The following is a 56,017-nucleotide window of genomic DNA, read 5'->3' as shown; positions in this document are numbered from 1 at the left end:
ATTCCTGCAATGACTTTAAATCAGGGCTTTATAATGGACCTGTTCCAAGCGATGTCGGTGTACGTGAAGGTAGTCGAGACCGGCAGCATGACGGCGGCGGCCCACGCCTGCGGGATGTCGACCACCATGGTCGGCAATCACCTGCGCGCGCTGGAACAACGCCTGGGCGTCAGCCTGCTCAAGCGCACCACGCGCAAACAGAGCCTCACGGAATTCGGTGGGCAGTATTACCAGCGCTGCCTGGAAGTATTGGGGCTGGTGGCCGACTCCGAGCAACTGGCCGAACAAGCCCATAGTGATATCCCCAAGGGCACCCTGCGCATCACCGCGCCGCCCGTATTCGGCACCGAACGCCTTACACCGGCCTTGAGCGAGTTTTCCCGGCGCTACCCGCTGATCAACCTGTACGTGGTGCTGAGCAACGAGCGGATGGACTTGGTCGACAGCGGCTTCGACGTGGCGATACGTCTGGGCGAACTGGAAACATCGAGCCTGATCGCCCGGCCAATGCAGGACTACACCCTCACCCTCTGCGCGTCACCTGCGTACCTGGCGCGACGCGGCACGCCTTCGAAACCCGAGGACCTCAGGCAGCATGACTGCCTGGCGTTCGCCTACCCGGCCAATGACAATTGGCGCGACACCGAAAAACTCTGGCGCATGACCGACGATAGCGGCGAGGTGGAAGTGCCGGTGTCCGGCTCATTGACCATCAACAGCTCGCAAGGCTTGCGCCAGGCGGCCGTCAACGGCATGGGCATCATCATGCTGGCCGATGCCCTGGTACAACCGGACCTGGAGAGCGGCAAACTGGTAGCCTTGTTGACCACCTATCGACTGCCCAGCCGCCCCATGCATCTGCTCTACGGCCAGGACCGGTATCGCCTGCCCAAGCTGCGCGCCTTCGTGGATTTCGCCATGGAAAAGTGGGCGCGCTAGAAGCCCACGCCCAACTCACGCAACTGCGCGGCCGTGCGCTCGGCAGACACATGGTGAATCCCCTGCCAGCCCAGTGCGATGGCCGCTTCGATATTGCCGGCAACGTCATCGATAAACACCACTTCAGCCGGCTGGATATCCGGCAACTGGGCCCGTGCCTGGCTGAGGCTGGCGTGGTAGATCGCCGCGTCAGGCTTGATCAGCTTCAACTCGCCGGATACCACGATGTCGCGAAAACACTGCAGGAACGGGTAATTGGCCCGCGCATAGGGGAACGTCTCGGCGGACCAGTTGGTAAGCCCGAACAACGGCATATCGGCTCGGTGCAATGCTTCGAGGATCGCCACGCCCTCCGGCAACGGCCCTCGCAGCATCTCGTGCCAACGGTCGTAATAGGCTTGAATCAAGCGCTCATGATGCGGGTATTGTTCGATCAGGCTGCGGGTGCCATCGGCCAGGGAGCGACCGGCGTCCTGCTCGGTGTTCCAGGCCTGCGTGCAGATGTTATCGAGGAACCATTGCCGCTCATGCTCGTCGGCAATCAGCTTGCGGTACAGGTGCTGCGGGCTCCAGTCGAACAGGACACCGCCGAAATCAAAAACCACTGCACGAATCGTCATCAGATCCTCCGTTAGCCTGAATGTGATAGCGGCTGGAGTCTGGCATATCGGAGCGATCGGACGCTGCTCAAAAATGTGTAAGAGGGTTCTGAAGGCAGCCTTTTTCAGCGGCCATAAAAAACGGCCCCGAAGGGCCGCCTTTTTGAACCGGATCACTTACGCCTGAATCAGGCCGTTGATCTTCACGGTCGGATTCACGTCAGCCTCGTAATCCACGCCGTCGATTTCAAAGCCGAACAAACGCAGGAACTCCGCCTTGTAGCCGGCAAAATCGCTGATTTCGTTGACGTTGTCGTCGGTGACCTGGTTCCACAGGGCCGCCACGGCGTCCTGGACTTTCGGTTCCAGCTCGGCCAGGTCGGCACGCAGGCGGCCGTCGGCGTCGAGTTTAGGCTGGCTGCCATACAGGCTGTCCTTGAACAGGCCGTAGACCTGCTCGATGCAACCTTCGTGGGTGCCTTGCTCTTTCATCACTTTGAACAGCAGCGACAGGTACAGCGGCATGATCGGGATAGCGGAGCTGGCCTGGGTGACCACGGCCTTGAGCACCGACACGCGGGCGTCGCCCTTGAGCGCGGCGAGGTTGTCGCGCAGGGTCAGGACTTTCTTGTCGAGGTCTTTCTTGGCTTCGCCGATGGAGCCGTTCCAGTAGATGTCCTGGGTCAGCTTTTCACCCAGGTAGGTGAACGCGGTGGTCTTGGCGCCTTCGGCCAGGACGTCGGCGTCACGCAGGGCGTCGATCCACAGCTGCCAGTCTTCGCCGCCCATGACTTTCACGGTGCCGTCGATTTCTTCCTGGGTCGCGGGTTCCAGGGTGGTGTCGACCACAACGCCTTTGTCGGTGTTGATGCCGCGCAGGGTCACGGCCTTGCCGATCGGCTTGAGGGTGGAGTTGTGCACCACGCCTTGCGGGTCGGTACGGCGTGGCGCAGCCAGGCTGTAAACAACCAGGTCGATCTTGCCCAAGTCTTTCTTGATGGTTTCGATGGTCAGGCGCTTGATCTCGTCGGAGAACGCGTCGCCGTTGATGCTCTTGGCGTACAGGCCTTTTTCGACGGCAAACTTTTCGAACGCGGCGCTGTTGTACCAGCCGGCGGAGCTCAGCTTGCCCTCTTCGCCTTCTTTCTCAAAAAACACGCCCAGGGTGTCGGCGCCGCAGCCAAACGCGGCACTGATGCGCGCGGCCAGGCCGTAGCCGGTGGACGCGCCGAGGACCAGCACCTTTTTCGGGCCGCCTTCGATGGCGCCGTGCTTGGTTACGTAGTCGATCTGTTCCTTGACGTTCGCTTCACAGCCAACAGGGTGAGCGGTCACACAGATGAAGCCACGAACCCGCGGTTTGATGATCATAAAATTTCTGCCTCTTCCAAGGTGCCGAAGGCCAGTGGTGGCCATTCAACTTCAATCGTACCGGTCTATGACGTCCAAAAAACCGAAGCGTCACGATAGTCGCAAATCTTCTGTTTACAAAATCCAATCCACCCAGCGCAGCCAGGGTTAAAAATTGTGTAAAGCCTTCACAATTTCGCAATATTTAAAACGCCCGACTGAGGGAGAAAGCCCTATCATAAGGAGATTGTTTCATTATGTTTCATGTCTTCGCATCTCTGGGTGCCCGGAGGACTGGAACTCGTGCACCTTCCCCCGCTGGAGTTGAGCTTCATGAGTGCGAGTGTCATCCGCAAGAAAATAGTCTCGGCCGCCTGGGTCATCGGTGTGCTGCTGGTTATTTATTGCTTCCCGGTCTCCACCCTGGTGTTCCTGGGCCTGGTGCTGGTGTGTGGTGTCTATGACTTTTTGCGCAATGGGCTGTACGACCGCAAGACGATCAAGAAATATTTTATCGGCAGTGGCCGCAACACCTGGCTGCTGGCACCGTTCAACACCCTGTTCGACCTGTTGAGCTCGCCTAACCGCCACGTCTACACCATGGCCGACCTGCCACCCGCCTGGCGTGAAGACCTGCAACAGGTGATCAACGATGCCATGGCCCACAAGGACGAAATCATCGGCTACCTGGATGAGCGCATGGCCGAGAAGAAACGCGGCATGTTGTTCTTCCAGTGGTACGGCCAGCCCATCGAGACCACCCTGGACATTCCGAAACTGCGCGAGAAACTGCCGTTCGTGAAAACCATTGGTGTATCGGTGTTCAACGAAAACCGCTCGACCTCCTTTCACTTCGGCCCGCTGCGCATGATGTTCCGCGTGCTCTACAACATGGCCCCGGCACCGCATCACGAGGGCGTCTACATCCAGGTGGGCCAGCACAAACACTACTGGCACGACGACCCGCTGTTTATCTTCGATGACACCTTGATGCATGCCTCTTTCAACAAAAACGATGCCAAGCGTTACTGCCTGTTTATCGATATCGTGCGGCCGACGCCGATCCCCCGGGTGCTCAATGCCGTGATCGCTGGGTTTGCCGGGATGGCCTTTACCCTGCGTCGGGTTTTCTACAAAAACTGGAAGCTGATTCAGTGAGTTCTGCGGCATGATGGTGCTGGACGGTATTTGCACCCGGCCTTGCGCCTGAGGTAAATAACCGTCTCGTGCGACCGAATTCGGCGCCCATCATTCTCAAGCCATCGCGGCCCCTTGCAGGTGCGGTGGCTGCGCTTTCAAGGAATCAGAATGCCCCAACGTCAAGTCATCAATGCCTCCGTCAGCCCCAAGGGCAGCCTCGAAACCCTGTCCCAACGTGAAGTCCAGCAACTGAGCGAAGCCGGCACCGGCAGCATCTACACCCTGTTCCGCCAATGCGCCCTGGCGATCCTCAACACCGGCGCGCACATCGACAACGCCAAGACCATCCTCGACGCCTACAAAGATTTTGAAGTGCGCATCCACCAGCAGGATCGCGGCGTGCGCCTTGAACTGCTGAACGCGCCGGCCGATGCCTTCGTCGATGGCGAAATGATCGCCAGCACCCGCGAGATGCTGTTCAGCGCCCTGCGCGACATCGTCTACACCGAGAACGAGCTGGACAGCCAGCGCATCGACCTGAGCAACTCCCAGGGCATTACCGACTACGTGTTCCACCTGCTGCGCAACGCCCGTACGCTGCGCCCGGGTGTAGAACCGAAGATCGTAGTGTGCTGGGGCGGGCACTCGATCAATACCGAAGAATACAAATACACCAAGAAGGTCGGCCACGAACTGGGCCTGCGCAGCCTGGACGTGTGCACCGGTTGCGGCCCTGGCGTGATGAAAGGCCCGATGAAAGGCGCGACCATTTCCCACGCCAAGCAGAGGATTACCGGCGGGCGCTACCTGGGTCTCACCGAGCCGGGCATCATCGCGGCCGAGGCACCGAACCCCATCGTCAACGAGCTGGTGATTTTGCCGGACATCGAGAAACGCCTGGAAGCCTTCGTGCGCGTCGGCCACGGCATCATCATCTTCCCGGGCGGTGCCGGTACAGCAGAGGAGTTCCTGTACCTGCTGGGTATCCTGATGCACCCAGACAACCGTGACCTGCCGTTCCCGGTCATCCTCACCGGGCCGAAACACGCCGCGCCGTACCTGCAACAATTGCATGCCTTCGTCGGCGCCACCCTGGGCGAAGCGGCCCAGGCGCACTACCAGATCATCATTGATGACCCGGCCGAAGTCGCACGCCAGATGACTGCCGGCCTCAAGGCAGTGAAGCAGTTCCGCCGCGAGCGTAACGACGCGTTCCATTTCAACTGGCTGTTGAAGATCGACGAAGGCTTCCAGCGCCCGTTCGACCCCACCCACGAGAACATGGCCAGCCTGCAACTGAGCCACGCCCTGCCGCCCCATGAACTCGCCGCCAACCTGCGCCGTGCGTTCTCGGGGATCGTGGCGGGTAACGTGAAGGACAAGGGCATCCGCCTGATCGAGCAGAACGGCCCGTATGAGATCCACGGCGACCCGGCCATCATGAAACCGCTGGACGAGTTGCTACAGGCCTTCGTCGCCCAGCACCGCATGAAGTTGCCGGGCGGCGCGGCGTACGTGCCGTGCTACCGCGTGGTGCAATAAGCTAGCGCTGTACCGCCACACATTTGATTTCCACCAGCAGGCCGGGGTGCGCCAGTTCGGACACCCCGATTGTGGTCCAGGCGCAATGCCCACGTGGAAACAGGCGGTTTTTCACTTCACGGAAAACCGCCATGTGCTGGCGCATATCGACGTGATAAGTGGTCATGTCCACCACATCGTCGAACGTGCAGCCGCCCTCTTCCAGCACCTGCCGCAGATTGTCCCAGGCCGCGACGAATTGCGCTTCCGGGTCCTCGATCACCGCCAATCCAACTGTACGCCCGACCTGCCCGGCGCAGTACAACGTCTTGCCGACCTTGACCGCAGGCACGTAGCCGGCGCGCTCGACGATGGGCTGCATGGAGGGAGGGACAATGAGGTGGCGGTCGGTCATGGTTTGTATCTCTTTAAGCCCTGCGGGCGTGGACAGTTCGGACTAGTGTTTTACCTGTTCCGACCAACCCACACCAGATGAGTACCCTATGGACCAACGGATATTGTCCTCTGTCATTCCTTACCCTAAGGTAAGGAATATCACGATGGAGATCTTCAACATGGCTATCGCTACGCTGACTTCAAAAGGCCAAATCACCATTCCTGTCCAGGTCAGGACTGCCCTCGGCCTGGAAACAGGTGATCGGGTTGAATTCGTAGAAATGGAAGATGGGCAGTTTTCCATCATTGCCGCGAGCAAAACGGTGCATGACCTCAAAGGGTTGATCCGCACGCCCGCCAGGACCGTCTCTATCGAAGAGATGAATCAAGCCATCGCAGCGCAGGGGGCAAAAGCCGGATGATCGGGCTGGATACCAATGTGCTGGTGCGCTACGTCACCCAGGATGATCCCGTTCAATCCGCCAAGGCATCCGAGCTGATCGAATCACTGACCACCGCCTCGCCGGGCTTTATCAGCCTGGTCTCCATTGTGGAGTTGGTGTGGGTACTGCAAAGCTGCTACCAGTCGGCCAAAAGTGATGTGGTGATGGTGCTTGAGACCCTGCTGCGTACTCGTGAACTGACCGTAGAGCATGGGGAGATCATCTGGCAGGCGTTGCGCAAGTTTGTGGCGAACAAGGCTGACTTTGCAGACTGCCTGATCGAGCGCTGCGCCCACGCCGCCGGTTGCGAATACACGGCAACCTTCGACCTCAACGCGATCAAGACCACGGGCATGAAGCGGCTGGCCTGAACCCTGGCGTTGCGGCCGCGGGCGGGCTTTGGTACAAACCGTTTTCACCTTGATCGAGAGAAAGACCGACGTGCGCACGCTTCTACTCGCCGCCCTGGCCATGGCCCCCACTCTCGCCCTGGCCGACACCATCACCTGGCCCGATCTACCAGAGACCTGCTTTGTCAGCGGCCGCTCCGCCACCAGCGCGGATGTCGACAGCGGTTGCGCAGCCTTCCTGATCAAGGTGAAGGGCAAGGCGGCGGGGACGCCGATCAAGCTGGATATTCCCCAATACGCGATGCATGTCGACGAAACCACCGGCAAGGAAACCCCAGTGATCCTCATCCAGGCGGAGGAGAACGGCGAGGTCAAGGCCGTGGGCTACCGGGAACTGGGCACCGATCAACTCGGTGCTGCCTTGCTGCGAGAGGTTCGGCTCCTGGGCACCCAGAAGCCTATTTAACGCCAGTTGCCGATGAAATCTGGGCTCAGCGAACCCAGCCACCGCCCTGCCAGTGATACCCATCATTGCGCTGCACCCAATGTGGATGCACGTAGCGATAGCCTTCGCGTACCGGCTCCCAGTGGCCGTGTACAGCCACATAACGCCCACCGTCCCAGCGCCAGTAACCACGCGACCAGACGTAGCCGTAACGCACGGGCGGCTCGACTTCAATCACCTGCACCGGCGGCGGTTGTGGCGCGATGACTTCCACATACTCACGTTGCACCGGCCTGCGCTCGTGCACGACGCGCTCTTGAACACATCCGGATGCCGCGACGACCATGGCCGCCAATGCTGCATAACGTAGCCACATACAGAAACCCTCGGGCGCGAACGCCCAACACTGACACTGGTAAAAAATGCCCCCTTGTTGCAGCCTCGCTCCTGCTTGGCCCTGGAGTATTTTTAACAGGTGGCGTCTGTCAGATTGCTGAACTGCACTCACGGCCATGAAAAAGCCCGCTGACCGTTTCCGGTTCAGCGGGCTTTTTGCATCAGCCTGGCTTACAGCGCCAGGTCAGACGCCGGCTTGCTCGGCTCAGCCGCAGGCTTGGCAGCCTCGGTAGCCTTGGGTGCAGCCATTTGCGGAATCACAGGCGGCGTAGGCAGTTGCAGGACTTCGGCGGTGTAGGCCCATTCCTTGGCAACGGCTTCCGGGCTGTCGTTCAGCTTGGTGCCGTAGCTCGGTACGATCTGGTGCAGTTTGGCCTGCCACTCAGGGGTCGCGACCTTGTCCTTGAACACTTTCTGCAGCACGGTCAGCATGATCGGAGCCGCGGTGGACGCGCCTGGCGATGCACCCAACAGGCCCGCGATGGTGTTGTCGGCGGAGCTGACCACTTCGGTGCCGAGTTTCAGGACGCCGCCCTGCTCTTCGTCACGCTTGATGATCTGCACGCGCTGGCCGGCTTGCCACAGGCGCCAGTCGGATTGCTTGGCGTTCGGGAAGTACTCTTGCAGCGCCTTGAAGCGGTCGTCATCGGACAGCATCAGTTGGCCGGCGAGGTATTCGACCAGTGGGTATTCACGAATACCGACTTTGGTCATTGGCCAGATGTTGTGGGTGGTGGTGCTGGTCAGCAGGTCCAGGTACGAGCCTTCTTTCAGGAACTTGGTCGAGAAGGTCGCGAATGGGCCAAACAGAATCACGCGCTTGCCATCCAGCACGCGGGTGTCCAGGTGCGGAACCGACATCGGTGGCGCACCAACCGAAGCCTTGCCGTAGGCCTTGGCCAGGTGTTGCTCGGCAACAGTTGGGTTATCGGTCACCAGGAACGAACCGCCCACTGGGAAGCCAGCGTATTCCTTGGCTTCAGGAATGCCCGACTTCTGCAGCAGGTGCAGTGCACCGCCGCCGGCGCCGATGAACACGAACTTGGCGTCGGTTTCGGTCTTGGTGCCGTCTTTCAGGTTTTTGTAGCTCACACGCCACGAACCGTCGGCGTTCTTGGTGATGTCCTGCACTTCACTCGACAGTTTCAGGTCGAACTTAGGCGTGGTTTGCAGGTGAGCGACGAACTGGCGGGTGATCTCGCCGAAGTTCATGTCGGTACCCAGTGGGCTCCAGGTGGCCGCGATTTTCTGGTTCGGGTCACGCCCTTCCATCATCAGCGGAACCCACTTGGCGATCTGCGCCGGGTCTTCGGAGTACTGCATGCCAGCGAACAGCGGGCTGGCCTTCAGGGCTTCGTAGCGCTTTTTCAGGAACTTGATGTTGTCATCGCCCCACACAAAGCTCATGTGCGGTGTGGTGTTGATGAACGAACGTGGGTCCTTCAGCACGCCCTGGCGGACCTGCCAGGACCAGAACTGACGGGAAATCTGGAACGCTTCGTTGATCTCGACCGCTTTCGGGATCTCAACGTTGCCGTTCTTGTCTTCCGGGGTGTAGTTCAGCTCAGCCAGGGCCGAGTGACCGGTACCAGCGTTGTTCCAGCCGTTGGAGCTTTCTTCGGCCACGCCATCCAGGCGCTCGACCATCTCCATCGACCAACCCGGCTCCAGCTCATTGAGCCAGACACCCAGGGTTGCACTCATGATGCCGCCGCCAATCAGCAGCACATCGACTTTCTTTGCCTCTTCCGCCTGAGCGGAGCTGATCCCCAGCGACAAAGCCAGCCCCAGCAGGGCAGTGTTTACTTTTTTAAACATCAGTAGCACCTATGATAAAACGCCATCCGCCCTACCGCCCCGGATCATGGGCAACCCTCCATCACAGCTGCGCAAGGCAGCACCGCGGGGTTTGCACATTCACGAGAGGGCCGCAGGGTGGGCACACAAGGCCGACGTATCGACCTCACTGTTTATGTCCCTTCTGCGCTGACTTCTTATCATTATTGGCTTCAGCTACCTGGGCGACAGCCAACCGCCGGGACGTATACGGATGTACGTACCCAGGAGAGACTAGACCAGGACGGCGCGCAGAATATCACGGCAAACGGCGTTTATGCGCCGTTTGGCCAATTGACAGCTCTAAATCGCGGCTTTTAACCCGTCGATGTCAAGCGTGGCAGGCGCGACCAGGGGTCACAGGCCTGGAACTCTGACGCAAACGGCTGTTCTAGACACCTTTGCCGCCGCTTGCGTAGCATCAGCGGCTCTCCTTCGTGCGCTCCATCCAACCAGAGTTACCCATGACTATCCAGCAAACACCCGGGCATGTGCTGCCCGCGCGCAGCGCCGCCAAAATGGAAGCGGCCATGGCCGTGGGCGCCTTCGCGATCGGCACCGGCGAATTCGCCATCATGGGCTTGATGCCCGACATCGCCCACAATCTGAATTTGAGTGAACCGCAAGTCGGCCACGCCATCAGCGCCTACGCCCTGGGCGTAATGGTCGGCGCCCCACTGCTGGCCATCCTCGGCGCCAAGCTACTACGCAAACACATGCTGTTGCTGCTGATGGGCCTTTACGCCTTGGGCAACCTGGCCACCGCGTTCACCCCGACCTTCGGCTCGCTGGTGGCCTTCCGCTTTATCAGCGGCCTGCCCCACGGCGCCTACTTCGGTATCGCCGCCGTGGTCGCCTCGAGCATGGTCCCCAACGACAAACGCGCCGGCGCCGTGGCCCGCGTGATGATGGGCCTGACCCTGGCCATGCTGCTCGGCAACCCCATCGCCACCTTCCTCGGCCAACACCTGGGCTGGCGCTCGGCGTTTGCGCTGGTCAGCGTGATTGCCCTGTGCACCATCGCCTTGGTCTGGCAATTCGTGCCCCACCGCCATGACGAACAACGCAGCGACCCGCGCAAGGAACTGCGCGCCTTCACCAAGCCGCAGGTGTGGATGGCGTTGTCGATTGGCGCGATCGGGTTTGCCGGGATGTTCTGCGTGTTCAGCTATTTGGCGCCGACCATGCTGGAAGTGACCAAAGTGTCGCCGCAGTGGATTCCCTTTGGCCTCGCCGCGTTTGGGGCAGGCGGCATCATCGGCAACATCGCCGGCGGCAAGTTGTTCGACCGCCTGCAATTTCGCGCCGTGGGTTGGATCATGGTGTGGTCGATGGCCGTGCTGATCTTCTTCACCTTCGCCGCGAGTTCGCTATGGAGCGTACTGCTGGGTATTGGCCTGGTCGGCACCATGATCGCCATGGCGGCCCCCCTGCAAATCCGCTTGATGGACATCGCCCACGAAGCCCCGAGCCTGGCGGCGGCATCGAACCACGCGGCGTTCAACCTGGCGAATGCGCTGGGACCGTGGCTGGGCGGAATGGCGATTACAGCCGGGTATGGCTGGACCAGCACCGGCTATATCGGCGCGGCTACAGCGCTGATCGGCCTGGGCATCTACCTCATCGCCCGCCGCATGAAGGGCGGCCACTGACGCTCCCGGTTTTGCGCCGATCACAGCTCCAATGTGGGAGGGGGCTTGCCCCCGATGGCAATGGGTCAGTCACCCCCCCAATGACTGCCCCACCACCCCATCAATCATCATGCAACAACCCTGCCCCATACTCCCCATAACTACTCCCCAGCCCACTGCCGCCAAAATTCAACTTGGCGGCTTTGCTGGGGCTATGGTCCCCAAACGCCTGGCATCCGCCTGAAAAACACGGGTCACTGCTCACGCCGGCCGCCCCTGTCGAACACGCGCCCAACAGCAACGTGCCAGCAACCATCACGACTTTAACGAGGTTCGAGATCATGGTTTCAGTTCCCTGTGGAATGGAGGCGCGGAGGTCCTCTCTTGAAGAGGATCGTAGACCGCAAAAGCGCCGGGAATGATGAAACTTTGCTGGGTGACAGGATGGGTTCAGGTTGCCGCCTTGGGGTAAGGCGGCGGGGTTGGGTGTCAGGCGGCAGGTACGACCTGTTCCTGGACTCGGTTGACGAGTAAAGCGCTTAGGTCGATGAGTTGTTGGATGCCAAGGACGATGGCACGGTGCGGGTCCTCGAGATCGAAGGCCAGGGTGGCGGCCATTTGGTTGGCGGACGCGAGGTTTTCGGCGGCGTTGGCCAGGAGGGTTTCGGTGTCGATGTTGGGGCTGACGAGGAACAAGTTGCCGGCTGGGTTTTCGGCGGGAGCACTGTCTTGACCGACATAAGGACTGCGTGATTTGTTAGGCATGGGCGAAGCTCCAAATATTTCCGGGAGTTAAAACGCCTTAGCAATACGGACTTCCACCTCCGGTCGCTGGGTTTGCAGCGACTTGCGGAGGTTAGCGATGGGTGGTCTGAGGGGCAAGCCGAAAGAAGAGTAGGAAGTTTTTCCCGAATGCCCTCAGACCAAATCGATAAAACCACGATGCCCTGAATTGAGGTTAATCGCTTCTGGATACACCTCGCGACGACCTGCTGATTCAAGCCAACGATCCACAGTGTAAGATGCCCACAACCATCCACCATCGAGGTCGCCATGACTGGAATCTCCCTAAACCTGCCGGAAGACCTGTCCAACTCTCTTGCCGACTTGGCCAAAAGCAACGGCCAGACTGCGACCTACCTGGCGATGAACGTTCTTCGCGACTACATCGAGCATGAAAAAACCCTGACCGCCCAGATCGATTTGGCAGTCAAAGAAGCCGACCAAGGCAAATTCGCCACCGACGATCAAGTGGCGGCCATGCGCGCTAGGCGCTGGAGTCGGAATGCGGGTTGAGTGGCTTGAAAAAGCGCTCAAAAATCTGGAAGACGAAGCGAACTATATCGCTCTCGAAAATCCAACGGCTGCTGACGACTTCTCCGATGCCATTTTCGCCAGCATCGACAAACTGGCTCAATTTCCCTCTATGGGTCGTGAAGGCCGGGTCAAAAACACCCGTGAATGGGTAGTACCCAATTGGTCATATCTGATTCCGTATCGGATACGCGGTGATCGCCTGCAAATCCTCGGAGTATTCCATACACGGCAGCGTCCCCGTTCGAAATGGTAGCGCACGCAAATCTCGGCTCCCCGACACCCATCCCTGATAAACTGCCCCCCATTCACCCCGCTGACTCAGACCCCTCAATGCCCCTACAAACCGCCCCCTTCTCCCGCCGTTTTTCCGTCGCCCCGATGATGGACTGGACCGACCGCCACTGCCGCTTCTTCCTGCGCCTGCTCTCCAAGCACGCCCTGCTCTACACCGAGATGGTCACCACCGGCGCGATCCTCCACGGCGACCAGGACCGTTTCCTGCGCCACAATGAAGCCGAGCACCCGCTGGCCCTTCAGTTGGGCGGTAGTGTTCCGGCTGATTTGGCCGCTTGTGCGCGTATGGCCGAAGCCGCCGGCTACGACGAGGTGAACCTGAACGTCGGCTGCCCCAGCGACCGGGTGCAGAATAATATGATCGGCGCGATCCTCATGGCGCACCCTGCCCTGGTGGCGGATTGTGTGAAGGCCATGCGCGATGCAGTGTCGATCCCGGTGACGGTGAAGCATCGCATCGGGATCAATGGGCGGGACAGTTATGCCCAGTTGTGTGATTTCGTCGGGACGGTGAAGGACGCGGGCTGCACCAGTTTTACCGTGCATGCGCGGATTGCGATTCTGGAGGGGCTGTCGCCGAAGGAGAACCGTGACATTCCGCCGTTGCGTTATGACGTGGCGGCGCAGTTGAAGCAGGACTTTCCGGAGCTGGAGATTGTGCTCAACGGCGGAATCAAGACGCTGGAGCAGTGCCATGAGCATTTGCAGGTGTTTGATGGGGTGATGCTTGGTCGGGAGGCTTATCACAATCCGTATCTGCTGGCGGAGGTGGATCAGCAGTTGTTTGGCAGTGAGGCGCCGGTGATCAGTCGGGCTGAGGCGCTGGTGCAGTTGCGGCCGTATATTGCGGAGCATTTGGCCAGTGGTGGTGCGATGCATCACATTACTCGGCATGTGTTGGGGTTGGGGACCGGGTTTCCGGGGGCGCGTAGGTTCAGGCAGTTGTTGTCGGTGGATATTCATAAGGCTGCGGATCCGTTGGCTTTGTTGGATCAGGCTGGAGAGTTGTTGGAGGGGCGGTGAGGGGTTGGGTGTCAATTGGTTAATTTGGAGGCTGACAGGCCGCTTTCGCGAGCAAGCCCGCTCCCACAGTTTTGAGTGCAGGGTGTCAGGGAGTTACTCGGTGACCGGGCTGTTGTGGCGAGCAGGCTTGCCCTGCGTTGGGGCGCGCAGCGCCCCTGATAACTACGACAGCGCTCTCACTGAAAACCTCATCGCCTTACCGGGGCCGCTTCGCAGCCCAACGCAGGGCAAGCCTGCTCACTACAAGAAGCCAGCGCCTACAGGGGGCCGCGTTGGTTGGGGGAACTTGGGTTGAACCTGCCGGCGGTTTTGCCCTCCTATTTAGCACCAAGACAAGGCATTCAAACGATCGTTTTCAGGTAATTGCCCTCGCAAACGATCGAACGCATTTGCGCCCTTGAGCGCCTGCCGGTGCTCGGGTAATGTCATCAGACCCACAGGACAGAGCACGCCCATGACTTCCAAGCTGGAACAACTCAAGCAATTCACCACTGTTGTAGCCGATACCGGCGATTTTTCCACCCTCGCCAAGCTCAAGCCGCAGGATGCCACCACCAACCCTTCCCTGCTGCTCAAGGCGGCATCGATCCCGGCTTATGCCAAGCTGCTGGATGAAGCCGTACAGGACTGCAATGGCGATGTGGGCCTGGCCAGCGACCGTTTTGCGGTGGCGGTGGGTCAAGAGATTCTCAAAGTGGTGCCGGGGCGTATTTCCACTGAGGTGGACGCCCGCCTGTCGTTCGACGAAGCTGCCATCCTCAAGCGCGCGCACCGTCTGATCGACCTGTATGACAAAGCCGGCGTTGGCCGTGACCGTGTGCTGATCAAGATCGCCTCCACCTGGGAAGGCATCCGCGCGGCGGAGAAGCTGGAAAAAGAAGGCATCCAGACCAACCTGACGCTGCTGTTCTCCTTCGCTCAGGCTGTGGCGTGCGCAGAGGCTGGCGTGTTCCTGATCTCGCCTTTCGTGGGCCGTATCTACGATTGGTACAAGAAGGCCAACGGCAACGACTACACCGGTGCTGAAGATCCGGGCGTGCAGTCGGTGACCCGCATCTACAACTACTACAAGGCCAATGGCTACAAGACCGTGGTGATGGGCGCGAGCTTCCGTAACCTGAGCCAGATCGAAGAGCTGGCCGGCTGTGATCGTCTGACCATCAGCCCAGACCTGCTGGAGAAGCTGGCGGCGGATGAAGGCAAGCTGGAGCGCAAGCTGTCGCCGGGGCATGCCGGTGAAGCGCGCGTGCATCTGACTGAAGCGCAGTTCCGTTGGGAGTCCAACGAGGATGCGATGGCGACTGAGAAGCTGGCAGAGGGGATTCGTCAGTTTGCTCGGGACCAGGAGAAGCTGGAGGCGTTGCTGACTGCCAAGCTGTAAGGCAGGCAGTGACAAAAAGGGCGGTTCCCTCGCGGGTACCGCCCTTTTTTATGCTCAACAGATCTGCAGCCTATCTCGATTCAATGTGGGAGGGGGCTTGCTCCCGATAGCAGTGTGTCAGGCACAGATGTTGTGATTGACCCTCAGCAATCGGGGGCAAGCCCCCTCCCACAGTTGGAATGCGGTCAGTGGCGCTCGAGGGCGTTGACGAGGTCGTGGAAGGCTTCGCGGTTGGAATCGTTCAAGCCCATCAGGATCTTGTGCGCTTCCAGCACCTTGACCCGCACGACTTCCTCGGACTGGTCCTGGGACGGCAGGTCGGTCAGGCATTCCGGGCAAGGGATCGGGCGGTCAACGATGTTGAACACCTGGTCGAAGCCCATGGACTGCAACAGACGGGTAATGTCTTCGTGGGTAGTGACGACGGTCGGCAACAGGCCGACCTTCTGCCGAGACAGAATGGACAGCTTGGCCAACAGGCCCAAGGTGGTGCTATCGATGCTGCGGGTTTCGGTCAGATCGATCACGATCGCCGAGAAGTTCAGCGCTGTGAAGATCCGCTCAATCGTCGCATCCAGCGCCGAACACAAGGTCAGGCGCACTTCACCGACAAACTTCAGGACGAAGGTCCCGTCTTGCTCGGCGAATTGGATTCTTCCGGTACTCATCAAAGATTCCTGCTCAACACCAATAGGGCGATATCATCCGGCATCTCCCCTAGCGTGGCCAATCCAAAAACCTGCCGCAGGCCATCCAGGCTGCCGCCCGCCGACTTGACCTTTTGGGGCAAGGCGGCTTCTTTCTCTTTGAGTGTAGGCTCTGGAAGCAGGTCCAGGATGCCGTCGGACATCAGCGTCAGGCTGAAGGTCGGCGGCAGTTCCAGGATATGGTCTTCGTAGGTGGCTTCATTGAACAAGCCTACGGGCAGACCACGCCCTTCCAGGTAACGCACACTGTCAGGAGTGTATAAAACAGGCATCGGCAGGTGACCGCCAATACTGTAGGTCAAAAGACCGGTTTCTTCATCGATCACGCCGCCGACCATCGTCACATGCTTGCCCAGCTTGCAGCTGATCAGGCCCCGGTTGATGTGGCCCAGCACCTCGGAGGGGGTGAACTCCGGCAAGGTGCCATTGCGCTTGGATTCAAACAGTAACCGTGTGGTCATGAACTTCAACAACACGGTGACAAAAGCCGAGGAAGCACCGTGGCCGGACACATCGGCCAGGTAGAACGCCACGCGCCGCTCGTCGACGCGGAAATAGTCGACGAAATCACCCGACAGGTACAGCGATGGGATGATCTGGTGGGCGAACTGGAATTCGTCGATGGTCCACGGGCTGACCGGCAGCATGTTCATCTGTACCTGGCGACCGGCATTCTGGTCTTCCTGGAGCAGGTTGAGGCTGGCTTCAAGTTCGCGGTTGGCGGTTTCGAGCTTTTCGCGGTAGCGCTGGTTTTCCAGCAGCAGGCGAGCCCGGTCCAGCGCACGGCGCACCGAGTGCTCCAGCACGGCCAGGTCTTCCAGGGGCTTGATCAGGTAATCGGCAGCGCCCAGGCGCAACGCCTCGACGGCATCGTTCATCACGCCGGCGCCGGATACGACAATCACGGGCGTCTGCGGGGCGAGCTCGGTCACCTGGCGAATCAACTCCAGGCCGCCCATCTGGGGCATGCGCAGGTCGCAGATCACGAGGTCGGGCTGGTCGCGCTCGAACACCTGGAGACCCTGCTGGCCATTGCTGGCCTGCAGGACGCTGAAGCCACTGTCTTCCAAATAGGCCGCGAGGCTCGCGCGCACTACTTCGTCGTCATCGATTATCAGCAGCGTGGCACTGGTTTTTTGCATGTGGGCAAACGGCGCCAGAATTAGGTTGGCGTAGGTGGCGCGACAATGGCCGGGCTCACGTACTGGATTCGCTTTCTAGCCTCTCTGTCCTACAAAGCATTGGGATTTTTCCCGTGCACAAAGGTAAAGCAGAGGTGCCCTTCTAAGGCGCAGACGGTACTCCCATCCGTCAGGGGTTTCAAGCTCATGCCGATGGTCGCTGGACGTCTTTACACCGCAAATCACCGGGAGTTATAAGAACAGGCACGACCACAACACAAAGTAAGGATGGAACCCATGAGCGAACACGAGCGCGACTACGCCGAAAAACGCGATTTCATCCGCATGCGTGTGGATGCGGATGTATCCCTGATCCATGCAGGGCAGGAAATTGCCGGGGTTTGTGTAGACCTTTCCAGCTCCGGCATGCAAGTGCAGGCACCGCGCCAGTTCAACGTAGGAGACCGGTTGACGGTCCGCATCGATTCGGAGCACGCAGCGCTCAAGGGCCTGGAAGCGGACACCGAGGTGGTGTGGACCAAAACCAGCGGTGACGACCAGCACCTGGGCCTCAAGATCCTGAAAATGCGCTGAAAACCGCGCACAAAAAAGGCGACCACACGGGTCGCCTTTTTTCATTTCAAAACATCACGGCTTAAAAGTCGTCGACGACCTTGCCGTCCTTGACCTTGAACTCGCGGTTCTGCAGGTAAGCGTTGCGGATGAAGGTGTACTTGTCGCCGGTGATCAGCTTCTCGCTGTCGAGCAGGCTGGCACGGGTATCAACGATATTCAGGCCGAAGGTGCTGTTGCGCCAGCCGATATCGTTCATGTAGCGGTACGGCAGGGTGTAGCTGTCCACGTACTTGGAAGGCGCGTCACGCAAGGTGCTTGGACCCAGCAGCGGCAGCATCACGTAAGGACCGCTGCCGACACCCCAGTAGCCGAGGGTCTGGCCGAAGTCTTCGTCGCTGCGTTGCAGCCCCATTTTGGTGCCTACATCGATGAAGCCCAACACGCCGAAGGTGGTGTTCATCAACAGGCGAGCCGTGTCTACGCCGGCCTTTTGGGGCTTGAGCTGCAGCACGTTGTTGGCCAGGTTGCCGACATCGCCGATGTTGCGGAAGAAGTTGTGAACGCCATCCTGGACAAATTGCGGGGTCACGAACTGGTAACCCTGGGCCAATGGCTTGAGCGCGTAGGTGTCAACGGTGTCGTTGAAGGTGAAGATCGGGCGGTTGACGCTTTCCCATGGATCATCTTCCGATGCTGCCTGTGCGGCGAACGGCGCCAGCAGGACAGTGGCACACACTGACAGCTGAGCGAAATAGTGGCTCCAGCGCATAGCTTTTGCTCCTTGAATGGTCTGTCATGGGCGCTATGCCCTGAATGAGGAGGTGAGTATATGACGGAAGTGCCCATTTAGGCAGCTGTAAGGAAACGACACACACAAAATGGACAAAATTCCTACAATTACGCGCCCGTGTCATCCGATTGTCATCCCGCCTCGATAGCGTCACTGCTATTTCAGGGAAGTCGACATGCCGCACGCCGAGATCGCCATCGCCACTGCCCCCGCCTTGACCGCCGTGTTGTTTGGCCTGAGTGGCTGCCTGGTGGACTTTGGTTCCCGGGCGCGCACCGACTTGACCGCCCTGGAGTCGCAGACTACGCCCGGCGCGCTGAAAATCCTGCGCAGCCTCAAGGAACAAGGCGTGCCCTGCGCCTGGCTGGATGAACTCCCCCCCGCTGTCACCACACCGCTGGCCGCCACGCTACCTAACTGGGTCAAGGCGACATCGCCCTCCTCCATTCGCTGGCCCGCCCCGCACGCGTGCTGGCAGGCCCTGATGGAATTGAACATCGACCGTCTGGAAGGCTGTGTATTGGTCAGCGGCGAGCCGCGTCTGTTGCAATCGGGCCTGAATGCCGGCTTGTGGACCATCGGCCTGGCCTCTTGCGGCTCGCTGTGCGGGCTGGCTCCCGAGCAGTGGCAAGCACTGACCGAGCAGCAACGCGAGCACAAACGTGGCAAGGCCACCGTGGCGTTGTATGGGTTGGGCGTGCACTCGGTGATCGATCACCTCGGTGAACTGGGCACCTGCCTGGCAGATATCAGCTTACGGCGCCTCAAAGGCGAGAAGCCCTGATAGAGATCATGCACTGAGGGCGCCGGTGGATTAATCTACAGGTCAGCCCGTAGACCTTTCTCGGCGTGCCGTGGTCTATGCCAGTGCCTATCGATAAAAGGAAACACGTCATGCCTGATCGCAAAAAACTGGAAGAACAGGTCGAGATCCTGCGCGGGCAGTTGGAACAGGAACCGCCGCTGTCGGAAGAAAAGCGTACAGCGCTGGAAGCCTTGATTGCCAAGTTTGAATTGCAACTTGAGCTTGAGCCGGCCACTCAAACACCGAGTATTTCCGACGATGTGAATCAAGCGGCCATCGAGTTCGACGCCGAGCACCCGGTGATTTCCGGGACCTTGCGCAATATCATGAATACGCTGGGCAGCATGGGAATCTAATCTACCCGACATGTGGGAGGGGGCTTGCCCCCGATAGCAGAGGTTCAGACACAGACTCTGTGACTGACACTGCGCCATCGGGGGCAAGCCCCCTCCCACATTTATCTTGCATTAAGCCTATTGGCGGGCCAGGCGTACGTTCTGGAACGCCACATCCTCAGTACTGCGATACGGGTTGATATCCAACCCACCCCGTCGCACATAGCGCGCATACACCGTCAATTTTTCCGGCTTCAGCAGGCGCTGCAAGTCCAGGAAGATGCGCTCCACGCACTGCTCATGGAAGTCCGAGTGCTGGCGAAAGCTCACGATATATTCCAGCAGGCTGGCGTGTTCCAACGCGTGACCACGGTATTCCACCACCACGCTGCCCCAGTCAGGTTGACTGGTGACCGGGCAGTTGGATTTGAGCAGGTGGCTGTGCACGCTTTCTTCGACGATGCGCGAATCATCGCAACGCAGCAGTTCCGGGCGCGGGTGTTCGTAGTTGCTGACGCGGATATCCAGGTCATCGATGCACACACCGGGCAAGGCCATCACGCCTTCAGCCTCGATCTCGGCCAGGCTGCGGATGCGTACGCTCACCGGTTTACCGGCAGCGGCGCTGAGGTCAGTACGCAGGGTGGCTTCCAGGCTGGCCGTATCGGCAAACGCGGTCTGGTTCAGCGAGTTGAGGTACAGCTTGAACGACTTGGACTCGATGATGTTCGGCGATTCTGCCGGGATGCTGAATTCGCCGATGGCCACCACCGGCTTGCCCGACGGCAGCAGCCAGGACAGTTCGAAGCAGTTCCAGAAATCCACGCCCTTGTACGGCAGGGTCTCGGCGCTCAGGCCCAGCTCGGCCCACTTGGCGGCACGCGGGATCGGGAACAGCAACGACGGGGTGTAGGTGGAGATGTATTCACTGGACTTGCCCAGCGGCGAATGTTCGGCTGCGGGATGCATGGCGGAAACCTGGCTAAATAAACCGCGCCAGTCTACCAGCCTTTGCCCCCGCGCCTAAGCGCCAGCGGATCAATCGACGTTGAGCTTGCCGACCATGCCCGCCTGGTAATGCCCCGGCAGGTTGCAGGCAAACTCCAGGCCCGTGGCCTTGGTGAACGTCCAGGTCAGCTCCGCAGTTTTACCCGGCTCGACCAATACGCTATTGGGATCGTCGTGCTTCATCGCGCCATGGCCCATGGCGCTGTGGTCCATATTGCCCATACCAGTGGAGGTGAGCATGCCGCTGGCCTGCATCTGTAGCATTTCCTTCTGGTGCTCGGCATGCATCGCCGCGTCGCCCAGGTTGAATTCGTGGAGCAACTGCCCTTTGTTGACCAGTACAAAGCGCACCGTCTCACCGGCTTTTACATCCAGGGACTTGGGCGAAAAGGAAATATCCTGCAAGGTCACCTCCACGGTACGCGTGGCTTTGCTCGCCGGTGCAGCCTCGCCGAACGCGTAGGTATGAGCGCCCTCAGCCATCGCCTCAGCACTCAACGCCAACAGGCAACCCGCCAACAACAGGGGTGTACGCAACGCCATCTTTTCTCTCCAAAAATGTGTGACCGTCTGGGAAGCACTCTAAGAATGCGCCGCTGCCAGCCAGCTGACTGCTAGATTACAACTTTGTCAGGTTGCCCTCCTGCCCTGGCACCCAAGGTATAAAGCCGTCGTCCACCGTTGCCAAGAGCCGCCCATGAAACTGCTGATCGTCGAAGACCAACCCAAAACCGGCCACTACCTGCGCCAGGGCCTGGCCGAGGCGGGGTTTACCACCGAACTGGTGGCCGACGGCACCAGCGGCCAGCACCTGGCATTGACCGGTGACTACGACCTGTTGATCCTCGATGTGATGCTGCCGGGCCGGGATGGCTGGCAGATCCTTCAAGCCGTGCGCAGCGCCGGCCTGGACATTCCCGTACTGTTCCTCACCGCCCGCGATGCCGTGGAAGACCGTGTGCAAGGCCTGGAACTGGGCGCCGACGACTACCTGGTCAAGCCTTTTGCCTTTTCCGAACTGCTGGCACGCGTGCGCAGCCTGTTGCGCCGGGGCGGCAGCACACCGCAGGAAACCGCGCTGCAACTGGCCGACCTGCGCCTGGACCTGATCCGCCGCCGCGTCGAGCGGGACGGCCAGCGCATCGACCTGACCGCCAAGGAGTTCTCCCTGCTGGAGCTGTTGCTGCGCCGCCAGGGCGAAGTGCTGCCCAAATCGCTGATCGCCTCCCAGGTATGGGACATGAACTTCGACAGCGACACCAACATCATCGAAGTCGCCATCCGCCGCCTGCGCCTGAAAGTCGACGATAACTTCCCCAACAAACTGATCCACACCGTGCGCGGCATGGGCTACGTGCTGGAGGAGCGGGTCAATTGATCAAGCGCCTGTCCCTGGCCAGCCGCCTGGCGTTGCTGTTTGCCGCCTGCACCGCGGTGGTGTCGCTGATCGCCGGTGTGCTGTTCAACCGCGCCAGCGAAGCGCACTTCATCGAGCTGGACCAGCAACAGCTCGACAGCCAGCTGGTGGCGCTGCGCAGTACCTTGCAGGGGGTCGACTCACGGGAAGCCCTAGCCCAGCGTAAGGCGCAACTACGCGCCGAGCTCAGTCGCCAGCCCGACCTGACCCTGCGTATCACCGCCGCCGGCCAACGCTGGCTGGACGATGCCCCCAGCGTCGACTTGCCTGAAGCGCCCGGCCTGCACAGCCTGCAAAATGCCGACACCGACTACCGGGTCTACAACGCACCGCTGCAGACCGGCCAACCCGGCTCGCCGCAACTGACGCTGATGCTCGATATCACCCACCACCAGCATTTCCTGCAGCGCATGCAGCATCTGATCTGGCTCACCGTCGGCCTGTCCGCCCTGGCCACCGCCCTGCTCGGCGCCTGGGCCGCCCGCAGCGGGTTGCGACCACTGCGGCGCATGGGCGAAGTGGCCGCCAGCGTGTCGGCCCACTCCCTGACCCAGCGCCTGCCCCAGCAAAATATGCCGACGGAGCTGGCCGAGCTGGCCCAGGCCTTCAACGCCATGCTCGGCCGACTGGACGACGCATTTCAGCGCCTCTCGGCGTTCTCCGCCGACATCGCCCACGAACTGCGCACGCCGCTATCGAACCTGCTGACCCAGACCCAGGTCATCCTCACCCAGCCACGCCCGCTGGAAGATTACCGCGAGGCGCTGCACAGCAACCTGGAAGAGCTGCAATGGATGGCGCAACTGGTCAATGACATGTTGTACCTGGCCAAGGCCGATCATGGCTTGCTGATGCCCAAGCGCGAGCCTTTGGCGCTGGCCGATGAAGTGGATGCGTTGCTGGAGTTTTTCACGCTGCTGGCGGAGGACAGGCAAATCAGCCTGGTTCGCGAGGGCACGGCCCGTACGACGGGCGACCGAGGGATGTTACGGCGGGCGCTGTCGAATCTGCTGGATAACGCGCTGCGGTTCACCCCGCAAGGTGGCCAGGTGCGTGTGCGTATGGAAGATGGGGTGAGGCTTTCAGTCGAAAACACCGGGGACGGTATTCCAACCGAGTTGCTGCCAAGATTGTTTGACCGATTCTACCGGGCCGATCCGGCACGGCATGAAGGCAGCAGCGAGCATGCGGGGCTGGGGTTGGCGATTACCCAGTCGATTGTGCGGGCGCATGGGGGGAGGATTTATTGTGAATCCGGGGCGGGGTGGACGCGGTTTGCGATCGAGTTGCCTGCTGGAGATTGATGCAAGCTGTACCGGCCCTATCGGGGGCAAGCCCCCTCCCACATTTGAATGTATTCACAGATCAAAGTGTGGGAGGGGGCTTGCCCCCGATGGCGGTCCTGAATATTACGAATATCTCAGCGCATGCGCCGGCTCAATCTTCGCCGCCCGATACGCCGGGTACAGCGTGGCCAAAAAGCTCAACACAAACCCCGCCGTGCAAATCAGCACCACATCCCCACCCTGCAGTTGCGAAGGCAGATTGCTGACGAAATACACGTCCGAACTGAAGATATGCTGGCCGGTGACCCGCTCCATCCAGCCCACCAATTCACTCACATTCAACGCCGCAATCACGCCCAACACGCCGCCGATCAAGGTGCCGACGATGCCGATCACCGTGCCCTGCACCATAAAGATCGCCATGATCTGCCGTGGCGTGGCGCCAATGGTGCGCAAAATCGCAATGTCCGCACCCTTGTCGTTCACCACCATGATCAAGGTGGCGATGATATTGAACGCCGCCACGGCGACGATCATCAGCAACAGCAGACCGATCATGGTCTTTTCCATCTTCATCGCGCTGAACAGGCTGCCCTGGGTGTGGGTCCAGTCATCGGGTTTGTAGCCTTTGCCCAGGCTGGCGGCGATATCCGCCGAAACCTTGGGCGCCGCGTACAGGTCTTTCACCGCCAGGCGCACGCTTTGCACCTGGTTCGGCTGCCAATGCTGGATCTCTGCGGCGTCGGCCATGTGGATCATGGCCATGGAGCCGTCCAGTTCGGCGCCGACCTTGAAGATCCCCACCACGTTCAAGCGCTGCATGCGTGGGGTGATGCCACCCGGTGCAGTGCTGATTTCCGGCACGATCAGGGTCAGCTTGTCGCCCACATTCAGGCGAAAACGCCGGGCGGTGATTTCGCCGACCACTACACCGAATTCGCCGGGTTTGAGGTCATCCAGTTTGCCCTGCACGATATGCTGGGCCACGATCGACACCTTGCCTTCCTGCGCCGGGTCGATGCCGCTGATCTCGATCGGCTGCATCGCGCCTTTGTAGGAGAACATGCCGTCCATCTGTGTGAACGGTACCGCTGCGGTGACTTCCGGATTCTTCATCGCAGCGGCAGCCACGGGCTGCCAATTATCGATCGGGTTCACGCCCACGATAGTCGCATGGGGCACCATGCCGAGGATGCGCGAGCTCATTTCGCGCTGGAAGCCGTTCATCACCGACAACACCACGATCATCGCCAGCACACCCAGGGCAAGGCCGATCATCGAGGTCATCGAGATAAACGAAACAAAACGGTTGCGGCGCTTGGCGCGGGTATAGCGCGTGCCGATGAAAATCGATAACGGTCTGAACATTCGCTTGCACCGCCTGAAAAAATGAAAAAGCCCGGCGCATGAAGCACCGGGCTTGAAACGGGTCAGATGGCGACCAGATGACCTTCCTGCAGGTGCAGCACGCGGTCCATCTGGCGGGCCATGCTCATGTCATGGGTCACCACCAGGAACGCGGTGCGCATCTGGGTGCTCAGTTCCAGCATCAAGTCCTTGATGCCCTGGGCGGTGTGGGAGTCGAGGTTGCCGGTCGGCTCATCGAGCATCACCAGGCCCGGGTTGTTCACCAGGGCACGGGCAATCGCCACACGCTGGCGCTCGCCGCCGGACAGTTCGGCCGGTTTGTGCTCCAGGCGATGGCCGAGGCCGACGCGCTCCAGCAGGGCCTTGGCACGCTGGCGAGCTTCCGGGATCGCGGTCTTGCCGATCAGCAGCGGCATGCACACGTTTTCCAGGGCGGTGAACTCCGGCAACAGGTGATGGAACTGGTACACAAAACCGAGCGAACGGTTGCGCAACTGACCACGGGCCTTCTCACCGAGGGCCGACAGTTCTTCACCGGCCAGCCACACGCTGCCCTGGGACGGCGTATCCAGGCCGCCCAGCAGGTTCAGCAAGGTACTTTTACCGGAACCGGAACTGCCGACGATCGCCACGCGCTCGCCCGGGTGCAGCTCAAGTTGCAGGTTGGACAGCACCACCACCGACTCCGGACCTTCCTCATAGGATTTGCCCAGGTTGCGGCAGCTCAGGATTGCTTTTTCACTCATGCCCGATTCACTCATAACGTAAGGCCTGTGCTGGCTGGGTACGTGCCGCGCGCCAGGCTGGATACAGGGTGGCAAGAAAACTCAGGACCAACGCAGCACCGCCCACCATCAACACGTCCTGGGCCTGCACCTGGGACGGCAAGTAGTCGATGAAGTAGACGTCGGCGTTGAGAAACTTGTGGCCGATCAGGGTTTCGAGGCCGGCGATGGCGTTACTCACGTTCAGCGCCGCCAGGATGCCGACCGCCGTGCCGATCAAGGTGCCAACCACGCCGATCACGGTGCCCTGCACCATGAAGATCGCCATGATCTGCCCCGGCGTGGCGCCGAGGGTGCGCAGGATGGCGATATCGCCCTTCTTGTCGTTCACCACCATCACCAGCGTGGAGATGATGTTGAAGGCGGCCACGGCGACGATCAGCAGCAACAGCAGGCCGATCATGGCTTTTTCCATGCGGATGGCCTGGTACAGGTTGCCGTGGGTACGGGTCCAGTCGCGGGCGTAGTACTGGCTGTCGCCCAAATGCTGGGCGATTTCCCACGAGGTGCGCGGTGCGTCGAACAGGTCGTTGAACTTCAGGCGCAAGCCCTGCACCTGGTCCGGCTGCCAGCGGTGCAGGCGGGCCAGGTCGGTGAGGTTGGTCAGGCCGAGGTAGCCGTCGATCTCGCCAGCGCCGACGTGGAAGGTGCCGACTACGGTAAAGCGCTTCATGCGCGGGAACATGCCGGCCGGGGTCACGGTGACTTCCGGCGCGACGAAGGTCAGCTTGTCGCCCAGGCCCACGCCGAGCTTGGCCGCCGCCTTGTCGCCGATCACGATGCCGAACTCGCCGGGCGCCAGGTCATCGAGTTTGCCCGACAACATGAACTTGTCGATGATCGATACGTTGCGTTCCTGGGCCGGGTCGATGGCATTGAGCAGGATCTTCTGCACCTTGCCGTCATTGGTCAGCAACCCCTGCATCTGGGTAAACGGCGCGACGGCCAGCACCTTGGGGTTCTGCTTGACCTTGGCCGCCAGGCTTTGCCAGTCGCTGATGGGCGCATCGCCCTCGATGGTCGCGTGGGGCACCATGCCCAGCACGCGGGTGCGCATCTCATGATCGAAGCCATTCATCACCGACAGCACCACGATCATCACGACCACGCCCAAGGCGAGCCCGATCATCGAAGTCAGGGAAATGAACGACACAAAATGATTGCGGCGCTTTGCACGGGTATAACGCGTGCCGATAAATACGAAGAGAGGTCTGAACATGTCGGGGCTTGTTCGGAGGAAAAGAAGACGTCCCGGTGGCGGGGTCTGGTAAGCAGCTTTACACTCAGACCATTAACGCTACTTGGGGTTCGCCATGTCGACATTAGATGAAGAAGAACGCCGCGAATACTACCGTATCGACGACATGATCGCACTCCAAATCAAAAGCCTGTCTGCCCCCGAGGCGGCGAGCAAGGAAGTGTTGCTGGATGATTCGCCGCTGTTCAATCTGCTCAGCGAACTGCACCTCAGCGAATTCGAGGCCCAGCACCTGTTGCGCCAGATAAATGAGAAAGATCGTAGCCTGGCCGCCTTCCTCAAAGTACAGAACAAACGCCTGGACCTGCTCAGCCAGATCATGGCGCGCGGCCTGCTGGATGAAGTCGGCGCACCGCAGCCGGTGATCCTTTCCGAGGGCGGTATCGACTTCCAGCATCCCACGCCCCTGTCGCCCGGTGCGCACCTGGCGGTCAAGCTGGTGCTGATGCCACAGGCGCTTGGCCTGCTGCTGCGCGCCCGCGTCACCCATTGCGATCCCAAGGGCACAGGTTTTGACGTCGGCACGGAATTCGAAGCCATGACCGACGCCCAACGCCAACTGCTGGCACGCTATATCCTGCAGAAACAGGCCCAGGAACGACGCCTGGCGCGGGAACAGAGCGACGCCCAAGACACCTGAATTCGTATCACCCCGCCAGCAGACCTGGCGCATAGGAGCAACTGTGACCCTGATTTACGGCCACCGCGGTGCCAAAGGCGAAGCACCGGAAAACACCCTGACCAGCTTCCAGGAATGCCTCAAGCACGGCGTACGTCGTTGCGAACTGGACTTGCACCTGTCCATGGACGGCGAGCTGATGGTCATCCACGACCCGACCCTCAAGCGCACCGCCGACCGGCGCGGCAAGGTCGTCGAGTATTCGGCAGCCGACCTGGTGAAGATGGACGCGCGCAAAGGCGGCCCGGGCTGGGTCAAGCCGTGCCCGATTCCGCGCCTGGAAGAACTGTTCGAGAAGTGCGACTTCGATCACTGGCAACTGGAAGTCAAAAGCGCCTCGCGCACCCGCGCTGCCACTACCGTGCTGGCGATTCGCGAAATGGCCGTGCGCTTTGGCCTGATGGACAAAGTCACCGTCACCTCAAGTTCGCGGGAAGTGCTGAAAGCAGCGGTTGAACTCACCCCGGACCTGTCACGCGGCCTGGTCGCCGAATATGCCTGGCTCGACCCGTTGAAGGTCGCGCAGAACTATGGCTGTGAGATCCTGGCGTTGAACTGGACGCTGTGCACCCCTGAGCGACTGGAAAAAGCCCAGCGCCAGGGCTTGCACGTGTCCGTGTGGACGGTCAACGAACCCGCGCTGATGCGCAGGCTCGCCGACTTCGGCGTAGATAGCCTGATTACAGACTTTCCCGGTTTGGCCACTGCCACCCTCGGGAATTACTGAAATCGGTCTCCCCGGCCGGCTCAGGCCACCGGCCGGAGCCGCTCAAAAAAGCCGGTTGAGGCCGTCGTAGGCCGCTACCCGATAGGCTTCTGCCATGGTCGGGTAGTTGAACGTGGTGTTGACGAAGTACTTGAGGGTATTGAGCTCGCCCGGCTGGTTCATGATCGCCTGGCCGATGTGCACGATCTCCGACGCCTGGTAGCCGAAGCAATGCACGCCGAGTACCTCAAGAGTTTCGCGGTGGAACAGGATCTTCAGCATGCCTTGCGGCTCACCGGCGATCTGCGCACGCGCCATGCTCTTGAAGAACGCCTTGCCCACTTCGTAAGGCACCTTGGCCTTGGTCAGTTCGTGTTCGTTCTTGCCGATCGAGCTGATCTCGGGAATGGTGTAGATCCCGGTCGGCACGTCATTCACGTAGCGCCAGCTGCCATTGTCGACGATGCTGCCAGCGGCCGAACGGCCCTGGTCGTGGGCGGCACTGGCCAGGCTCGGCCAGCCGATCACGTCACCGGCACCGTAGATGTTCGCCACGCAGGTGCGGTAGTTCTCGTCCACTTCGATCTGGCCACGGCTGTTGACCTTGACCCCGATGTTTTCCATGCCCAGCTTGTCGGTGTTGCCGGTACGGCCGTTGCACCACAGCAAGGCGTCGGCCTTGATCTTCTTGCCGGACTTGAGGTGCAGGATCACCCCGTTGTCCAGGCCTTCGACGCGTTCGTACTCTTCGTTGTGGCGCACCGTGATGTTGTTGTTGCTGAAGTGATAGCTCAACGCCTGGGAGATTTCCGAGTCGAGGAAGCTCAGCAACTGATCGCGGTTGTCCACCAGCTCGACCAGTACACCCAGGCCGCTGAAGATCGAGGCGTACTCACAGCCGATCACGCCGGCGCCGTAGATGATCAGTTTGCGCGGGGTGTGGCCCAGGCTCAGGATGGTGTCGCTATCGTAGATACGCGGATGGTGGAAATCGATGTCCGCCGGGCGATACGGGCGCGAGCCGGTGGCGATGATGATGTGTTTGGCCACCAGCTTCTCGACCACGCCGTTGGGGCAGACCACTTCGATGGTTTGCTCGTCGGCAAAGCTGCCGGTACCGAAGAACAGGTCGACGCGGTTACGGGCGTAGTAGCCGGTGCGCGACGCGACTTGCTTGGAGATGACCTTTTCGGCGCTTTTCAGCACGTCCGGGAACGAGAACCAGCGCGGCTCACCAATGGCCCGGAACATCGGGTTGGTGTTGAATTGCATGATCTGGCGCACGGAGTGACGCAACGCCTTGGACGGGATGGTACCCAGGTGGGTGCAGTTACCGCCGACCTGGCGACGGCTATCGACCATCGCCACCTTGCGCCCAGCTTTGGCAGCGTTCATCGCCGCACCTTCTCCAGCCGGGCCGGAACCCAGCACCACCACGTCGTAGTTGTAGACAGCCATGCGTACTCCTCAGAACAGGCCAGGCGTACGGTTGGACGCCGGGCTAAATCATGCCGCGGCCAGCGGTCATGAAGGACAATTTGGCTCAAGTGTGTGAACCGGGGCACAGTCTATATAAGGCTCAACGCCGCGAACATTAACCCTTGGTCGCGTCGTAGGCCAGTATTGCCTCTACTACACGCTCAGGAAATTGCAATTACACTGTCGGCACGCACCTTTGCAGGACGAGCCATTATGCGGCATGTCGCTTTCTGTTTATTACTGATGTTTTCGTTCACGGTGCAAGCCAATGAAGCCGCCCGACTCAAACAGGCAGGTTTCCCCCCGCAGTCTCATGAATTGGCGCTGAAAAACCAGGCAGTACTGACCTATCTCTGGGCCGATGTATACGCCGCGGCGCTGTATGCCCCAGCCGGCACTCCCGCAGAGTCAGCCTGGAAACAGCAAAAGACGCTGCGCTTGGAGCTGTATTACTTTCGCGATATTGATCGCAATGATGTGATCAAGGCCGCCAATACCACGCTGGAGCGCCAGCACGTCAGCGACCGCTTGAAACCCGAAGTGGACAAACTGCATGCCGTCTTTCGCAACATCCATAGCGGTGATCGCTACGCACTGGATTTTCGACCCGGACGCGGCTTGAACCTGGAGATCAATGGGGAAGTGCTGTTCAGCAGCAACGACGATGAGCTGGCGAGGGCTTACCTGGGGATCTGGTTAGCGCCCAAGGGCTTGTCGGAGAGGTTGCTGGAATAAAGACATGTATTGAACTGACGCCATCGGGGGCAAGCCCCCTCCCACACTGGACCGCATTAACCCTGCAGGAATGCGGTTTAAATGTGGGAGGGGGCTTGCCCCCGATGAGGCCCTTCCAGCCAGCACAAAATCCCCAGACACAAAAAAGCCCCGAACCAGTCGGGGCTTTTTTATTCAACGCGGGTGCTTAGCGCGGAAACGCAGGCGGGTTGACCCCAGCCATGTCTTCCATCACGCGAACCACCTGGCAGCTGTAGCCGAACTCGTTGTCGTACCACACGTACAGCACAACGCGGTTGTCCTGGGTGATGGTCGCTTCCGCGTCCACCACACCAGCGTGACGCGAGCCCACGAAGTCGGTGGAGACCACTTCCTGGGAATTGACGAAGTCGATCTGCTTGTGCAGGTCCGAGTGCAGCGCCATGTAGCGCAGGTACTCGTTCATCTCTTCACGGGTGGCGGCTTTCTCAAGGTTCAGGTTGAGAATGGCCATCGACACGTTTGGCGTAGGCACGCGGATCGCGTTACCGGTCAGCTTGCCGGCCAGCTCAGGCAATGCCTTGGCAGCAGCGGTGGCCGCACCGGTCTCGGTGATCACCATGTTCAACGCGGCGCTACGGCCACGGCGATCGCCCTTGTGGAAGTTGTCGATCAGGTTCTGGTCGTTGGTGTACGAGTGAACGGTTTCGACGTGGCCATTGACGATGCCGAACTTGTCATTCACCGCCTTCAGCACGGGCACGATGGCGTTGGTGGTGCAGGACGCGGCGGACACGATCTTGTCGTCAGCGGTGATTTCACCGTGATTAATGCCGTGAACGATGTTCTTCAGCTTGCCTTTGCCCGGAGCGGTCAGGACAACGCGATCAACACCAGGGCAGGCCAGGTGCTGGCCCAGGCCCTCGGCGTCACGCCATACACCGGTGTTGTCCACCAGCAGGGCGTCCTTGATGCCGTACTGGGTGTAATCCACCTCGGACGGGTTCTTCGCGTAGATCACCTGGATCAGGTTACCGTTGGCGGTGATGGTGTTGTTTTCTTCGTCGATGACGATGGTGCCGTTGAACGGACCGTGTACCGAATCGCGGCGCAGCAGGCTGGCACGCTTGGTCAGGTCGTTCTCGGCACCTTTGCGCACCACGATGGCCCGCAGGCGCAGGCCGTCGCCGCCACCGGTTTTTTCGATCAGGATGCGCGCCAGCAGGCGGCCGATACGACCGAAGCCGTACAGCACCACGTCGGTGCCTTTGCGGGCAGCGGCGTTTTGCTGGCCAACCACATCGGCCATTTCTTCACGCACGAACTGCTCGGCGGTACGACCGGCACCTTCCTTGCGGAATTTGTAGGCCAGCTTGCCCAGGTCTACCGAGGCCGCGCCGAGCTTGAACTCGCTCATGGCTTTAAGCAGTGGGAATGTTTCGTGGACGGAGAGTTCGCTGTCGTCGGCAGAGCGATGGCGTGCAAAGCGGTGGGCTTTGAGAATCGCGATGACGGACTGGTTGATCAGGCTGCGGCCATAGATCGAGCTCACCACATTGTTATTGCGGTACAGCTGACCGATAAGCGGGATCATCGCTTCTGCGAGTGCTTCACGGTCGATCCATTCACCAAGACACTGGTCGGGCTTCTGAGTCACGGGAACCTTCCACATGTAGGGGCTGAAAAAAGGGGCTACATTATGCCGCCCGACCGCCCTCGGAGCAATGCGCGTCCCACAACAAAAACCCCTTGCCAAAAAATACCGCCGCGCTACAGCCCAGTAAATACGCGGGTTCCAGAAGGCCGCCAATTGGGAGAGCCGGCCGACTTGTCCGTAACCCTCCTAAACAATCGCGTCTTTCGGCACTACATATTGAGTCAAAACCCGCCATTGTTTGTCTTAGCCACTACATTTCCTACAAACCGTAATAGGCTCAGTCAGCAACTGACAGGCGGCACCTTGGGCCGTTACAATTACCGACTTTGTCGCAACGCTTGGAGCTCAACCTTCCGTGCCCGTTCTGCGTCTACCGCTACTCCCTGCCGAGGCAGGTAAACAGCATTGGGGCAACCTGCCCGGTGCCGCCCTGAGCCTGGCCATCGCCGAGGCTGCCAGCGCAGCCAAGCGCTTTACCCTGCTGCTCACCGCCGACAGCCAAAGCGCCGAACGGTTGGAACAGGAGCTGAGCTTCTTCGCCCCCGATTTGCCGGTGCTGCATTTCCCCGACTGGGAAACCCTGCCCTACGACCTGTTCTCGCCGCACCAAGACATCATCTCCCAGCGCATCGCCAGTCTGTACCGCCTGCCGGAACTGGCCCACGGCGTGTTGGTGGTGCCGATAACAACGGCACTGCATCGCCTGGCGCCGACCAAGTTCCTGCTGGGCAGCAGCCTGGTGCTGGATGTCGGCCAGAAGCTCGATGTAGAACAGATGCGCACGCGCCTGGAAGCCAGCGGCTACCGTTGCGTCGACACGGTGTACGAGCACGGTGAGTTCGCGGTGCGCGGTGCGTTGATCGACCTGTTTCCGATGGGCAGCAAACTGCCCTATCGCATCGACCTGTTCGATGACGAAATCGAGACCCTGCGTACCTTCGACCCCGAGAACCAGCGCTCCATCGACAAAGTGGACTCGATCAAGCTGCTGCCGGCACGGGAATTCCCGCTGCAAAAAGACGCGGTCACCCGCTTCAAGGCGCGCTTTCGTGAACGCTTCGACGTGGACTTCCGCCGCTGCCCGATCTTCCAGGACCTGAGCAGCGGGATTACCCCGGCCGGTATCGAGTACTACCTGCCGCTGTTCTTCGATGAAACCTCCACCCTGTTTGATTACCTGCCCCAGGACACCCAAGTGTTCTCGCTGCCAGGTATCGAACAAGCGGCGGAAAACTTCTGGAACGACGTGCGCAACCGTTATGAAGAACGCCGCGTCGACCCATCCCGTCCTTTATTGCCGCCCGCCGAGCTGTTCCTGCCGGTGGAAGACTGCTTCGCACGCCTGAAAAACTGGCCGCGCGTGGTCGCCAGCCAGCAGGATGTCGACACCGGTGTCGGTCGCGAACGCTTCCCCGCGGGCACGTTGCCCGACCTGGCGATCCAGGCCAAAGCCACGCAACCGCTGGAAGCGCTGTCCAACTTCCTCGCCGACTTCCCAGGCCGCGTGCTGTTTACCGCCGAGTCTGCCGGCCGCCGCGAAGTACTGCTGGAACTGCTCGAACGCCTGAAGCTGCGACCGAAAACCGTCGACAGCTGGCCGGATTTCGTCAAGAGCAAAGAGCGCCTGGCAATCACCATCGCGCCGCTCGATGAAGGCCTGTTGCTGGATGATCCGGCCCTGGCGCTGATCGCCGAGAGCCCGCTGTTCGGCCAACGCGTAATGCAGCGTCGCCGCCGTGAAAAACGCGCCGACGCCAACAACGATGCCGTAATCAAAAACCTCACCGAACTGCGCGAAGGCGCGCCGGTGGTGCATATCGACCACGGCGTCGGCCGTTACCTGGGCCTGCAGACCCTGGAGATCGACAACCAGGCCGCCGAATTCCTCACCATGGAATACGCCGAAGGCGCCAAGCTCTATGTGCCGGTAGCCAGCCTGCACCTGATCGCCCGCTACACCGGCAGCGACGACGCTCTGGCGCCGTTGCATCGCCTGGGCTCCGAAACCTGGCAGAAAGCCAAGCGCAAGGCCGCCGAACAGGTGCGCGACGTCGCCGCCGAGCTGCTCGACATCTATGCGCGCCGCGCTGCGCGTGAGGGTTACGCGTTCGCCGACCCGAAAGCCGACTACGCCACCTTCAGCGCCGGCTTCGCTTTCGAAGAAACCCCCGACCAGCAAACCACCATCGAAGCGGTGCGCGCCGACATGCTCGCACCCAAGCCGATGGACCGCCTGGTCTGCGGCGATGTGGGCTTCGGCAAGACCGAAGTGGCGATGCGCGCCGCCTTCATCGCAGTGCATGGCGGCAAACAAGTGGCGATCCTGGTGCCCACCACCCTGCTCGCCCAACAGCACTACAACAGCTTCCGCGACCGTTTTGCCGATTGGCCGGTGACCGTCGAAGTGATGAGCCGCTTCAAATCGGCCAAGGAAGTGAACGCCGCCGTCGCCGACTTGGCCGAAGGCAAGATCGACATCGTGATCGGCACGCACAAGCTGCTGTCGGATGACGTGAAGATCAAGAACCTGGGCCTGGTGATCATCGACGAAGAACACCGCTTTGGTGTGCGCCAGAAAGAACAGCTCAAGGCCCTGCGCAGCGAAGTCGACATCCTCACTCTCACCGCCACGCCGATTCCGCGCACGCTGAACATGGCCGTGTCGGGTATGCGCGACCTGTCGATCATCGCCACGCCGCCGGCGCGTCGTTTGTCGGTGCGCACCTTCGTGATGGAGCAGAACAAAAGCACGGTCAAGGAAGCGCTGCTGCGCGAACTGCTGCGCGGCGGCCAGGTGTATTACCTGCACAACGACGTGAAGACCATCGAAAAATGCGCCGCCGACCTGGCCGAGCTGGTGCCGGAGGCACGTATCGCCATCGGCCACGGGCAGATGCGCGAGCGCGAACTCGAACAGGTGATGAGCGACTTCTACCACAAGCGCTTCAACGTGCTGATCGCCTCGACCATCATCGAGACTGGCATCGACGTGCCGAGCGCCAACACCATCATCATCGAGCGCGCCGACAAGTTCGGCCTGGCGCAGCTTCACCAATTACGCGGCCGCGTCGGGCGCAGTCACCACCAGGCCTATGCCTATCTGCTGACACCACCGCGCCAGCAAATCACCGGCGATGCGGAAAAACGCCTGGAGGCCATTGCCAATACACAGGACCTGGGCGCCGGTTTTGTTCTGGCCACCAACGACCTGGAAATCCGTGGCGCCGGCGAACTGCTGGGCGATGGTCAGAGCGGGCAGATCCAGGCGGTGGGCTTCACCCTGTATATGGAGATGCTCGAGCGAGCGGTAAAAGCCATCCGCAAGGGCGAGCAACCGAACCTAGATCAACCATTGGGCGGCGGTCCGGAGATCAACCTGCGCTTGCCGGCGTTGATTCCCGAGGACTACCTGCCGGATGTGCATGCACGGCTGATCCTGTACAAGCGCATCGCCTCGGCCACCGACGAAGAAGGCCTCAAGGACCTGCAGGTGGAGATGATCGACCGCTTCGGCCTGTTGCCGGAGCCGACCAAGAACCTGGTACGCCTGACCCTGCTCAAATTGCAGGCCGAGCAACTGGGGATCAAGAAGGTCGACGCCGGGCCGCAGGGTGGGCGCATTGAATTCGAGGCGCAGACCCCCGTGGACCCGTTGGTGCTGATCAAGCTGATCCAGGGCCAGCCCAACCGCTACAAGTTCGAAGGGGCTACGCTGTTCAAGTTCATGGTGCCGATGGAACGTGCCGAAGAACGCTTTAATACCTTGGAGGCGTTGTTCGAGCGCCTCATCCCGAAACCTGCTTGAAGGACGCCCGAATGCGCCTGTTCCGCATGTTGAGCCTGTTGTTGGTGGTCGTGGCACCTGCGGCGTTCGCCGACAGCCCGTACCAGGTGGAAATGATCCTGGTGCGCCAGAACGCTGAACCGGCGATCAACAGCCGCGCCGCCCCGGAAAACTGGGATGCTGGCGCTGCGCGCCTGGGCGACCGGCTGAGCCCGCCGCGCCTGTCCAACATTGTCGATAAGCTGCGCGCCGACTCCACCTATACGGTGCTGCTGCATAAGGCCTGGGAACAGAACCTGGGCGAGCAGCCTGTCAAAGTCGCCATCACCGACGGCCAGGAGCAGTTCGGCCAGTTTCCGATCGAGGGCGTGCTGAGCCTGCAACTGGGGCGTTTTACCGATATCGATGCGAACTTCTGGATCAACCAGTTCGACGCCAACGGCAGCGTGATCGCCAGCGAACACCTGAGCCAGACCGACGTGCGCACCAAGAACAACCAGCTCAACTACCTGGACGGCGGCCACCTGGCGTTGCTGATCAAGATCACCTCGCTGACCGCCAAGCCCCCCAGCGCACCACCGCCCGACCTCCAGGACTGATCCAACGCCATGCCCCTGACGTCGTCGCTGACCAAACCCCTGGCCCCTTCGTGGGCCAATCGCTTTAAAGAGCAGAGCCTTGAGCGAGGGCGGCGCTATGCCCTGGAGAACCGGGTGCGCATCGTCGAATCCGGCGACAGCACCATCATTGCCAGTTGCGAAGGCTCAGGCGGCAACGTCTACCGGCAGACCATTTCGCTGCGCGAATCGGCCAAGGGCACGCTGATCCTGGTGGACAGCCGCTGCACTTGCCCGGTGCACACCAACTGCAAACACATCGCGGCGGTACTGCTCAAGGTCCAGGAAACCCTGGCCTTCCCTGCTGCGGCCCAGGACGCCGAGCTGCTGGAAAAGCTCCAGGCAGTCCTGGAAAACCGCGCAGTGCTGCCACAGGTGGTCATGGAGGACGTGGTGCCCGTGCCACGCCTGTGGATGGCCAGCGTAGAGTTCAGCGCGTTCGAACCGCGCAACGGCAAGATGCAGCGCTATATCCAGCATCGGGCGGCGCTGTCGTTCAACTATTTGGGCAACTATGTCAGCGGGCAGAAAAACGCCGACATCATCGTGCGCCAGGACACCCAGAGCCTGCGCATCAAGCGCCATCCCGAGCTGGAACAGCCGTACCGCGAGCAACTGCGCCTGTTGGGTTTCAAGATCGCCACGCGCCAGAGCAAGGCCCTGCCGGAAAGCGCCGGCGAGCTGTTCGAGATGGTCAATGACAGTGCCTGGCTGACCTTTACCCTCAATGCCACACCGACCTTGCGGGCCGAGGGCTGGGAGCTGCTGATCGATGATGATTTCGGCTTCGACCTGAGCGCCGTCGATGACTGGTATGCCACGGTTGATGAAGGGCCGGAGCGCGACTGGTTCGACCTGGAGCTGGGGATCATCGTCAACGGCGAGCGCCTGAGCCTGTTGCCGATCCTGCTGAACCTGATGCGCTCCCACACCGAGATCCTCAACCCGGAGAAACTGGCGCGGCGCCGCGATGATGAGCTGATCCTGGTGAATATCCCTGGCCTGCCCAATGGGCACGGCCCCATACAAGTTGCGCTGCCCTATGGCCGACTCAAACCGGTACTGGCCACCCTCGGTGAGTTTTATCTACAGGAAGCCGACGCCACCACGCTGCGCCTGGCCAAGGCCGATGCGATCCGCCTTAACCCGTTGGAAGACCTGCCGCTGCAATGGGAAGGCGGCGAGAAGATCCGTAACTTCGCCCAGCGCCTGAGGGACATCAAGGATTTCAGCTGCGTGGCGCCCGAAGGGCTGAACGCGACCTTGCGTCCGTACCAACTGGAAGGCTTGAGCTGGATGCAGTCGCTGCGCCAGCTCGATGTGGGCGGGATACTGGCGGATGACATGGGGCTGGGCAAGACCTTACAGACCCTGGCGCATATTCTCAGTGAAAAAAACGCCGGGCGCCTGGATCGCCCCTGCATGGTGGTAATGCCCACCAGCCTGATTCCCAACTGGCTGGATGAAGCGGCGCACTTCACGCCACAACTCAAAGTGGTGGCGTTGTATGGCGCGGCCCGCAAGAAACATTTTGCGAACCTGCAGGACTACGACCTGCTCCTGACCACCTACGCCTTGCTGCCCAAGGACATCGAACAGCTCAAGGCGCTGCCCCTGCATGTGCTGATCCTCGATGAAGCCCAGTACATCAAGAACCCGTCCAGCAAGGCGGCCCAGGCGGCACGCGAACTGAATGCGCGGCAGCGCCTGTGCCTGAGCGGTACGCCGCTGGAAAACCATCTGGGTGAGCTGTGGTCATTGTTCCACTTCCTGCTGCCGGGCTGGCTGGGTGACGTAAAAAGCTTCAACCGCGATTACCGCGTGCCCATCGAAAAGCGCGCCAGCGACGTACGACTGCAGCACCTCAACGGTCGGATCAAACCCTTCCTGCTGCGCCGTACCAAGGAACAGGTGGCCACGGAGCTGCCGCCCAAGACCGAGATCATCCATTGGGTCGACCTCAACGAGGCCCAGCGCGACGTGTACGAAACCATGCGCCTGGCCATGGACAAGAAAGTACGCGACGAGATCACCCGCAAGGGCGTGGCACGCAGCCAGATCATCATTCTTGAGGCGCTGCTCAAGCTGCGCCAGGTGTGCTGCGACTTGCGCCTGGTCAACGACGCCACCCTGCCCGCCCGCGGCAGCACGTCGGGCAAGCTCGATAGCTTGATGGAAATGCTTGAGGAGTTGTTTGAGGAAGGTCGGCGGATCCTGCTGTTTTCACAGTTCACCTCGATGCTAAGCCTGATCGAAGCCGAGCTGAAACAGCGCGGTGTTGCCTACGCCTTGTTGACCGGCCAGACGCGGGATCGACGCACGCCGGTGAAGGACTTCCAGAGCGGCAAGCTGCAGATTTTCCTGATCAGCCTGAAGGCCGGCGGTGTGGGCTTGAACCTGACCGAAGCCGATACGGTGATCCACTATGACCCCTGGTGGAACCCGGCGACGGAGAACCAGGCGACTGACCGTGCGTATCGCATCGGGCAGGAAAAGCCGGTATTCGTCTACAAGATGATTGCCCGGGGCACGGTGGAGGAGAAAATCCAGCACCTGCAAAAGGAAAAGTCCGACCTGGCGGCCGGTGTGCTGGATGGCCGTACGACCGGGGATTGGCAGTTGGGCAACGAGGATATCGAAGCGCTGTTTGCGCCGTTGCCCAACAAGCAAGAGAAGCGCTGACTTCCAGACCGCTTTCGCGAGCAAGCCCGCTCCCACATTCGACCGAGTTCCAACTTTGGAATGCAGTCAAATGTGGGAGCGGGCTTGCTCGCGAAGGCCGCGCCGCGGTGTTCAGCCAATCAGTTGAGCATCCCGCAACGCTGTCAGCGCCGCCAACCAACGCGGATCCTGCTTGTACTCAGTCGAAGCAACCGCCTGCCCACGCATGCGTGCAATGCGCACAGACGGCGTGACCTTCATGCGCTGCGCCGCACTCAGTGCCAATTCGGCAGCCGCGCGATCGTTGCAGACCAGCCCCATGTCGCATCCGGCCGTCAGCGCCGCTTCGATGCGGCTGGCAGCGTCGCCCACCACATGGGCACCTGCCATGGACAGGTCATCGCTGAAAATCACCCCGTCGAACTGCAACTCACCGCGCAGGATGTCCTGCAACCAGCGGCGCGAGAACCCGGCCGGCTGTGTATCGACTTGTGGGTAGATGACGTGGGCAGGCATGACTGCCGCGAGTTGCTTGCTCAAGCGCGCGAAAGGCACCAGGTCATTGGCGCGGATCTGTTCCAGGCTACGCTCATCATTGGGAATGGCGACGTGGGAATCGGCCTCGGCCCAACCGTGACCGGGGAAATGCTTACCGGTGGCAGCCATACCGGCGCTGTTCATGCCACGGATGAATGCACCCGCCAGCACAGCGGCGCGCTCGGGGTCGCCCTCGAAGGAACGGGTGCCGACCACGGCGCTGCGCTGGTAATCCAGGTCCAGCACTGGGGCGAAGCTCAGGTCCAGGCCCACGGCCAGTACTTCGGTGGCCATGATCCAACCGCACTGCTCGGCCAGGTATTGCGCATTCGGGTTATCCGCCAAGGCGCGCATGGCCGGCAGCCGCACGAAGCCCTGACGCAGGCGTTGTACGCGACCGCCCTCCTGGTCGACCGCCAGCAGCAGGTCCGGGCGCACGGCACGAATCGCCGCGCTCAACTCACGCACCTGGCGCGGGTGCTCGATATTGCGCGCGAAAATGATCAGGCCGCCCACTTCAGGCTGGCGCAGCAGATGGCGGTCCTCGGCCGTGAGCCAAGTGCCGGCAACGTCGACCATCAAAGAACCTTGCAGGGCAGCAGTCATAAACCTTCCTTATAAAACGCACACAACCCGTTGCCCCCACCAGGCACAGTGAGCACAACAGGTTGCGAGTAAATAGCTGAATTCGGCATGGGCCGCTAGCTTAGCGGATGCAAGCGGCTGCGCACACCCGGCAGGGTCAAACCTTGGCGGGGGTTGGCGCGGATTTGCTGCGCGGGCGCAATTGGGCGGCGGCCATCGTCGGGTCGGTCACGCCGGTTTCGGCACGCATGCCGGCAGCCAGGAATGGCACCATCAGGCGCATCACTTGCTCAATTGAGGTGTTGACGCCGAAATCGGTCTCGGCAATCGCCCGCAGCGCCTTGATCCCGGACATGCTGAACGCCGCGGCACCGAGCATGAAGTGCACGCGCCAGAACAGCTCAATCGGTGGAATACGCGGAGCGGCCTCGTTGACCAGCAACATATAGCGACGAAATACCTTGCCGTACATGTCTTCCAGGTAACGCCGCAGGTGCCCCTGGCTCTGGCTGAACGCAAGGCCCAGCAGGCGCATGAAGATCGACAAATCGTTGCCGCTGCGGGGCTGAACCACCAAGGCTTGTTCAACGAGGATTTCCAGCAGTTCTTCGAGGGTCGGCTTGTGATCAGCCTTGCCCTGGCGACGCTCAAGCTCACGGTCGAGACTGGCACAAAACGGCCCCAGGAAGCGCGAGAACACCGCCTGGATCAGGGCCTTTTTCGAGCCGAAATGATAGTTCACTGCGGCGAGGTTGACGCCAGCCTTGCTGGTGATCAGCCGCAATGAAGTTTCAGCAAATCCTTTTTCCGCGAACAATTGCTCGGCAGCATCGAGAATGCGTTCAACGGTTTCCGACTGGGCCATGGCTACTCCGCCTGACAAACACTTGTTTGAAACATACGTTTCAGAGTGTGTCTTGTCAAGCCTGCGAGTTCGTTTTCCGGCCGGGCAGTCATGTATTTCATCGCTATTTAATCACATCACTGCGGGTCTGTAGGCAGCGCTATCTCGGGCTTGCAGGAAGTATGAAGGATGACCGTCCAGCGGAGCGGTAGAAAAGGATGATTGCCAAGCGCAGTTCACTGTATATAATCCCAGTCACTGTATAAAAAGACAGAGCGATCAACATGCTAAAACTGACGCCACGCCAAGCTGAGATTCTGGCTTTTATCAAGCGCTGCCTCGATGACAATGGCTACCCGCCGACACGAGCGGAAATTGCGCTGGAACTGGGGTTCAAGTCCCCCAACGCCGCCGAGGAACACCTCAAGGCCCTCGCTCGCAAAGGCGCGATCGAGATGACCCCCGGTGCCTCACGCGGTATTCGCATCCCTGGCTTCGAAGCCAAGGCCGACGAATCGACCCTGCCGATCATCGGCCGCGTCGCCGCCGGTGCGCCGATCCTGGCGCAGCAGCACGTCGAGGAGTCCTGCAACATCAACCCTACCTTCTTCCACCCTCGCGCCGACTACCTCTTGCGGGTCCATGGCATGAGCATGAAGGACGTGGGCATCTTCGACGGCGACCTGCTGGCCGTCCACACCACACGCGAAGCCCGTAATGGCCAGATCGTCGTCGCTCGAATCGGCGATGAAGTCACCGTCAAACGCTTCAAGCGCGAAGGCAGCAAGGTCTGGCTCCTGGCCGAGAACCCTGAGTTCGCCCCGATTGAAGTGAACCTGAAAGATCAGGACCTGGTGATCGAAGGCTTGAGCGTCGGCGTCATTCGCCGCTAAAGGAGGCATCATGCAGCTCGTCCACACCCCACAACACACACAACTGTCGCTGTTCGAGGCCTTCATGGCCCAACCCCTTGCGCCCCTCCTCAAGGAAACGATCGAAGCGCCCTGGTGCGCCGAGCCTGAGGCGTTCAGTGAATTGTCGTTGCGCGGTGCAGCGGGGAGTTGCCTGAGCCTGCTGGCGCCAATCCTTCGCGAATTGAGCGAAGAGCAGGACGCCCGCTGGCTGACGCTGATCGCCCCGCCCGCCAGCCTGACCCAGGCCTGGCTACGGGACGCCGGTCTCAACCGCGAGCGTATCCTGTTGCTGCAACCACGCGGCGCGCAAAGTGCCCAGCAGTTGACCTGCGAAGCCTTGCGTCTGGGTCGTAGCCATACGGTAGTGAGCTGGTTGAACCCGCTGAATGCCAGCGCCAAGCAGCAACTGATCAGCGCTGCACGTACGGGCGATGCTCAGAGTTTGAATATTCGATTGGGCTAAGGGCCGAGCGGCCTAATCCCTGTGGTACTCGGGCTTGCTGTGGCGAGCGGGCTTGCCCCGCGTTGGGCTGCGAAGCGGCCCCAAAACCAAGCACCGTGGAATACCTGATATACCGCATTAAATCCATCTAGGACTGCTTCGCAGTCCAACGCGGGGCAAGCCCGCTCACCACAACAAGCCCGCTCGCCACAGAAGCCCGATCACCACAGAAGCCAACTCACCACAATAAGCCCGGCCATTATAAAAACCGACCTATCATCTGGTCTCAGTGAAGAACCCTTGGCCCGTCTTCTTTCTCCGGTTCACCTTCTGCCAAGCGCCCCGCCATCTGCACACCCACGCTCAACATGGCTTTAGCCACTTCCACGTGTTGGCCCTGCAGGAACACCTTGGCGTCCTCGGAAAAATCCAGAATGACCAGAGAACCTTCGTCCTCAGCCCGGCGCAGCTCGATTCGGCCGTCAGGCAACTCAACAATTTCCAGAAAGGACGTCGGCATAAAAGTCTGTTCTCCACGAAAGGCCGGGATTATATCAGTCATCCACCCAGCCTCGCAGAGGATCTGAACAGGTTTCTTGACAGCTTGATGAATGGTCGCTATCCAATTCCTACAGAATGATCAGCACTCGTTGAGGCCTTCGCGAAAGCGCAACGCCATTTTTTTCAATTCCTGGCGCCAGCCTTCCAGCTCTTCGCGGCTCAACGGCTTGGGTTCTTCCTCTTCCACCGCAACCGCCACGATCAGCGGCTGGGTCACATCGCCCTTGGGCACGTGCGGAATACGCGGCGGCTGGAACATATCCGCATGCGCCTTGAGCAGGCGTGCAACCCAACTGTCGGGGCTTTGCGCCATTTCGACCAGTTCGGCCAGCTCAGGAATCGCCATCGAATCCAGCACTTCGCGATTCATGATCATTTCCGCACGGGGCGAACCGGCCTGGGGCAGGCGGTAAAACCCGGCGATTTCATGGCACAGGCCCAGTAAGGCGCCATACAGGTGGAACAGCGCAGCCTCACGCCCCGCCTGGACCAGCGCAATGGCATTCATCTCCTTCCCTTCCTCGGCACGGCCAAGGGCTTCCAGGGACAAACCCGCGAAGTAAATTTTCTGATTGGTACGGGTATAGAGTTCGTAGGCCATGACGGCAATCTCCACAACGAATAAACGTGATGCTGGCTGAACAGTTTCACGGATCAGCCGAACCTACTGCAAGTGCAATAAACCGCTGCCTATGCGGGCCTAAAGTCCACTTTCAGAACCAAACAGACCCAAATGTGGGAGGGGGCTTGCCCCCGATAGCGGAGTATCAGTCATACACATGTTGACTGATATGCTGCTATCGAGGGCAAGCCCCCTCCCACATTGGATCTTCAGCGCATCCGCCGGATCAAGCGCCCTGACGCTTGTCCTCGACCTTCCACTTACCACCGTCATAGAACGCTTTCCAACCAGTCGGCTTGCCGTCCACTTCGGACTGCACGTACTGCTCCTTGGTCTTGCGGCTGTAGCGGATCACGGCTGGGCGACCATCCGGGTCCTTCTTCGGCGCTTCGCACAGGAAGTGGTACTTAGGATCGATCTCGTCCTTGTGCGGCACGATCTCCAGCACCAACGGCGCCCGGGTCTCGCGGTTTTTCGGGAACTGGCTCGCAGCCAGGAACAACCCCGAAGCCCCGTCACGCAGGATGTAGGTGTCGTTGACCTTCTCGCACTTGAGCTCCGGCATCTTCACCGGATCCATCTTCGGCGGCGCCGCATCACCACTCTTGAGCAGCTTGCGGGTGTTCTTGCAGGTCGGGTTGGTACAACCGAAGAACTTGCCGAAACGGCCAGTCTTGAGCTGCATCTCGCTGCCACACTTGTCACACTCCAGGCTCGGACCTTCATAGCCCTTGATGCGATAAGTGCCCTCTTCGATCTCATAACCATTGCAATCCGGGTTGTTACCGCAGATGTGCAGCTTGTGCTTCTCGTCCAGCAGATAGGCGTCCATCGCGGTGCTGCAGATCGGGCAGCGGTGCTTGCCACGCAGTACCAACGACTCGGACTCGCCCTCGTCATCGGCGGCGATTTCGTCGCCCGGTACCAGGTTGACGGTGGCCTTGCAGCGCTCTTTCGGCGGCAGGCTGTAACCCGAGCAACCAAGGAACACGCCGGTGGATGCAGTACGAATCTGCATTGGGCGGCCACAGGTCTGGCACGGAATATCGGTCATCACCGGCTGGTTGGCACGCATGCCACTCTCAGGGCTTTCGGCCACTTCGAGTTTCTTCTTGAAGTCGCCGTAGAACTCGTCCAGCACGTTTTTCCAGTCGCGCTCGCCCTGGGCCACGTCATCGAGGTTCTCTTCCATGCCGGCGGTGAAGCCGTAGTCCATCAGGTTGGAAAAGCTCTCGGACAAGCGCTCGGTGACGATATCGCCCATCTTTTCCGAATAGAAGCGACGGTTGTGCAGCGCTACGTAGCCACGGTCCTGAATGGTGGAGATGATTGCCGCGTAGGTCGAAGGACGACCGATACCGCGTTTTTCCATCTCTTTTACCAGGCTGGCCTCGGAGTAGCGCGCCGGCGGCTTGGTGAAGTGCTGGGACGGGTCGAGCTTGATCAGCTTCAGCGTATCGCCCTGGGCCATGTCCGGCAGCACATCATCATCGCCCGGCTTGGCGATCTGCGGCATCACGCGGGTGTAGCCGTCGAACTTGAGGATACGGCCCTTGGCACGCAGCTCGAAGTCGCCAGCGCCCACGCTCACGGTAGTGGACAGGTATTGCGCCGGCAGCATCTGGCAGGCCAGGAACTGGCGCCAGATCAGCTCGTAGAGGCGCTCAGCGTCGCGCTCCATGCCACTGAGCTTGGCAGGCGTGGTGTTGGCGTCTGAAGGACGAATCGCTTCGTGAGCCTCTTGTGCGCCTTCCTTGCTGCTGTAGACGTTCGGCTTCTCCGGCAGGTACTTCTTGCCGAACTCGCTTTCGATATAGGTACGCGCCATGGCGACCGCGTCCACCGACAGGTTGGTGGAGTCGGTACGCATATACGTGATGTAGCCCGCCTCATACAAGCGCTGTGCCATCATCATGGTCTTCTTCACACCGAAGCCCAGGCGGTTGCTCGCGGCCTGTTGCAGGGTCGAGGTGATGAACGGCGCCGACGGCTTGCTGCTGGTCGGTTTGTCTTCACGCTTGACGATGCTGTAGCTGGACGCCTTGAGCTTTTCCAGCGCGGCCATGGCCTGGGCTTCGTTCAGCGGCTTGAAGGCCTCGCCTTTCTCACGGGCCACTTCAAAGCGCACGTTGGCGCCCTTGGCGGTGCCGAGGTCAGCGTGGACTTCCCAGTACTCTTCAGGGATGAACGCACGGATCTCGCGCTCACGCTCTACCACCAGCTTCACCGCAACCGATTGCACACGACCGGCAGACAGGCCACGGGCGATCTTCGCCCACAGCAGCGGCGAGACCATGTAACCCACCACGCGGTCGAGGAAGCGACGCGCCTGCTGGGCGTTGACGCGGTCGATGTCCAGTTCACCCGGCTTGGAGAAGGCTTCCTGGATGGCTTTCTTGGTGATTTCGTTGAACACCACGCGCTTGTAGCGGCTGTCATCACCGCCGATGGCTTCCCGCAGGTGCCAGGCAATGGCTTCCCCTTCGCGGTCCAAGTCCGTTGCGAGATAGATGGTGTCGGCATCCTTGGCGAGCCGGCGCAGCTCCTCGATGACCTTTTCCTTGCCGGGAAGGATTTCATACTTGGCCTTCCAGCCATGATCCGGGTCCACCCCCATACGCGAGACCAGCTGCTTGCGCGCTTTCTCTTTAGGGGTGAGCACCGGACCTTCGCCCGCAGCCGCCTTGCCGCGCTTGGCGGCTGGCTCCTTGCTGGCGCTAGCCGAACCGCTGGTGGGCAGGTCTCGGATATGGCCGATACTCGACTTCACCACGTACTCGTTGCCCAAGTACTTGTTGATGGTCTTGGCCTTAGCCGGGGATTCCACAATGACCAGCGATTTGCCCATGGATCGGAAAATTCCTGAATTCGAGAAGTGAAAGGCAGTTGGCGCCTGTCGCGGCAACGCTATATATAGTGGCAACAAGGTGAGGTCAAGCGCAGCAGTCTGCGCGACCTGCCGTTAATGCCCTGAAAAAAGACTGGGTTCGGCCTGGACCAAAGCAAAGCGCGGGACCTGCTCGCCGTCAACTTCGACGGTCTCCAGAAACATGCTCAATGGGCGTACCCAAAAGCCGTAATCGCCATACAGAGCTTGGTAGAACACCACTTCTTCTTCGGTCTCGGAGTGCCGCGCCACACTGAAAACACGGTACTGCGGACCTTTATAATGCTGGTAGAGCCCTGGTTCGACTTTCATGCTCTGGCCCTCTTACAAAATTTGTTGAAAAAAAATATTAAAAATTCCAAAAAACAAAAACCGGGGCACTGGGCCCCGGCTTCCGTCAACCCAACGCTTAGACGCGTTCGAAGACGGTGGAAATGCCTTGGCCGAGACCAATGCACATGGTTGCAACCCCAAGGTTGCCGCCATTTTGCTTCATCACGTTAAGCAAAGTGCCGGAGATACGCGCACCGGAGCAACCGAATGGGTGGCCCAGGGCAATCGCGCCGCCGTGCAGGTTAACCTTCTCATTCATCTTGTCGAGTACTTTCAAATCTTTCAGCACCGGCAGGGCCTGTGCGGCGAAAGCTTCGTTGAGCTCGAAGAAGTCGATGTCGTTGATGGTCAGGCCCGCGCGCTTCAAGGCTTTTTGTGTGGCCGGTACTGGACCATAGCCCATGATCGCCGGGTCCACACCCGCCACTGCCATCGAACGAATCACCGCCAGCGGCTGGATACCCAGGTCCTGGGCACGCTGCGCCGACATCACGATCATGCACGAGGCACCGTCGGTGATTTGCGACGAAGTACCGGCTGTCACGGTGCCGCCCTTTGGATTGAAGGCAGGCTTGAGCGCCGCCAGGCTTTCCAGGGTGGTGTCCGGACGAATGGTTTCGTCGTAGTCGAACAGTTTCAGGAAACCGTTCTCGTCGTAGCCGTTCATCGGGATGATTTCATCCTTGAACTTGCCTTCCACGGTCGCCTTGTGGGCCAACTGGTGGGAGCGCAGGCCGAACGCGTCCTGGGCTTCGCGGGTAATGCCGTGCATTTTGCCGAGCATTTCCGCGGTCAGGCCCATCATGCCCGAGGCTTTTGCCGCGTACAGCGACATATGCGGGTTAGGGTCGACACCGTGCATCATGCTGACGTGGCCCATGTGCTCCACGCCACCGACCACGAACACATCACCGTTACCGGTCATGATCGCCTGGGCGGCGGTGTGCAGCGCGCTCATCGACGAACCGCACAGGCGGCTGACGGTCTGGCCGGCGGCGGTGTGGGGGATCTGGGTCATCAGCGACGCCATGCGCGCGATGTTCCAGCCCTGTTCCAGGGTCTGGTTGACGCAACCCCAGATCACGTCCTCGACTTCGTTCGGGTCGACCTTGACGTTGCGCTCCAGCAACTTGCTGATCAGGTGTGCCGACATGTCTTCGGCACGGGTGTTGCGGTGCATGCCGCCCTTGGAGCGGCCCATCGGTGTGCGACCGAAGTCGACAATCACCACGTCTCTTGGATTCAAGCTCATAAATATTCTCGCTCTAGTCGTCTGGGCGCTTAACCGAAGAAGCTCTGGCCGTTCTTGGCCATTTCACGCAGCTTCGCGGTCGGGTGGTACAGCGGGCCCAGATCAGCGTATTTGTCAGCCAGGGCAACGAACTCAGCCACACCGATCGAATCGATGTAACGCAGTGCACCACCACGGAATGGAGGGAAACCAATACCGTACACCAGGCCCATATCGGCTTCGGCGGCGGTTTCAACGATGCCGTCTTCCAGGCAGCGCACGGTTTCCAGGCACAGGGCGATCATCATCCAGTTAATGATGTCCTCGTCGGACACCTCACGCTGCTCGTAGATGACGGGAGCCAGCACTTCGTGCACCGACGGGTCGGCGACTTTCTTCTGCTTGCCCTTCTTGTCCGCCTCGTAGGCGTAGAAGCCCTTGCCGTTCTTCTGGCCCAGGCGCTTGGCCTCGTACAGCGCGTCGATCGCCGAGCGGCGGTCGTCTTTCATGCGGTCCGGGAAGCCTTCAGCCATCACGTCGCGACCATGGTGACCCGTGTCGATGCCGACCACGTCCATCAGATACGCCGGGCCCATCGGCCAGCCGAATTTTTCCATGACCTTGTCGATGCGCACAAAGTCCACACCCGCGCTGACCAACTTGGCGAAACCGCCGAAGTACGGGAACAGCACGCGGTTGACCAGGAAACCCGGGCAGTCATTGACCACGATCGGGTTCTTGCCCATTTTCTTGGCGTAGGCAACGGTGGTGGCAACCGCCAGCTCGCTGGACTTCTCGCCACGGATGACTTCCACCAGCGGCATCATGTGCACCGGGTTGAAGAAGTGCATGCCGACGAAGTTTTCCGGACGCTTGAGGGCCTTGGCCAGCAGCGAGATGGAAATGGTCGAGGTGTTGGACGCCAGGATAGTGTCGTCTTTGACCTGGGCTTCCACTTCAGCCAGGACCGCTTGCTTGACCTTCGGGTTCTCGACAACCGCTTCGACCACCAGGTCGACATGGCCGAAATCGCCGTATGACAGCGTAGGGCGAATGCCGTTAAGCACTTCAGCCATTTTCGCAGCGGTCATGCGACCTTTGTCCACACGACCGACCAGCAGCTTGGCGGCTTCTGCCAGGCCTTGCTCGATGCCGTGCTCGTTGATGTCTTTCATCAGGATCGGCGTGCCCTTGGACGCCGACTGATAGGCGATACCGCCGCCCATGATACCGGCGCCGAGTACGGCGGCCTGTTTCACATCGCGGGCGATTTCGTCGTAGGCCTTGGCCTTTTTCTTCAGTTCCTGATCGTTCAGGAACAGGCCGATCAGGCTCTGGGCAGCGGAGGTTTTCGCCAGTTTGACGAAACCAGCCGCTTCCACTTCCAGGGCCTTGTCGCGACCGAAGTTCGCGGCTTTCTGGATGGTCTTGATCGCTTCAACCGGCGCCGGGTAGTTCGGGCCGGCCTGGCCAGCCACGAAACCTTTGGCGGTTTCGAACGACATCATTTGTTCGATGGCGTTGAGCTTGAGTTTTTCCAGCTTCGGCTGACGCTTGGCCTTGTAGTCAAATTCGCCACTGATGGCGCCCTTGATCAGGTTCAGTGCAGCTTCGGCCAGTTTGTCCGGGGCAACTACAGCGTCGACGGCACCGACTTTCAGGGCGTCTTCGGCTTTGTTTTCCTTGCCGGCGGCAATCCACTCGATGGCGTTGTCGGCACCGATCAGGCGCGGCAAACGCACGGTGCCGCCAAAACCTGGGTAGATGCCCAGCTTGACTTCAGGCAGGCCGATCTTGGCGGTGGCCGACATGACGCGAAAGTCTGCCGCCAGGCACATTTCCAGGCCGCCGCCCAACGCGATGCCATTGATCGCGGCGACGGTCGGTACGTTGAGGTCTTCGAAATCGCTGAAAATCTTGTTGGCTTCGAGGTTGCCAGCCACCAGCTCGGCATCGGGCAGCTTGAAGTTGTCGACGAATTCGGTGATGTCAGCGCCGACGATGAACACGTCCTTGCCACTGGAGACGATCACGCCCTTGACCGAAGCATCTGCTTTGATGGTGTCTACGGCCTGACGCAATTCATTCAGGGTTAGACGGTTGAACTTGTTGACGGACTCACCCTTGAGGTCGAATTTCAGTTCGACGATGCCACTTTCAAGAGCCTTAACCGTGATGGCTTTACCTTCGTAAATCATCAACTGATCTCCACGATATGGAAGCTGAACAGTACACATTGGACGCTGGCCTATGGGTTGGACATTGATGAAATCTTCAATGTTCACGCCAATCCGCCAGGCACACCCGCCAACGCGATAGTCGGGATTCTGTATGAGTCGTCTGACAGACAAACGCTCAATTCATACGCCCGTTTGATTTGGGTACGCCACCTTCATCCAATTCCGGGCAATTGTCAATCGCTCCAAAGGCTAGGAAAAACGCGACTTTCCAGTCAGTTCAGAACCCCGCCCCCATACGTGCGCCTCGCCAATATTCAAATATTCACGAAATCAATAATAGAAAAGATGTGGGAAAAGGCTGTACAGAACGGGATATGCGGCTAGGCTAGCCGCAACCAACGATTTACCGGCCTGCCTGGCCAACTCCAGCCCGATGATGATTGTCGGGCTTTTTATTGCTTTGGATTTGGTGGCTGGCGACCCGGAATTCCTGTAGGAGCGAGCTTGCTCGCGAAGATAGTCAACGGTAACGCAGAACATCTGGTTTGACGCGGCGCCCTCAGGCTTTTCGCGAGCAAGCTCGCTCCTACAGAAGGGAGCTGCTTTCAGGCCAGGGCTTTGAGCAGCGCATCGATATCCTTCAACACGCTCGCCTCGCCCTTCTCGCCCCAATACAGGGCGATCATCTGCTTGTCGGCTTCGATCTTGTAGACGTTGTCCGGCAGCGTCGCAAAATGCGGCAACAACTTTTCATCGACGCACACTTCACGCCATTGATTGACCCACACCCCAGGCTCCAACTGCCAATAACACCAGATCGCCGGCGTGCTGCCGCGCCGTGGCCGGCAGTACTGCGCGCAAGGGCTCGGCGGCTCCTGCTTGAGCCAGTGCGGCCACTCCTGGGGCGCCAGTTGCATGGCCAGGCCGATGCGGCGCGCCTCCATGCGCAGGGCCATGCGTCCGCTCTGATGGCGCGACGGGCGCAGCCATGCCAGGGGGCTCAGCACCACCACAAGGATTGACACCACTATCCAGACCGTCATATGTGTACTCCCGAATTTACAGATGAGCGGATTTGATCTGACGCAACCCTATCCGCTTGAAAGCAGCCATACTGAATCTATTGCAGTCCCCCTGGAGGAACGCCTCATGCCCTACCAACATATTCTGGTCGCTGTCGATCTGACCGAAGAGTGCGATCCAGTGATCAAGCGCGCGCAGGAATCTGCATTGGCCAATGGTGCCGTACTGTCACTGGTGCACATCGTCGAGCCCATGGCCATGGCCTTTGGCGGTGACGTGCCGATGGACCTTTCCCAGTTGCAGCAACAGCAATTCGACCAGGCCAAAGAGCGTCTGGACCGTTTGATTCTCAAATACCCGCACCTGAAAAAGGAAGACTGCCACCTGACCTACGGCCAACCACGCCAGGAAATCCACCACCTGGCCAAAGAAAAGGGTTGTGACCTGATCGTGGTCGGTAGCCATGGCCGTCATGGTTTGGCGCTGTTGCTGGGCTCCACCGCCAATGACGTCCTGCATGGCGCGCCGTGCGATGTGCTGGCCGTCAAGCTGGTAAAAGCCCCTTAAGACCGATATAAAAAGCCCGGCGTTCATACGAATGAACGCCGGGCTTTTTTAATGCGCTGAGATCACTCAGGCATCCAACTCAGCCCAACGCTCAACCAACACTTCCAGCTCCTGGTTCAGTTTCTCCAGGGAAGCGATGACCTTGGCCGTTTCCGCCGCTGGGCGCAGGTAGAACCCCGCGTCAGCCATTTGCGCTTCTACCACGGCAATCTGCTGTTCCTTGGCGTCGATATCACCCGGCAAGGCCTCCAGCTCACGCTGCAGCTTGTAGCTGAGTTTCTTCTTGGCCGCCGGCGCCGCTTCAGGGGCCGGTGCAGCAGCAGCGACCACCGGGGCGACGACGGCGGAGGTCAGGTCGGCCTTGCCGGACTTGCTCTCGGTCACGCCCAGCAATCGCGGGGAACCGCCCTGGCGCAGCCAGTCCTGGTAACCACCGACGTATTCACGCACCTTGCCCTCACCTTCGAAGACCAGGGTGCTGGTGACCACGTTGTCGAGGAATGCCCGGTCGTGGCTCACCATCAGCACGGTGCCGTTGAAGGTCAGCAGCACTTCTTCCAACAGCTCGAGGGTTTCCACGTCGAGGTCGTTGGTCGGTTCGTCGAGGACCAGCAGGTTGGCCGGCTTACTGAACAGCTTGGCAAGCAGCAGGCGCGCACGTTCACCACCGGACAAGGCTTTCACCGGGGTACGCGCACGCTGCGGGCTGAACAGGAAGTCGCCCAGGTAGCTGAGTACGTGGCGGCTCTGGCCGTCGATGTCGATAAAGTCGCGGCCTTCGGCGACGTTGTCGATCACGGTCTTTTCCAGGTCCAACTGATGGCGCAACTGGTCGAAGTAGGCCACGTCGATCCGCGTACCCTCCTCCACTTTACCGCTGGTCGGCTGCAGGCCGCTGAGCATCAGCTTGAGCAAGGTGGTCTTGCCAGTACCGTTGGCGCCCAGCAGGCCGATACGGTCGCCGCGCTGCAGGACCATGGAAAAGTCCTTGATCAGGAACGGGCCGTCCGGGTGATGGAAGCTGACGTTCTCCAGCACCATCACCTGCTTGCCCGACTTGTCGGCGGTATCCAGCTGGATATTGGCCTTGCCGGTACGCTCGCGACGCTCGCTGCGCTCGACACGCAGGGCTTTCAGGGCGCGTACGCGGCCTTCGTTACGGGTGCGACGGGCCTTGATACCCTGGCGGATCCAGACTTCTTCCTGGGCCAGTTTCTTGTCGAACAGCGCGTTGGCGGTTTCTTCGGCGGCCAGCGCGGCTTCCTTATGCACCAGAAAGCTGGCGTAGTCGCCGTTCCAGTCGATCAGGCCACCACGGTCCAGTTCCAGGATGCGCGTTGCCAGGTTCTGCAGGAAGGAACGGTCGTGCGTGATGAACAGCACGGCGCCCTGGAATTCCTTGAGGGCTTCTTCCAGCCAGGCAATCGCGCCAATGTCCAGGTGGTTGGTCGGTTCGTCGAGCAGCAGCAAATCCGGCTCGGACACCAGGGCCTGGGCCAGCAGTACGCGACGACGCCAGCCGCCGGACAACTCGGCGAGGGTCTTGTCCGCCGGCAGTTGCAGGCGACTCAGGGTGCTGTCGACCAATTGCTGCAAGCGCCAGCCATCACGCGCTTCCAGGTCTTGCTGGACGTGCATCAGCTTGTTCAGGTCATCTTCGGTGACACAGTTCTGTGCCAGGTGATGGTATTCGGCGAGCAGTGCGCCAACGCCGTCGAGGCCTTCGGCAACCACGTCGAACACTGTCCGTCCGTCGGCCACCGGCAATTCTTGCGGCAATTCGCCGATCTTGAGGCCCGGCGCGCGCCATACGGAGCCGTCATCGGGCTTCTGGTCGCCCTTGACCAGCTTCATCATGCTGGATTTGCCGGTGCCATTGCGGCCGATGATGCACACCCGCTCACCACGGGCGATCTGCCAGGACACCTTGTCCAACAACGGCATGGCGCCGAAAGCAAGGGACACATCGCTGAATTTGAGCAGGGTCATACGCTTCTCCAAAAACTGGGCGCGCATTCTACCTGAGTTAGGGGCTGAGGCGGCCGGGATTTTCTCAGTCGACATACTCTGAGAGACATTTCCGAGGAACTTGAACGAAGCGGCCGTCAAAGCTTTCACCGGCGTCAGGCAAAAGGCTAAGCTAGGGGCAATCAGTGTCGGCGACGCCGGCACTTGTCCAGATTCCTCTGCACGGACGTCTCATGCGCAGTCGCCTTTTCAGCTTTTTATCTTGTCTGCTTCTTTCCGCCACCGCCGTTCAATCCGCCCAGGCCGTGGACCTCACCACCCAACGTCAATACTACGATGAAGCCAAACGCGCCCTGGCCAAGGGCGATACCGGGCCGTACATGCAATACAGCCAGGCCCTGGCCGACTACCCGCTGACGCCCTACCTGGCCTACGACGAACTGACCGCCCGCCTGAAAACCGCGAGCAACCAGGAAATTGAGCAGTTCCTCGCCAAAAACGGTGACCTGCCTCAGGCCAACTGGATGAAACTGCGCTGGTTGCGCTGGCTGGCCGAACGGGGCGACTGGCAGACCTTTGAAAAGTACTATGACCCCAAGCTCAATTTCGTCGAACTGGACTGCCTGCACGGCCAGTACCAGCTCACCCATAATCTGAAGGCCGAAGGCTACAAGACCGCCGAAAAACTCTGGATGACCGGCAAGTCCCAGCCGGCTGCCTGCGATGTCACCTTTGGTCAATGGGCGGCTGACGGCCAACTCACCGAACAGAAGATCTGGGACCGCGCCAAACTCGCCGCCGAAGCGCGCAACTACGCGCTGGCCAACAGCCTGGTAAAAACCCTGCGCACGCTGGGCCCGCAAGGCCGCCTGATGGTAGACGTGGCGCAAAAGCCCGACATGCTCAGCGACCCTTCACGTTTCCTGCCGGCCACCGAGGCCATGTCCGACGCCGTGGGCCTGGGCTTGCGCCGCCTGGCACGCCAGGATCCGGACAAGGCCATGTCCCTGCTCGATGGCTACGCCAGCAGCATGCACTTCTCCCGTGACGAAAAAGTGTCGATCGCCCGGGAAATCGGCCTCACCCTGGCCAAGCGCTATGACCCGCGCGCCCTTGAGGTGATGACCAAGTACGATCCCGAGTTGCGCGACAACACCGTGTCCGAGTGGCGCCTGCGCCTGCTGCTGCGCCTGGCCCGCTGGGAAGATGCCTACCAGTTGACCCGCAAACTGCCACAAGACCTGGCCACCACCAACCGCTGGCGCTACTGGCAGGCCCGCAGCCTGGAACTGGCCGAGCCGAAGAACCCGCAAGCGCTGGTCCTGTACAAGCACTTGGCGCAGGAGCGTGACTTCTACGGTTTCCTTGCTGCCGATCGCTCCAAGGCCCCGTACCAGTTGAAGAACAAACCCCTGCTGATGAGCCAGGCGCTAGTCAACAAAGTGCGCAACACCCCGGGCGTACGCCGCGCCCTGGAATTCTATGCACGTGGCCAGGTGGTCGATGGCCGTCGTGAGTGGTACCACGTCAGCCGTCACTTCAACCGCGACGAAATGGTCGCCCAGGCCAAGCTGGCCTACGACATGAAGTGGTACTTCCCGGCCATCCGCACCATCAGCCAGGCGCAGTACTGGGACGACCTGGACATCCGCTTCCCGATGGCCCACCGCGATACCCTGGTGCGTGAAGCCAAGGTGCGCGGCCTGCATTCGAGCTGGGTGTTCGCGATCACCCGCCAGGAAAGCGCCTTCATGGACGACGCGCGCTCCGGCGTCGGCGCCAGCGGCCTGATGCAGCTGATGCCCGGCACCGCCAAGGAAACCGCACGCAAGTTCAGCATCCCCCTGGCCTCCCCGGCCCAGGTGCTGGACCCGGATAAAAACATCCAGCTCGGCGCCGCCTACCTGAGCCAGGTGCACAGCCAGTTCAACGGCAACCGCGTGCTCGCCTCCGCCGCCTACAACGCCGGCCCCGGTCGTGTACGCCAATGGCTGCGCGGTGCCGACCACCTGAGCTTCGATGTGTGGGTGGAGAGCATTCCGTTCGACGAAACCCGCCAGTATGTGCAGAACGTGCTGTCTTATTCGGTGATCTACGGGCAGAAGCTCAATTCACCGCAGCCGTTGGTGGATTGGCATGAGCGGTATTTTGATGATCAGTAACAGGAGAAGCTTCAAGCGGTAAGATTGAAGCTTCAAGAGAAATGCCCGCATTGAGAGATGCGGGCATTTTTTATGGGGCAGCTGGGCGTTCGCTTTGCACAGCTTCGGCTAAAGCCAGGTTCAACGCCTGCAGCATGAACTCAACGAACGGCGTCGCTTCTGCTTGCTGGTCGGCTGCCGACAGCGCGGCGTAGTAAGCATCCTGTTGTTCCCGAATCACCGCTTCCACCGGCAGGTAAGCCAATACAGGACGCCACTGGCTAAGAATCAACGTTTGCCAGAGTCGCCCCATCCGCCCATTACCGTCGGCAAATGGATGGATAAACTCGAATTCATAATGAAATACG

53 protein-coding genes and 1 pseudogene (1 of these 54 running past the window's edge) are annotated in these 56,017 nt (G+C 60.3%); 26 read left to right on the top strand and 28 right to left on the bottom strand.

Translation table 11 applies throughout. The features are described 5' to 3' along the window. Window positions 1–33 precede the first annotated feature (33 nt). Entirely contained in the window at window positions 34–939 is a 906-nt protein-coding gene (locus tag BLR69_RS29675; RefSeq protein WP_071496695.1) for a LysR family transcriptional regulator, read from the top strand. Here BLR69_RS29675 and BLR69_RS29670 read toward each other — a convergent pair. Further along, window positions 936–1,559, bottom strand: coding sequence for an HAD family hydrolase (locus BLR69_RS29670; protein ID WP_071496696.1), 624 nt, complete (start codon window positions 1,557–1,559; stop codon window positions 936–938). The two genes, BLR69_RS29675 and BLR69_RS29670, sit on opposite strands and share 4 nt — an antisense overlap. A 156-nt stretch (window positions 1,560–1,715) precedes the next feature. After that, window positions 1,716–2,909, bottom strand: coding sequence for an enoyl-ACP reductase FabV (fabV, locus tag BLR69_RS29665; protein WP_071496697.1), 1,194 nt, complete (start codon window positions 2,907–2,909; stop codon window positions 1,716–1,718). A gap of 312 nt (window positions 2,910–3,221) precedes the next feature. Here fabV and BLR69_RS29660 point away from each other — a divergent pair, with 312 nt between their 5' ends. Both BLR69_RS29660 and ppnN read left to right on the top strand, forming a co-directional pair. Continuing rightward, complete coding sequence (locus BLR69_RS29660) at window positions 3,222–4,046, top strand: aspartyl/asparaginyl beta-hydroxylase domain-containing protein (protein WP_071496698.1); 825 nt, start codon at window positions 3,222–3,224, stop codon at window positions 4,044–4,046. A 150-nt stretch (window positions 4,047–4,196) separates the two neighbouring features. Then, a complete protein-coding gene (gene ppnN, locus BLR69_RS29655; RefSeq protein ID WP_025856956.1) occupies window positions 4,197–5,570 on the top strand; it encodes a nucleotide 5'-monophosphate nucleosidase PpnN in 1,374 nt (457 codons plus the stop codon). Between the two features lies 1 nt (window position 5,571). Here ppnN and BLR69_RS29650 read toward each other — a convergent pair whose 3' ends face one another. After that, window positions 5,572–5,964: a RidA family protein gene (locus BLR69_RS29650; protein ID WP_071496699.1), complete on the bottom strand. Its 393-nt coding sequence runs from the start codon at window positions 5,962–5,964 to the stop codon at window positions 5,572–5,574. Window positions 5,965–6,109: 145 nt separating this feature from the next. Between BLR69_RS29650 and BLR69_RS29645 the strand changes: the two genes are divergently transcribed. The 3 genes from BLR69_RS29645 to BLR69_RS29635 all read left to right on the top strand — a co-directional run bounded on the left by BLR69_RS29645 (window position 6,110) and on the right by BLR69_RS29635 (window position 7,204). Further along, the gene (locus BLR69_RS29645; protein WP_071496700.1) at window positions 6,110–6,367 is read left to right on the top strand and encodes an AbrB/MazE/SpoVT family DNA-binding domain-containing protein; all 258 of its coding nucleotides are present in this window, start codon (window positions 6,110–6,112) and stop codon (window positions 6,365–6,367) included. Continuing rightward, entirely contained in the window at window positions 6,364–6,759 is a 396-nt protein-coding gene (locus BLR69_RS29640) for a PIN domain-containing protein (RefSeq protein WP_071496701.1), read from the top strand. The genes BLR69_RS29645 and BLR69_RS29640 overlap by 4 nt, the downstream gene beginning before the upstream one ends. Before the next feature lie 70 nt (window positions 6,760–6,829). Next, a complete protein-coding gene (locus BLR69_RS29635; protein WP_172832144.1) occupies window positions 6,830–7,204 on the top strand; it encodes a hypothetical protein in 375 nt (124 codons plus the stop codon). 25 nt (window positions 7,205–7,229) lie between these two features. Here BLR69_RS29635 and BLR69_RS29630 read toward each other — a convergent pair whose 3' ends face one another. Both BLR69_RS29630 and mqo read right to left on the bottom strand, forming a co-directional pair. Beyond that, the gene (locus BLR69_RS29630) at window positions 7,230–7,559 is read right to left on the bottom strand and encodes a YXWGXW repeat-containing protein (protein ID WP_058424532.1); all 330 of its coding nucleotides are present in this window, start codon (window positions 7,557–7,559) and stop codon (window positions 7,230–7,232) included. 191 nt (window positions 7,560–7,750) lie between these two features. Continuing rightward, complete coding sequence (mqo, locus tag BLR69_RS29625) at window positions 7,751–9,397, bottom strand: malate dehydrogenase (quinone) (protein ID WP_071496702.1); 1,647 nt, start codon at window positions 9,395–9,397, stop codon at window positions 7,751–7,753. A 482-nt stretch (window positions 9,398–9,879) separates the two neighbouring features. On the opposite strand from mqo, the gene BLR69_RS29620 reads away from it, so the two are divergent. Next, entirely contained in the window at window positions 9,880–11,067 is a 1,188-nt protein-coding gene (locus BLR69_RS29620; RefSeq protein WP_071496703.1) for an MFS transporter, read from the top strand. 100 nt (window positions 11,068–11,167) lie between these two features. Here the strand turns inward: BLR69_RS29620 and BLR69_RS31285 are convergent, their stop codons facing one another. Then, a complete protein-coding gene (locus BLR69_RS31285) occupies window positions 11,168–11,389 on the bottom strand; it encodes a hypothetical protein (protein ID WP_071496704.1) in 222 nt (73 codons plus the stop codon). 146 nt (window positions 11,390–11,535) lie between these two features. Continuing rightward, on the bottom strand, window positions 11,536–11,811 hold the full coding sequence (locus BLR69_RS29610; protein WP_134434966.1) for a DUF6124 family protein: 276 nt from the start codon (window positions 11,809–11,811) through the stop codon (window positions 11,536–11,538). Between the two features lie 288 nt (window positions 11,812–12,099). Here BLR69_RS29610 and BLR69_RS29605 point away from each other — a divergent pair, with 288 nt between their 5' ends. The 4 genes from BLR69_RS29605 (at window position 12,100) to tal (ending at window position 15,061) form a co-directional block, all read left to right on the top strand. Continuing rightward, window positions 12,100–12,342, top strand: coding sequence for a CopG family ribbon-helix-helix protein (locus BLR69_RS29605; RefSeq protein WP_071496706.1), 243 nt, complete (start codon window positions 12,100–12,102; stop codon window positions 12,340–12,342). Further along, window positions 12,332–12,616, top strand: a complete 285-nt coding sequence (locus BLR69_RS29600) for a type II toxin-antitoxin system RelE/ParE family toxin (RefSeq protein ID WP_071496707.1) — start codon at window positions 12,332–12,334, stop codon at window positions 12,614–12,616. The genes BLR69_RS29605 and BLR69_RS29600 overlap by 11 nt, the downstream gene beginning before the upstream one ends. 77 nt (window positions 12,617–12,693) lie before the next feature. Beyond that, entirely contained in the window at window positions 12,694–13,680 is a 987-nt protein-coding gene (dusA, locus tag BLR69_RS29595) for a tRNA dihydrouridine(20/20a) synthase DusA (RefSeq protein WP_071496708.1), read from the top strand. Between the two features lie 454 nt (window positions 13,681–14,134). Continuing rightward, window positions 14,135–15,061, top strand: coding sequence for a transaldolase (gene tal, locus BLR69_RS29590; protein WP_071496709.1), 927 nt, complete (start codon window positions 14,135–14,137; stop codon window positions 15,059–15,061). 185 nt (window positions 15,062–15,246) lie between these two features. Here tal and rssC read toward each other — a convergent pair whose 3' ends face one another. Both rssC and rssB read right to left on the bottom strand, forming a co-directional pair. After that, window positions 15,247–15,729 carry an anti-sigma factor antagonist RssC gene (gene rssC, locus BLR69_RS29585; RefSeq protein ID WP_003218919.1) on the bottom strand — a complete coding sequence of 161 codons (483 nt, stop codon included), beginning with the start codon at window positions 15,727–15,729 and terminating at the stop codon, window positions 15,247–15,249. Next, window positions 15,729–16,910, bottom strand: coding sequence for a two-component system response regulator RssB (gene rssB, locus BLR69_RS29580; RefSeq protein WP_058424541.1), 1,182 nt, complete (start codon window positions 16,908–16,910; stop codon window positions 15,729–15,731). The genes rssC and rssB overlap by 1 nt, the downstream gene beginning before the upstream one ends. Before the next feature lie 276 nt (window positions 16,911–17,186). Here rssB and BLR69_RS29570 point away from each other — a divergent pair, with 276 nt between their 5' ends. Continuing rightward, a complete protein-coding gene (locus BLR69_RS29570) occupies window positions 17,187–17,483 on the top strand; it encodes a PilZ domain-containing protein (protein WP_028619436.1) in 297 nt (98 codons plus the stop codon). A 61-nt stretch (window positions 17,484–17,544) separates the two neighbouring features. On the opposite strand, the gene BLR69_RS29565 is transcribed toward BLR69_RS29570, so the two are convergent. Continuing rightward, entirely contained in the window at window positions 17,545–18,234 is a 690-nt protein-coding gene (locus BLR69_RS29565) for an MlaA family lipoprotein (protein WP_071496710.1), read from the bottom strand. A gap of 196 nt (window positions 18,235–18,430) precedes the next feature. On the opposite strand from BLR69_RS29565, the gene BLR69_RS29560 reads away from it, so the two are divergent. Both BLR69_RS29560 and BLR69_RS29555 read left to right on the top strand, forming a co-directional pair. Then, window positions 18,431–19,039, top strand: coding sequence for a phosphatase (locus tag BLR69_RS29560; RefSeq protein WP_071496711.1), 609 nt, complete (start codon window positions 18,431–18,433; stop codon window positions 19,037–19,039). Window positions 19,040–19,149: 110 nt separating this feature from the next. Further along, window positions 19,150–19,416: a DUF4404 family protein gene (locus BLR69_RS29555; protein WP_058424546.1), complete on the top strand. Its 267-nt coding sequence runs from the start codon at window positions 19,150–19,152 to the stop codon at window positions 19,414–19,416. 117 nt (window positions 19,417–19,533) lie between these two features. Here the strand turns inward: BLR69_RS29555 and queF are convergent, their stop codons facing one another. Together queF and copI are read right to left on the bottom strand one after the other, a co-directional pair. After that, a complete protein-coding gene (gene queF / locus BLR69_RS29550) occupies window positions 19,534–20,364 on the bottom strand; it encodes an NADPH-dependent 7-cyano-7-deazaguanine reductase QueF (RefSeq protein ID WP_071496712.1) in 831 nt (276 codons plus the stop codon). Between the two features lie 69 nt (window positions 20,365–20,433). After that, window positions 20,434–20,946, bottom strand: a complete 513-nt coding sequence (gene copI, locus BLR69_RS29545; protein ID WP_071496713.1) for a copper-resistant cuproprotein CopI — start codon at window positions 20,944–20,946, stop codon at window positions 20,434–20,436. A 154-nt stretch (window positions 20,947–21,100) separates the two neighbouring features. Here copI and BLR69_RS29540 point away from each other — a divergent pair, with 154 nt between their 5' ends. Together BLR69_RS29540 and BLR69_RS29535 are read left to right on the top strand one after the other, a co-directional pair. Next, window positions 21,101–21,781, top strand: a complete 681-nt coding sequence (locus BLR69_RS29540; protein ID WP_071496714.1) for a heavy metal response regulator transcription factor — start codon at window positions 21,101–21,103, stop codon at window positions 21,779–21,781. Continuing rightward, a complete protein-coding gene (locus BLR69_RS29535) occupies window positions 21,778–23,124 on the top strand; it encodes a heavy metal sensor histidine kinase (protein WP_071496715.1) in 1,347 nt (448 codons plus the stop codon). Before BLR69_RS29540 ends, BLR69_RS29535 begins: the two co-directional genes overlap by 4 nt. Window positions 23,125–23,229: 105 nt before the next feature. Here BLR69_RS29535 and BLR69_RS29530 read toward each other — a convergent pair whose 3' ends face one another. The 3 genes from BLR69_RS29530 to BLR69_RS29520 all read right to left on the bottom strand — a co-directional run bounded on the left by BLR69_RS29530 (window position 23,230) and on the right by BLR69_RS29520 (window position 26,478). Next, on the bottom strand, window positions 23,230–24,474 hold the full coding sequence (locus BLR69_RS29530; RefSeq protein ID WP_071496716.1) for a lipoprotein-releasing ABC transporter permease subunit: 1,245 nt from the start codon (window positions 24,472–24,474) through the stop codon (window positions 23,230–23,232). Window positions 24,475–24,536: 62 nt separating this feature from the next. Continuing rightward, entirely contained in the window at window positions 24,537–25,220 is a 684-nt protein-coding gene (gene lolD / locus BLR69_RS29525; RefSeq protein ID WP_017477213.1) for a lipoprotein-releasing ABC transporter ATP-binding protein LolD, read from the bottom strand. Between the two features lie 7 nt (window positions 25,221–25,227). Further along, window positions 25,228–26,478 carry a lipoprotein-releasing ABC transporter permease subunit gene (locus tag BLR69_RS29520; protein ID WP_071496717.1) on the bottom strand — a complete coding sequence of 417 codons (1,251 nt, stop codon included), beginning with the start codon at window positions 26,476–26,478 and terminating at the stop codon, window positions 25,228–25,230. A 94-nt stretch (window positions 26,479–26,572) separates the two neighbouring features. Between BLR69_RS29520 and BLR69_RS29515 the strand changes: the two genes are divergently transcribed. Continuing rightward, window positions 26,573–27,157: a PilZ domain-containing protein gene (locus tag BLR69_RS29515; protein WP_058424553.1), complete on the top strand. Its 585-nt coding sequence runs from the start codon at window positions 26,573–26,575 to the stop codon at window positions 27,155–27,157. A gap of 43 nt (window positions 27,158–27,200) precedes the next feature. Continuing rightward, window positions 27,201–27,923 (top strand): glycerophosphodiester phosphodiesterase, encoded by a 723-nt coding sequence (locus BLR69_RS29510; RefSeq protein ID WP_016975274.1) that lies wholly within the window; start codon window positions 27,201–27,203, stop codon window positions 27,921–27,923. A 42-nt stretch (window positions 27,924–27,965) separates the two neighbouring features. Here the strand turns inward: BLR69_RS29510 and sthA are convergent, their stop codons facing one another. Continuing rightward, window positions 27,966–29,360: a Si-specific NAD(P)(+) transhydrogenase gene (gene sthA, locus BLR69_RS29505; protein ID WP_016975273.1), complete on the bottom strand. Its 1,395-nt coding sequence runs from the start codon at window positions 29,358–29,360 to the stop codon at window positions 27,966–27,968. A gap of 234 nt (window positions 29,361–29,594) precedes the next feature. Here sthA and BLR69_RS29500 point away from each other — a divergent pair, with 234 nt between their 5' ends. After that, entirely contained in the window at window positions 29,595–30,116 is a 522-nt protein-coding gene (locus tag BLR69_RS29500; RefSeq protein WP_071496718.1) for a chalcone isomerase family protein, read from the top strand. Window positions 30,117–30,303: 187 nt separating this feature from the next. Here BLR69_RS29500 and BLR69_RS29495 read toward each other — a convergent pair whose 3' ends face one another. Beyond that, window positions 30,304–31,767, bottom strand: coding sequence for a glyceraldehyde-3-phosphate dehydrogenase (locus BLR69_RS29495; RefSeq protein ID WP_071496719.1), 1,464 nt, complete (start codon window positions 31,765–31,767; stop codon window positions 30,304–30,306). A gap of 340 nt (window positions 31,768–32,107) precedes the next feature. Here BLR69_RS29495 and mfd point away from each other — a divergent pair, with 340 nt between their 5' ends. The 3 genes from mfd to BLR69_RS29480 are packed head-to-tail and all read left to right on the top strand — an operon-like array spanning window position 32,108 to window position 38,835. Continuing rightward, entirely contained in the window at window positions 32,108–35,557 is a 3,450-nt protein-coding gene (mfd, locus tag BLR69_RS29490; protein ID WP_071496720.1) for a transcription-repair coupling factor, read from the top strand. Between the two features lie 11 nt (window positions 35,558–35,568). Continuing rightward, on the top strand, window positions 35,569–36,135 hold the full coding sequence (locus tag BLR69_RS29485) for a CsiV family protein (RefSeq protein ID WP_071496721.1): 567 nt from the start codon (window positions 35,569–35,571) through the stop codon (window positions 36,133–36,135). A gap of 9 nt (window positions 36,136–36,144) precedes the next feature. Continuing rightward, a complete protein-coding gene (locus BLR69_RS29480) occupies window positions 36,145–38,835 on the top strand; it encodes a DEAD/DEAH box helicase (RefSeq protein WP_071496722.1) in 2,691 nt (896 codons plus the stop codon). A 111-nt stretch (window positions 38,836–38,946) separates the two neighbouring features. On the opposite strand, the gene nagZ is transcribed toward BLR69_RS29480, so the two are convergent. Both nagZ and BLR69_RS29470 read right to left on the bottom strand, forming a co-directional pair. Continuing rightward, complete coding sequence (gene nagZ / locus BLR69_RS29475; RefSeq protein WP_071496723.1) at window positions 38,947–39,957, bottom strand: beta-N-acetylhexosaminidase; 1,011 nt, start codon at window positions 39,955–39,957, stop codon at window positions 38,947–38,949. Between the two features lie 136 nt (window positions 39,958–40,093). Beyond that, the gene (locus tag BLR69_RS29470; RefSeq protein ID WP_058425062.1) at window positions 40,094–40,801 is read right to left on the bottom strand and encodes a TetR/AcrR family transcriptional regulator; all 708 of its coding nucleotides are present in this window, start codon (window positions 40,799–40,801) and stop codon (window positions 40,094–40,096) included. Between the two features lie 263 nt (window positions 40,802–41,064). On the opposite strand from BLR69_RS29470, the gene lexA reads away from it, so the two are divergent. Together lexA and sulA are read left to right on the top strand one after the other, a co-directional pair. Next, window positions 41,065–41,673, top strand: coding sequence for a transcriptional repressor LexA (lexA, locus tag BLR69_RS29465; protein ID WP_003172575.1), 609 nt, complete (start codon window positions 41,065–41,067; stop codon window positions 41,671–41,673). A gap of 10 nt (window positions 41,674–41,683) precedes the next feature. Further along, the gene (gene sulA, locus BLR69_RS29460; RefSeq protein WP_071496724.1) at window positions 41,684–42,157 is read left to right on the top strand and encodes an SOS-induced cell division inhibitor SulA; all 474 of its coding nucleotides are present in this window, start codon (window positions 41,684–41,686) and stop codon (window positions 42,155–42,157) included. A 265-nt stretch (window positions 42,158–42,422) separates the two neighbouring features. On the opposite strand, the gene BLR69_RS29455 is transcribed toward sulA, so the two are convergent. From BLR69_RS29455 to BLR69_RS29425, 7 genes are all read right to left on the bottom strand, one after another. Then, a complete protein-coding gene (locus BLR69_RS29455) occupies window positions 42,423–42,656 on the bottom strand; it encodes a hypothetical protein (protein WP_010212068.1) in 234 nt (77 codons plus the stop codon). A 120-nt stretch (window positions 42,657–42,776) separates the two neighbouring features. Then, window positions 42,777–43,298, bottom strand: coding sequence for a DUF6586 family protein (locus BLR69_RS29450; RefSeq protein WP_071489009.1), 522 nt, complete (start codon window positions 43,296–43,298; stop codon window positions 42,777–42,779). Between the two features lie 247 nt (window positions 43,299–43,545). Further along, entirely contained in the window at window positions 43,546–46,167 is a 2,622-nt protein-coding gene (topA, locus tag BLR69_RS29445) for a type I DNA topoisomerase (protein WP_058425065.1), read from the bottom strand. Window positions 46,168–46,281: 114 nt separating this feature from the next. Then, window positions 46,282–46,518: a DUF1653 domain-containing protein gene (locus tag BLR69_RS29440; RefSeq protein WP_071496725.1), complete on the bottom strand. Its 237-nt coding sequence runs from the start codon at window positions 46,516–46,518 to the stop codon at window positions 46,282–46,284. 97 nt (window positions 46,519–46,615) lie between these two features. Next, window positions 46,616–47,791 (bottom strand): acetyl-CoA C-acyltransferase FadA, encoded by a 1,176-nt coding sequence (gene fadA, locus BLR69_RS29435; protein ID WP_016975260.1) that lies wholly within the window; start codon window positions 47,789–47,791, stop codon window positions 46,616–46,618. 29 nt (window positions 47,792–47,820) lie between these two features. Beyond that, window positions 47,821–49,968, bottom strand: coding sequence for a fatty acid oxidation complex subunit alpha FadB (gene fadB / locus BLR69_RS29430; protein WP_034102543.1), 2,148 nt, complete (start codon window positions 49,966–49,968; stop codon window positions 47,821–47,823). A 587-nt stretch (window positions 49,969–50,555) separates the two neighbouring features. Beyond that, a complete protein-coding gene (locus BLR69_RS29425; RefSeq protein WP_071496726.1) occupies window positions 50,556–50,993 on the bottom strand; it encodes a hypothetical protein in 438 nt (145 codons plus the stop codon). Between the two features lie 106 nt (window positions 50,994–51,099). On the opposite strand from BLR69_RS29425, the gene BLR69_RS29420 reads away from it, so the two are divergent. Then, complete coding sequence (locus BLR69_RS29420) at window positions 51,100–51,540, top strand: universal stress protein (protein ID WP_071496727.1); 441 nt, start codon at window positions 51,100–51,102, stop codon at window positions 51,538–51,540. Between the two features lie 66 nt (window positions 51,541–51,606). Here the strand turns inward: BLR69_RS29420 and BLR69_RS29415 are convergent, their stop codons facing one another. Beyond that, the gene (locus BLR69_RS29415) at window positions 51,607–53,529 is read right to left on the bottom strand and encodes an ATP-binding cassette domain-containing protein (RefSeq protein WP_071496728.1); all 1,923 of its coding nucleotides are present in this window, start codon (window positions 53,527–53,529) and stop codon (window positions 51,607–51,609) included. A gap of 212 nt (window positions 53,530–53,741) precedes the next feature. On the opposite strand from BLR69_RS29415, the gene BLR69_RS29410 reads away from it, so the two are divergent. Then, window positions 53,742–55,670, top strand: a complete 1,929-nt coding sequence (locus tag BLR69_RS29410; protein WP_071496729.1) for a transglycosylase SLT domain-containing protein — start codon at window positions 53,742–53,744, stop codon at window positions 55,668–55,670. A gap of 88 nt (window positions 55,671–55,758) precedes the next feature. Here BLR69_RS29410 and BLR69_RS29405 read toward each other — a convergent pair. After that, a pseudogene (locus BLR69_RS29405) lies at window positions 55,759–56,017 on the bottom strand (Fic family protein) (its annotated part continues 506 nt past the right edge of the window); the annotation flags it as partial.

The organism is Pseudomonas azotoformans, from assembly GCF_900103345.1.
GTDB classification, from domain to species: Bacteria; Pseudomonadota; Gammaproteobacteria; order Pseudomonadales; family Pseudomonadaceae; genus Aquipseudomonas; species Aquipseudomonas azotoformans.
This window is presented reverse-complemented; position numbering and strand designations above follow the sequence as displayed.

Excerpts from the sequence above, each read along its gene's own strand:
- BLR69_RS29675 (WP_071496695.1), top strand. The coding sequence starts at position 34 with ATGGACCTGTTCCAAGCGATGTCGGTGTACGTGAAGGTAGTCGAGACC.
- BLR69_RS29670 (WP_071496696.1), bottom strand. The coding sequence starts at position 1,559 with ATGACGATTCGTGCAGTGGTTTTTGATTTCGGCGGTGTCCTGTTCGAC.
- fabV (WP_071496697.1), bottom strand. The coding sequence starts at position 2,909 with ATGATCATCAAACCGCGGGTTCGTGGCTTCATCTGTGTGACCGCTCAC.
- BLR69_RS29660 (WP_071496698.1), top strand. The coding sequence starts at position 3,222 with ATGAGTGCGAGTGTCATCCGCAAGAAAATAGTCTCGGCCGCCTGGGTC.
- ppnN (WP_025856956.1), top strand. The coding sequence starts at position 4,197 with ATGCCCCAACGTCAAGTCATCAATGCCTCCGTCAGCCCCAAGGGCAGC.
- BLR69_RS29650 (WP_071496699.1), bottom strand. The coding sequence starts at position 5,964 with ATGACCGACCGCCACCTCATTGTCCCTCCCTCCATGCAGCCCATCGTC.
- BLR69_RS29645 (WP_071496700.1), top strand. The coding sequence starts at position 6,110 with ATGGAGATCTTCAACATGGCTATCGCTACGCTGACTTCAAAAGGCCAA.
- BLR69_RS29640 (WP_071496701.1), top strand. The coding sequence starts at position 6,364 with ATGATCGGGCTGGATACCAATGTGCTGGTGCGCTACGTCACCCAGGAT.
- BLR69_RS29630 (WP_058424532.1), bottom strand. The coding sequence starts at position 7,559 with ATGTGGCTACGTTATGCAGCATTGGCGGCCATGGTCGTCGCGGCATCC.
- mqo (WP_071496702.1), bottom strand. The coding sequence starts at position 9,397 with ATGTTTAAAAAAGTAAACACTGCCCTGCTGGGGCTGGCTTTGTCGCTG.
- BLR69_RS29620 (WP_071496703.1), top strand. The coding sequence starts at position 9,880 with ATGACTATCCAGCAAACACCCGGGCATGTGCTGCCCGCGCGCAGCGCC.
- BLR69_RS31285 (WP_071496704.1), bottom strand. The coding sequence starts at position 11,389 with ATGATCTCGAACCTCGTTAAAGTCGTGATGGTTGCTGGCACGTTGCTG.
- BLR69_RS29610 (WP_134434966.1), bottom strand. The coding sequence starts at position 11,811 with ATGCCTAACAAATCACGCAGTCCTTATGTCGGTCAAGACAGTGCTCCC.
- BLR69_RS29605 (WP_071496706.1), top strand. The coding sequence starts at position 12,100 with ATGACTGGAATCTCCCTAAACCTGCCGGAAGACCTGTCCAACTCTCTT.
- BLR69_RS29600 (WP_071496707.1), top strand. The coding sequence starts at position 12,332 with ATGCGGGTTGAGTGGCTTGAAAAAGCGCTCAAAAATCTGGAAGACGAA.
- dusA (WP_071496708.1), top strand. The coding sequence starts at position 12,694 with ATGCCCCTACAAACCGCCCCCTTCTCCCGCCGTTTTTCCGTCGCCCCG.
- tal (WP_071496709.1), top strand. The coding sequence starts at position 14,135 with ATGACTTCCAAGCTGGAACAACTCAAGCAATTCACCACTGTTGTAGCC.
- rssC (WP_003218919.1), bottom strand. The coding sequence starts at position 15,729 with ATGAGTACCGGAAGAATCCAATTCGCCGAGCAAGACGGGACCTTCGTC.
- rssB (WP_058424541.1), bottom strand. The coding sequence starts at position 16,910 with ATGCAAAAAACCAGTGCCACGCTGCTGATAATCGATGACGACGAAGTA.
- BLR69_RS29570 (WP_028619436.1), top strand. The coding sequence starts at position 17,187 with ATGAGCGAACACGAGCGCGACTACGCCGAAAAACGCGATTTCATCCGC.
- BLR69_RS29565 (WP_071496710.1), bottom strand. The coding sequence starts at position 18,234 with ATGCGCTGGAGCCACTATTTCGCTCAGCTGTCAGTGTGTGCCACTGTC.
- BLR69_RS29560 (WP_071496711.1), top strand. The coding sequence starts at position 18,431 with ATGCCGCACGCCGAGATCGCCATCGCCACTGCCCCCGCCTTGACCGCC.
- BLR69_RS29555 (WP_058424546.1), top strand. The coding sequence starts at position 19,150 with ATGCCTGATCGCAAAAAACTGGAAGAACAGGTCGAGATCCTGCGCGGG.
- queF (WP_071496712.1), bottom strand. The coding sequence starts at position 20,364 with ATGCATCCCGCAGCCGAACATTCGCCGCTGGGCAAGTCCAGTGAATAC.
- copI (WP_071496713.1), bottom strand. The coding sequence starts at position 20,946 with ATGGCGTTGCGTACACCCCTGTTGTTGGCGGGTTGCCTGTTGGCGTTG.
- BLR69_RS29540 (WP_071496714.1), top strand. The coding sequence starts at position 21,101 with ATGAAACTGCTGATCGTCGAAGACCAACCCAAAACCGGCCACTACCTG.
- BLR69_RS29530 (WP_071496716.1), bottom strand. The coding sequence starts at position 24,474 with ATGTTCAGACCGTTATCGATTTTCATCGGCACGCGCTATACCCGCGCC.
- lolD (WP_017477213.1), bottom strand. The coding sequence starts at position 25,220 with ATGAGTGAAAAAGCAATCCTGAGCTGCCGCAACCTGGGCAAATCCTAT.
- BLR69_RS29520 (WP_071496717.1), bottom strand. The coding sequence starts at position 26,478 with ATGTTCAGACCTCTCTTCGTATTTATCGGCACGCGTTATACCCGTGCA.
- BLR69_RS29515 (WP_058424553.1), top strand. The coding sequence starts at position 26,573 with ATGTCGACATTAGATGAAGAAGAACGCCGCGAATACTACCGTATCGAC.
- sthA (WP_016975273.1), bottom strand. The coding sequence starts at position 29,360 with ATGGCTGTCTACAACTACGACGTGGTGGTGCTGGGTTCCGGCCCGGCT.
- BLR69_RS29500 (WP_071496718.1), top strand. The coding sequence starts at position 29,595 with ATGCGGCATGTCGCTTTCTGTTTATTACTGATGTTTTCGTTCACGGTG.
- BLR69_RS29495 (WP_071496719.1), bottom strand. The coding sequence starts at position 31,767 with ATGTGGAAGGTTCCCGTGACTCAGAAGCCCGACCAGTGTCTTGGTGAA.
- BLR69_RS29485 (WP_071496721.1), top strand. The coding sequence starts at position 35,569 with ATGCGCCTGTTCCGCATGTTGAGCCTGTTGTTGGTGGTCGTGGCACCT.
- BLR69_RS29480 (WP_071496722.1), top strand. The coding sequence starts at position 36,145 with ATGCCCCTGACGTCGTCGCTGACCAAACCCCTGGCCCCTTCGTGGGCC.
- nagZ (WP_071496723.1), bottom strand. The coding sequence starts at position 39,957 with ATGACTGCTGCCCTGCAAGGTTCTTTGATGGTCGACGTTGCCGGCACT.
- BLR69_RS29470 (WP_058425062.1), bottom strand. The coding sequence starts at position 40,801 with ATGGCCCAGTCGGAAACCGTTGAACGCATTCTCGATGCTGCCGAGCAA.
- lexA (WP_003172575.1), top strand. The coding sequence starts at position 41,065 with ATGCTAAAACTGACGCCACGCCAAGCTGAGATTCTGGCTTTTATCAAG.
- sulA (WP_071496724.1), top strand. The coding sequence starts at position 41,684 with ATGCAGCTCGTCCACACCCCACAACACACACAACTGTCGCTGTTCGAG.
- BLR69_RS29455 (WP_010212068.1), bottom strand. The coding sequence starts at position 42,656 with ATGCCGACGTCCTTTCTGGAAATTGTTGAGTTGCCTGACGGCCGAATC.
- BLR69_RS29450 (WP_071489009.1), bottom strand. The coding sequence starts at position 43,298 with ATGGCCTACGAACTCTATACCCGTACCAATCAGAAAATTTACTTCGCG.
- topA (WP_058425065.1), bottom strand. The coding sequence starts at position 46,167 with ATGGGCAAATCGCTGGTCATTGTGGAATCCCCGGCTAAGGCCAAGACC.
- BLR69_RS29440 (WP_071496725.1), bottom strand. The coding sequence starts at position 46,518 with ATGAAAGTCGAACCAGGGCTCTACCAGCATTATAAAGGTCCGCAGTAC.
- fadA (WP_016975260.1), bottom strand. The coding sequence starts at position 47,791 with ATGAGCTTGAATCCAAGAGACGTGGTGATTGTCGACTTCGGTCGCACA.
- fadB (WP_034102543.1), bottom strand. The coding sequence starts at position 49,968 with ATGATTTACGAAGGTAAAGCCATCACGGTTAAGGCTCTTGAAAGTGGC.
- BLR69_RS29425 (WP_071496726.1), bottom strand. The coding sequence starts at position 50,993 with ATGACGGTCTGGATAGTGGTGTCAATCCTTGTGGTGGTGCTGAGCCCC.
- BLR69_RS29420 (WP_071496727.1), top strand. The coding sequence starts at position 51,100 with ATGCCCTACCAACATATTCTGGTCGCTGTCGATCTGACCGAAGAGTGC.
- BLR69_RS29415 (WP_071496728.1), bottom strand. The coding sequence starts at position 53,529 with ATGACCCTGCTCAAATTCAGCGATGTGTCCCTTGCTTTCGGCGCCATG.
- BLR69_RS29410 (WP_071496729.1), top strand. The coding sequence starts at position 53,742 with ATGCGCAGTCGCCTTTTCAGCTTTTTATCTTGTCTGCTTCTTTCCGCC.